Origin of the sequence: Tenacibaculum halocynthiae, from assembly GCF_964512825.1 — a bacterium.
In the GTDB taxonomy this organism is placed as follows: Bacteria; Bacteroidota; Bacteroidia; order Flavobacteriales; family Flavobacteriaceae; genus Polaribacter; species Polaribacter halocynthiae.
On sequence record NZ_CAZELG010000012.1, the window covers coordinates 350,874 to 408,544 of the forward strand.

Sequence of the window (57,671 nt, forward strand, 5' to 3'; positions counted from 1 at the left end):
TTACGCACTTAAACACTAAAATTAAATTAATATTCATTATAAAACCTCCTAGAAAAACTCTAGGAGGTTTTATTTTATATAAAAAATAACAGTTACGGAAAGCTACATTTTTAGATGCGGACATCCCCTTTTCTGGCACTGAATTTGCAAGTACATTTGCCATGTCACTCATTATTATGAGCAGATGATTTAAGGGGAAAACAAACCTTCTAGATAAGTTCTAGGAGGTTTTGTCTTTTTTATAATAAATCTAATATAATGTCTTGTATTTTAAGTGAATAAAAATTCAAAAATTATTCTAGTTTAATTTTTATAAAGAAATATAGTTGTTGCGGAAAATTACAGATTTACATGCGGGAAACCCCTTTTTTACCCTAGTAATCAAGTATACATTTGTAACGTGTTTATTTAAGCACAAAAACTTAAGGGAAATTTAAATTTTATTAAAATGGGGAAAACTTTAGTAAAAAAAGCAAACGACGCCTTTGTGGGGTTTATGTCAGCTTTAGCTGAACTAGGTAAAGGTGCAAGTTATGCACTTAAACATTAAAAACCACTTAACGGTGACTCCAAAGCCTTCTAGATGAATTCTAGAAGGTTTTTTTATTTTTAAAAAGGATATATTGTAAATTGCTATTTTTAACCCAATACCTAGAATGGCAAAAAAGTATATTATAGCTTTAGATCAAGGAACTACGAGTTCTCGTACAGTTGTTATTAATGAAGAAGGAGAAATAATAGGAATGAATCAGCAAGAGTTTACTCAAGTTTTTCCAGAACCTGGTTGGGTAGAACATAACGCAGAAGAGATTTTAGAGTCTCAACTAACAACATTAAAAAAAGTATTACAACAAACAAATATAAAAGCTTCAGAAGTAGCAGGGATTGGAATAACAAACCAACGAGAAACCACCGTTGTTTGGAATAAAAACACAGGAAAACCAATATATAATGCTATTGTTTGGCAAGATAAACGTACTGCAAATATTTGCGAAAAATTAAAACAAAGAGGATTTGAAAATCATGTTCGTAAAACAACAGGGTTAATTATAGATAGCTATTTTTCTGCAACAAAAATACATTGGATATTAAATCATGTTGAAGGAGCAAAAGATGAAGCTGAAAAAGGAAATCTTTTGTTTGGAACAATTGACACTTGGTTACTTTGGAATTTAACTAATGGAGAGGTGCATGCTACCGATTATAGCAATGCTTCTCGCACAATGATTTATGATATTAAAAACCTTTGTTGGGATACTAAAATTTTAGAAGAATTAGAAATTCCAACTACAATGCTTCCTGAAGTAAAACAATCATCATATCATTTTGGAAACTTTAATTTAAATAATATTCAAATCCCTATAGCAGGAATTGCTGGAGATCAACAAGCCGCGCTTTTTGGACAAGCATGTTTTAATAAAGGAGAGGCTAAAAATACTTATGGTACCGGATGCTTTATGTTATTAAACACTGGAGAGAATATAGAATTTTCTAAAAATGGATTGTTAACTACGATTGCTTGGGGTATTAATGATAAAGTGTATTATGCGTTAGAAGGAAGTGTATTTGTTGCTGGTTCAGCGATTCAATGGTTAAGAGATGGATTGGATATTATTAAAAGCGCTAAAGAGAGTGAGGAATTTGCAAAACAAGTTACTGGTGAAAATCCAGTGTATGTTGTACCTGCTTTTGCTGGTTTAGGGGCGCCTTATTGGGATATGTATGCACGAGGAGCTGTATTTGGTTTAACACGTGATACAGGAAAAAATCATTTAATAAAAGCCACGTTAGAATCATTAGCTTACCAAACTAAAGATGTATTAAACGTAATGCAAAAAGATAGTGAGGTTGGTTTAACATCATTGAAAGTTGATGGAGGCGCTTGTGCAAATGATTTAATAATGCAATTTCAATCTGATATATTAAATGTACCTGTTGAAAGACCAGAGATTATAGAAACAACAGTAATGGGAGCAGCATATTTAGCAGGAATTTATGTAGGACTTTGGAAACAAGAAGATATTATTAATAGAAAGAAAATTAATAAAGAGTTTACACCTACGTTTTCAGAAGAAAAAAGAGACAGGTTATATAAAAAGTGGCAAAAAGCTGTAGAAAGAACTAAAAACTGGATAGATTAGGTTTAATTTTTCACCGAGAAAATGAACAAGGTTATCGAAAAAAATAGGTGTTAAGTGTTTAATATTTTTCTTTTGAACAAAGAATTTTAAAATATAATTTTATGAAAATTAGAAGTATAATTTGTTCACTTGCAATTTTATTTTTTTTAAACTCGTGTGTTGTAAAATCATTATCGCCTTTTTATACTAAAGAGACAATTAGTTTTACTGAAGAGTTTTTAGGAAAATGGAAAGACAATGAAAAAGGAAAATGGGAGGTAAAAACCTTTGAAAGTGAAATATTAAAAGGATATAAAGGAAAAGTATCTAAAGAAGACAAGCAGTTAATAAGCTTATATAAGAATTCTTACTTTGTGTCTTTTGAAAAAAAAGGAAAAGAAGCTTTTTTTATTGCTACTCCATTTAAGATTAAAGACCAACTTTTTTTAGATTTTATTCCTGTTGATTATGATAGTGGAGGTATTAACTCATTAACATTTAGTCATATTGTGTATGCGCATTCATTAGTTAAGTTTGATGTGTCTTCAAATGGAAGTATAAAAATTAAATGGTTTGATGAAGATAGAATAGAAGATCTTTTTAAAGAAGGTAAAATTAAAATCAAACATGAAAAAATAGGCTTGTTAAACGACAAGTATTTACTTACGGCTTCATCAAAAGAATTACAGAAGTTTGTTGAAAAATATATTGTTTCTAATGCCTCAAAAAAATGGGAAACCTCAATTAAATTTACATTGACTAAAGTATAATGAATAAGAATTCATTAAATAGATATAAAGCACATCATAATAAATGGATATTTAACCTTTTATTATGGGTGCTTTTATTTTTTGTAATACTGTTTTTGTTTGCTGATTTCCCTTTAAAAAAAATTGATTTTATTTATGTGGTTAGTTATTTACTTACTTTAATTCCTCCAGTAAGTTTATTAATCTATTATTTGGTGCCTAAGTTTCTTAAAAAAGAGAAGTATGTGGTATTTGTAATTTTATCAATAATAATAATATCATTATTTTCATATCTTAATATTCAATTTCACCAGTTAATAATCGATAAGATTTTCACTGATTATTATTTCATTTCATATTATAATGACGTACAAACGCTTATTGTTTTTGCTGCTGTTTCTTTAATTGCTACATTTTTTAAATTGTTAGAAGATTGGATACACTATAATCAAAATGAAAGAAGAGAAATTGAAGAGCGGTTAAAGGTTTTAAAAGGGCAAATAAATCCTCATTTTTTGTTTAATTCACTCAATGTTTTATATTCATTATCTGTAGGGAAAAATAAAGAAGTTACAGAAGCTACGTTGCAATTATCTAATATTTTAAGATATGTATTGTATGACTCTGAAAGAAAAACAACAATAGAAAAAGAAAAGGAATTAATTGAAAATTATATAGCATTTGAAAAAAACAGGCACACTGTAAATTCAACAATTAAATTTATATCCAATATTGATACGGATTCAGAAATACAACCAATGTTGTTATTGCCATTAGTTGAAAATAGTTTTAAACATGGATTAAAAAGCAATATAAATAACCCTTTTGTAATTATTAATTTAGAATTTAATAAAAATGTTTTATTATTTGAGATAGAGAATAATTTCAAAGCGAATAATTTAAAGTATACAGAAGAGTATAATGGTATTGGTGTAAAAAACATAAAAGAAAATTTAGCAATACTATATCCAAACAAACATGAATTAACAATTGAAAAAACAAATGAAACTTATAAGGTTAAACTTGTAATAGATTTAAAATAATGAAAATACAATGCGTTATTATAGATGATGAACCATCTTCACAAAATATACTTAAACATCTTATAGGAGATGTTGATTTTTTAGAGATAGCAGGAATTTGTAATGATGCAGTTGATGCAATGACGTTTTTGAAAGAAACTAAGGTTGATCTTCTTTTTCTAGATATAAATATGCCTAACTTGTCGGGAATTTCATTTTATAAAATGTTAAATAACCCTCCCTTAGTTATTTTCACTACAGCCTATTCTGAGTATGCAATAGAAGGATTTGATGTTAATGCAATAGATTATTTATTAAAACCATTTTCATTTGAACGGTTTTTAAAAGCAGTACAAAAAGTAAAAAACAAACTAGTTTTAGAAAAAGAGTTTATAATTATTAAATCAGATAAGAAACTATACCAACTAAAAGTAAATGATATTTTATTTGTTGAAGCGTTAGGAGATTATATTAAAATATATACAAAAGATAAAGTTTTGGTGAGTTATAAAACACTTAGAAATATACTTTCATTATTACCAGAAAATAAATATATGCAAATTCATAAATCATATATTATAAATCAAAGTAAATTAGACTTTGTTGAAGGAAATCAAGTTACTATTGGTTCAAAAAAAATACCTATTGGACAAAAATTTAAAATCAATTTTTTAAAAAGATTAAACAGTTAAACTATGGCTAAGTTTTATAAAAAAATTACAAACAGACTTCAAAAGTTTATTGAAAACCAAAAAATGTTTTTTGTTGCTACAGCACCTAAAGAAGGAAGAATTAATTTATCTCCTAAAGGAATGGATACCTTTAGAATTTTGGATGAAAATAAAGTTGCTTGGTTAAGTGTTACTGGAAGTGGTAATGAAACCTCTGCACATTTAATCGAAAATAATCGCATAACAATTATGTTTTGTGCTTTTGAAGGAGCTCCTAATATTCTTAGGTTGTATGGAGAAGCAACAGAGATACAAGAAAAAGATAATGATTGGAATACTTATGTAAACTTGTTTCCAAAGCTACCAGGTACACGTCAAATATTTGTAGTAGAAATAATATCTGCACAAACTTCCTGTGGTTCTTCTATACCTTTTTATGAATATTTAGGTGAACGAAATCAGTTAAATGAATGGGCTGAAGATAAAGGGAAAGATGGAATTGAATCTTATTGGGAGGAAAAAAATCAAGAAAGCATTGATGGATTAAAAACAAAATTTTCCAAATCCTGATAAAAGTCATATTCTAACTTTTTCATTGTATTTACCTTTGTATAAAAGTTTACGATATGATACAATTAGTTAATATTCCTGCAGTTTCATGGACAAATGGAACTATTATGTTGATTGTTTTTGGTATTGTTAGTTTAGGCTTAATAGCTACTCTACTAATTTTTATGAATAGTGGTAAAAAGAAAGGGTAACTATTATTTAGTGATTTTTAATAGTTGATTGTAAGAAGTGTTCTAAAAGCCCGAGTTGTTTTTCTTTTTAGAACACTTCTTTTTAGTTTTATTTAAAAGCATTTAAACCAGTAATATCTAAACCTGTAATTAATAAATGCACATCATGTGTTCCTTCATAAGTAATAACACTTTCTAGGTTCATAGAGTGACGCATTATAGAATAGTCTCCCGAAATACCCATAGCTCCTAAAACTTGTCTGGCTTCACGAGCAATGTTTATAGCCATATCTACATTATTACGTTTAGCCATTGAAATTTGTGCAGATGTAGCACGACCCTCATTTTTTAAAACTCCTAAACGCCATGTTAATAATTGAGCTTTAGTAATCTCGGTAATCATTTCAGCTAATTTTTTTTGTTGTAATTGAAACTGTCCAATTGGTTTACCAAATTGTGTACGCTCTTTAGCGTAACGCAAGGCAGTATCATAACAATCCATAGCTGCACCAATAGCACCCCAAGCAATACCATATCGAGCAGAGTCTAAACATTGTAAAGGAGCACCAAGTCCTGATTTTTTTGGTAATAGATTTTCTTTAGGAACTTTTACATTGTCAAAAATTAATTCTCCAGTAATAGAAGCTCTTAATGACCATTTGTTATGAGTTTCAGGAGTAGTAAAACCTTCCATACCACGTTCTACAACGAGTCCGTGAATTCTACCTTCTTCATTTTTAGCCCAAACTACTGCCACATCAGCAATAGGAGCATTAGAAATCCACATTTTAGCACCATTTAATAAATAATGGTCACCCATATCTTTAAATTTCGTTTCCATGCCTCCAGGATTTGATCCATGGTTTGGTTCAGTTAAACCAAAACACCCCATCCATTCACCACTTGCTAATTTTGGTAAATATTTTCTTTTTTGTTCTTCGTTTCCGTAATTAAAAATAGGCCACATAACTAAAGAAGACTGCACTGAAGCAGTTGAACGAATACCACTATCACCTCGTTCTAATTCTTGCATTATTAAACCATAAGAAATTTGGTCTAACCCAGCACCTCCGTATTCAGCAGGAATGTAGGGTCCAAAAGCTCCTACTTCAGCTAAACCACCAACTAATTGTTCAGGAAATTTAGCATTTTGAGCAGCATCTTCAATAATAGGAGATACATTTTTCTTTACCCATTCTCGAGCAGTATCACGAATTAACTTATGCTCATCGGTTAATAAATCATCAACTTGATAGTAATCAGGAGCTTGAAATAAGTCTGGTTTCATATGTGTTTGTTTTTTTAATTTTTTTACTTACTAATTATAAAGATTACAATATGAGTTAGTAAATGATATTTATAAAATAGTTGTGGTGATTTTTAAAAATGATTTCCTCAAAAATACTCAAAAAAATGGTTATTCCTATAGGTTTACGTATGTTTGTATATGATGAGATTTACTTTAGGAAAAGAGGAGCGATTAAAAAGTAGGAAACTTATAGGTAAGTTATATGAAGAAGGGAAATCTATTAGGGTTTTTCCTTTGAGAATGGTTTATATACAAACAGAACACACTTCTAAATACCCTGCTCAAGTAGGAATGTCTGTGCCCAAGCGTAATTTTAAAAGGGCAGTAGATAGAAATAGAATTAAACGCTTATTAAGAGAAAGCTACCGTAGGGAAAAAGGAATGGTGTATTCGGAAGCTAAAAAACCATATGTGTATATGATTTCTTATATTGCAAGAGAAGAGTGGAAATATGAAGATATTGAAGAGAAAATGAGTAAATTAATGTCGCTTTTTGTAGCAGAAATTAATACAAATGAAAAATAGAAAAGTACTTTTTTTAGGAAGCATAGTTATTATTGGAATTTTATTTTCGTTTCAATCTCGTTTCTTTGAGATAGCGAAACAAATAGAAATATATAACAACCTATTTAAAATATTAAATATCAATTATATTGATGAAATAAATCCTGGTGATGTAACAGATAAAGCTATTAAAAACACACTTAAAAGCTTAGATCCATATACTAATTTTTATAACGAACAGGATGTTGAAGATGCAAGAATACGAAGAGAGGGTGAATATGGTGGTATAGGTGTTACATCGTATTATACTAAAAAAGGAATTGTTTTATCAGAAATATATAAAGGCTTTTCTGCCGACAAAGCAGCTTTAAAAGCAGGAGATATTATTATAAATGTTAATGGCCAAGATTTAAAAAATCTTGAAAGAAGTCAGCTTTCTCAAGTACTGAAAGGAACCCCTAACAAAGAACTTATATTAAAAGTAAATAGAAAAGGAGAAAATATAAATGTTAAACTTAAATTAGATAAGATTATAGTAAATCCAGTGCCTTTTTATGACATGATTGACAAAGAAACTGGATATGTTGTTTTAACTCAATTTACGAGTCAGAAAGCTACTGAGGAAGTAGCAAAAGCAATTAAAAAGTTGAAAGAAAAAGGAATGGACAAGTTAGTGTTTGATTTAAGAAGTAATCCTGGAGGTTCACTTTTTGATGCAGTAAACATTACAAACTTGTTTATACCTAAAGGGAAAAAAGTGGTTGATACAAGAGGGAAGATTAAAAAGAATAGTAGAACATATAAAACAAATAGAGAACCATTAGATGTTGAAATGCCCGTGGTTGTTCTTATTGATGATAGATCAGCCTCAGCTTCTGAAATTGTTTCTGGAGCGCTACAGGATTATGATAGAGCAGTTGTAATGGGTGAACGTTCATTTGGAAAAGGATTGGTGCAGCGCTATTTTAAGTTGAATTATGGAACCCAAATGAAAGCTACTATTTCAAAATATTATACACCTAGTGGAAGATGTATTCAAGAATTGGATTATGCTAATAGAGATTCAAAAACAGGAAAAGTACCAAAGTTTTCTGAAGGGGTAGTTAATAAGTTTACAACACAGAATGGAAGAATAGTTTATGATGGTGGTGGAGTAACCCCCGATATTAAAATAAAATATTCAGAAAAAAACAAAACAACTAAAGCATTATTAAAATCAAGAGCTATTTTTAATTTTGCAACTGATTATATTCAAAAAGAAACAGCTGTAGACTCTTTAAATTTTTCATTTGATTCGCAAAAGTTTAATACGTTCAAAACATATTTATATAGTACCGATACTTCTTTTGTTACAAAGGAAGAAAAAATGTTCAAGAGAGCTTATAAAACTTTAAAAAACAAAATTGGTATACAAAAAGATTATGATAATATTTTGAAAAAGTTACAACAGCAAAAAGTAACAGAAATAACAAAAAATAAAGATGTTTTATTAGCAAAAATTGAAAAAGAAATATTAAAACTTTCTTATTATAAAGAAGGAATGTATAAACACCAATTAAAAAATGATAAAACAATAAAGCAAGCAGTTTCATTGTTGAAAAATAAAAACAGATACAATAAAATACTCAAAACTGAGTAGTTTATATAACTTATTTGATTACAAATTTATGTCGAAACCAAACCAGAAAGAAAGAACGAGAGCGCAAGAGTCAACAAATGCAATAGAAAAATTATACATTTCTATGAGGCATTTGTTTAGTCGTGGATTTTATAAGCCAATGGGGATTTCTGGAGAAACTTTACGAAAATCACTTTTAGCATTACGTCCAGAAATTTATGGATCTATAGCTGAAGAAAAAACCGAATTAAACGGGTTAATTTATGTAATAGAGCGTTTACCAGAAGGAATAGAGGAATGTCAATTTATCAACTTAACAGCTGATGAGGGTTATAGGAACTCACATTTTAAAGCAATTGTACCTCCTAAAAGAAGGAGAAATTGTTATCGTATTGATAAAGACCAAATGAACATTGAAATTACTAGAGGAAGGTCTGAAATATATGATATTCTTACTCACCTTACTTTTCTATTTATTGAGTCACATAAAATAAAAGATAGAGTTACAATTGATGGTTCTGGAGAAAAATTTATTAGAGAGTGGATACATCTTGAAGAGGTTGTTTTGTATAATAAAACACTTACAGATGAAGAAAAAGATGTGATAATTGTACATTTAGGTAACATTTTAGGAAGAACTTACGATGAAGTATATGATGTATGTAACTCATTTGCTACTGATGAAAATCCAAATCGTTTTTTACACCTTATTTATTGGTTAGGGAAATTAGCTATTAATGAAGTGATTTTAGATCAAAAAAGATCCATAAAATTTAGTTCAGTTTTAATAGAAGAAATTGGACATCATTTTTATGGAGAAATTTGGGCAAATAACATAAAGAAAACTTTACTAGAAAACGATTTAATAAATAGACCAATACATATAATAAGTGCTAACATGCATAGTGTAATGAATACTATTTATGCTAAAAACGCTTTACCAACTAAAGCAAAAGAGTATAAAGGTTTTGAGCTTTTTGAATTGTTAAGTAATTCTGATAGTGGAGCATTACAAACAAAGGTTAAACAATATGCTTCTGAAAAAGGGTTGATTTATATAAAGGATACTTCTGGAACGAATATTAATGTTCAGATTATTGATACTGATAAAATAGACTTTAATACTATTTCATTTAAGAAAGAAAATTCAATAAATAAAAAACCAGTTATTATTGTTATGGATTATGCTTTTGGAGAACAAGCATATGAAACAATGGATGAGCTTTTAAAGCCTTATAAAACAAGAGAAGGAAAGATACATTTAGATGTTGAATCTGTCTCAATAATGGGAAAGGCAGGAATTTTAGAAGGAGGAAAGGGAGATATTATGATTCCATCATCTCATATTTTTGAAGGAACTGCAGATAATTATCCTTTTGAAAATGAATTATCTAAAGATAATTTAGAAGGTTATGGCGTTGAGGTTTTTGATGGAGCGATGGTTTCTGTACTAGGAACTTCACTACAGAATAAAGACTTATTAAAATTTTTCCATGACTCTACATGGAATGTTATAGGATTAGAAATGGAAGGAGCTCATTACCAGAAAGCAATTCAATCTGCTTCTAAAATTAGAGGAAATATTTCAGAAAATGTAAAAGTTCGTTATGCGTACTATGCTTCTGATAACCCATTAGAAACTGGAGCTACATTAGCTTCGGGAGGATTAGGAATGAGTGGGGTAACACCTACTTATGCAATAACTGAAAAAATAATAGAACAAATTTTTTAAAGCATGGCTAATAATAAAAACGAAGAAGAAGTTGATTTAGGCTCTTTGTTTGTAATAATAGGCAAGGGTATTTCTAATTTTTTTAATTTTATTGGAAGTGTTTTTTCTGGTCTTTTTCATTTTTTCATTTTAATACTTCTTTTCTTTAAGAAAAATTATATTAAGTTAGGAATAGCTATTGTTATTGGTGCTATCGCTGGTTTAGTAATTGAATTAAAGGAAGAAAATAAGTTTGGATCAAATCTTTTAGTTCAAACAAACTTTGATAGTGCAAGACAATTATATAATAATATTGAATTTTATAACAATCTTGTGAAGCAAAAAAATGAAAATTTATTAGCTGAAACTTTTAATTTAAATCAAGAAGAAGCTAAATCATTAAAGAAATTTTCAATTGAACCTATAGAAAACGGAAATGATATTGTAACTACTTATGATGAACTGATATTATCTATAGATACCTTAACAGCGAAAAGTTATTCTTTTTTCGATTTTAAAAGAACGTTTACGAAATTTAATTATAAAGCGCACAAAATAAATGTTTTATCTACCAAGAATGATGTGTTTTCTAAGTTAGACGAAGTGATAATATCTTCAATAATAGAAAATAATTATTTTAATAAGTTAAAAGAACTAACAAATGAGAATTTAAATAGAACTGATAATTTATTGAGAAAAAACTTAGCTCAAACAGATTCTTTACATCATATTTATAAAAAAGTTCTTTTAGAAGAAGCAAAATCATCTAAACAAGGCACCAATATAGATTTAGGAAGTACTAGAAAAAATAGTAAAGAGCTTGATCTTTTTACAACGACTTTAAAACTTAACAAGGAACTTAAAACAATAAGTGAAGAGAAATCAGAAAAATCTGAAGTTGTGAATATCATATCTAATTTTCAACCTATAGGTTATGAAATTAAAGGTGTTTCTGAAAACAGATCTGTACAACTAGCTTTATTATCATTAGGATTAATGATTTTATATTTATTATTAATTAAGCTTAATAAATATTTAGAAAATTATAATTATAAAAAGTAATACTAATGAATATTGTTCAAACCCCTTTAAAAGGATGCTTTGTAATAGAACCAATATTATTTGAAGATAATAGAGGTTATTTTTTTGAAAGTTTTAATGAAGAAAAATTTAATAAAGGAATAGGTGTTAATGTTAACTTTGTACAGGCTAATGAAGCTTTTTCAAATAAAGGAATTGTTAGAGGTTTACATTTTCAAAAGGGAGAGTTTGCACAAGCTAAATTGGTAAGGGTTATTACTGGTAAAGTACTAGATGTTACTGTAGATTTAAGAAAAAACTCTGAAACTTACGGGCAATATTTTTCAGTAATTTTATCTGGTGAAAATAAGAAACAGTTATTTGTGCCAAGAGGTTTTGCTCATGGGTATTCGGTATTAGAAAATAATACGATTTTTGCTTATAAATGTGATAACTATTACAATAAGGAGTCTGAAGGAGGTATTATTTATAATGATAAAACTCTTAATATAGATTGGAATTTATTAGATACAGAAGTTATACTATCTGATAAAGACATGCAATTACCAAATCTTTAATAGGCATGAAAAAAGTAGCCTTAATTACAGGTATAACAGGGCAAGATGGAGCATATTTAACAGAGTTTTTGTTAGAGAAAAACTACGAAGTTCATGGAATAAAAAGAAGGTCTTCTAGTTTTAATACAGATCGTATAGATCACCTTTATCAAGACCCTCATGAAGAAAAAAGGAATCTTTTTTTACATTATGGAGATATGGTTGATGCTTCTAATTTAATCAGAATCATTCAAGAGGTTCAACCTGATGAAATTTACAATTTAGCAGCAATGAGCCATGTTCATGTATCTTTTGAAACACCAGAATATACAGCAAACACAAATGGTTTAGGTACTTTACGATTATTAGAAGCTATTAGAATCTTAAATTTAGAAAAGAAAACAAAAATATATCAAGCTTCTACTTCCGAATTATTTGGTAAGGTACAAGAGGTTCCACAAACAGAAGAAACACCGTTTTATCCTCGCAGTCCATACGGAGTTGCAAAAATGTATGCATATTGGATCACAGTAAATTATCGTGAAGCATATGGTTTGTATGCTTGTAATGGGATTTTATTTAATCATGAATCACCAATTAGAGGAGAAACTTTTGTTACAAGAAAAATAACAAGGGCAGTTTCTAAAATAGCGTTAGGTTTACAAGAGAAAGTGTATTTAGGAAATCTTAATGCCAGAAGAGACTGGGGGCATGCTAAAGATTATGTTCGAATGATGTGGATGATATTACAGGCTGAAAAACCTGAAGACTGGATTATTGCTACTGGAAAAACTACATCAGTTAGAGATTTAGTAAAAATAGCTTTTTCTGAAGTTGGAGTTGAAATTGTATTTAAAGGAAAAGAAAAAGAAGAAAGAGGCTATGTAAAATCTTGTAGTAATCCTAAATATCAAATAGAAAAAGGGAAAGAAGTTGTTTGTATTGATCCACATTATTATAGGCCTACTGAGGTTGATTTATTAGTAGGTGATGCAACTAAGGCAAAAGAAAAACTAGGGTGGGTTCCAGAATATTCTGTTGAAAATTTGATAAGAGAAATGATGGAAAACGATATTAAATTAGTCTATAAAAACTTGATAAATAAGTAGAGCTAAAAGTAATGGATAAATTAGCTAAAATATTTGTAGCAGGGCATAAAGGTTTGGTTGGAAGCGCCATTTTAAAAAGACTTTTAGAAAAAGGTTATGTAAATATTATTACTAAAACAAAAGAAGAATTAGACTTAACAAACCAACAAGCTACAGCTGATTTTTTTAAAATAGAAAAGCCAGAGTTTGTTTTTTTAGCAGCGGCAAAAGTTGGTGGAATTATAGCGAATAATACATATAGGGCTGAATTTATTTATGATAATTTGATGATTCAAAATAATGTAATTCACCAAAGTTATGTTAATGATGTAAAAAAAATGTTGTTTTTAGGGAGCACTTGTATTTATCCAAAAAACACCGAACAACCAATTAAAGAAAACTCTCTTTTAACAGGTAGTCTTGAATATACCAATGAACCCTATGCAATAGCAAAAATAGCAGGAATCAAAATGTGTGAAAATTATAATATTCAATATGATACTAATTTTATTTCTGTAATGCCTACTAATTTATACGGGCCTAATGATAATTTTAATCTTGAAAAATCACATGTTTTACCAGCCTTAATAAGGAAAATTTATTTAGCAAAATTACTTGAAGATAATCAAGAAGAAGAAGTTATTAAAAACATAGGAGTAGCTAACTTAGATGAAGCTTTAGTTTACTTATCTAAATTTGGAATTACAAAGCAGCAAGTTGAAATTTGGGGATCAGGTAAACCTAAACGAGAGTTTTTGTGGAGTGATGATATGGCTGATGCTTGTGTGTTTGTAATGGAAAAAGTAAATAATAAAAAAACAGAACAAACGCATATTAATATTGGTACTGGAGAAGAAATATCTATTAAAGATTTAGCAGTACTTATTAAAAAGAGAATAGGGTTTAAAGGGAGTTTGTTGTTTAATACTAGTAAGCCCGATGGAACTATGAGAAAAGTTACAGATGTTACAAAAATACATTCATTAGGATGGAAACATACTGTAGCTTTAGAGGAAGGTATTGATAAAATGTATGAGTGGTATAAAAGATACCAAAATAAAAAACAATAAAATGTTTGAAAAAAAAACTATTCATTATCCTAATTTTTATGAAGATGAGTTCCATTTAGAATGGCATATGAGTCGTAATGAAAGATATGCTTTTATAAAACTACTGGAGAAAATTAAACCTAAAGTTGCTATTGAGATTGGTTGTTTTAAGGGAGGAAGTTTAGAAATATTAAGTAAGTATTGTGAAAAGGTTTACTCAATAGATATTGATCCTTCAGTTAAAGACAACTTGGAAGGGAAATTTGAAAATACAGAAATTCATATAGGAAAATCTTTAGAGTTGATTCCAGAAATTTTAAGAAAGATAGATGAAAAAGGTGAAGAGCTAGAGTTTGTTTTAATAGATGGAGAACATACTTTTAATGGAGTTAAAAATGATATTACACATTTTTTAAAATATAAACCTAAGAAAAGTATTTACATTGTTTTTCACGATAGCTTTAATCCTATTTGCAGAAAAGCAATTAAAAAAGCACCTTATAACTCTTCTCCATATGTTCATTACGTAGAAGTTGATTTTATTAGTGGTGTTTTTAATCCTAATAAACTATATAGACAAATGTGGGGAGGATTGGCTTTAGTGTTATTAAAGCCAGAAAAAAGAAATGGAGACATCATTATAAATGAGTGTCAAAAAAAACTTTTTAATACTGTTTATTGGCAATCAATTCATTTGATAGCTGATAGATTACAGTTTTTAAAACCACTATATAAAAAGCTAATACAAAAAAAATAAGTGTCAATTTTTTCGTTAATACAAAAACATAAATCTTTAACAAGTAATTTTTTTCATTTATCCTTTATAAGGCTTTTAAATATTAGCACTAAGTTTTTTTTAGTTGCATATTTAGTAAGAGTTTTAGGTGAAAAAACATTTGGTTTGTTAACATGGTCTGAAGCCATTTTACAATATTTTATTGTTTTTATAAATTTTGGTTTTAATCTTTACGGTGCTAGGTATATTGTTAATTATAAGAATGATCGTAATATGCTTAATAAAGCTATTTCAACAATTTATATAATTAAAGGACTTGCTTTTTTACTTAGTTTGGTTTTGTTAGGGGCATTATTTTATTTTAATTCATTTAATGCTAATTATAAAATATTATATGTGTTATTAATAGCAACTTTAGGTGATTTACTGTTTCCTATATGGTATTTTCAAGGTACAGAAAAAATGAAACTTTTGTCAAAACCTGTTTTAATAGCAAAGTTATTATTAATATGCGTAACATTTTTTTTAATTGGTAGTTCAGAAGATGTTTTAGTTTACACATTTTTATTTGCAATATCACAAATTTTAATGGGTACACTTGGTTTTATAACACTAAAAAAAGATATAGGCTTTATTTTTAAAATTCCAGAGAAGAGCTTTATTCTAGAAGTAACAAAAACAGCAAAATATTATTTATTAGGAAATATATCTATGCTTATATTTAATGCTTTGACTATTTTTATTATTGGATATTATCTTACTATGGAAAAAGTAACTGGTTTTGATGTTTGCCTTAAAATAGTTTTTATATGTATTTTACCTTTTGAAATTTTACAAGCTGTAGTATTACCAATAATTACAAAATCACAAAGTAAAACAGAGTTAAAAAAATATTTCATTTTAAGTTTAGTACTAGGTTTTACTCTTTATTGTATTTTATTTTTTCTTGGAGATAATTTATTATTACTATTTGGAGGAGAAAACATTTTAAAATACTCAGATACATTAAAAAAAATGTCACTATTATTATTAACAGTTCCAGCAACGTTTATTTTAGGACAATGTGGTTTTGTAGCTTTTGGTAATGATAAACGGTATAACTTTTCCTTAACTGTTGTTGCCATTATATATTTTATAATAGTAATAGGGTTGATTTTAAGTAAAACATTAAGATTTGATACTATTGTATGGTTAAGGGTTTTTTCTGATTATTTATTGTTTGGAATTTTAGTTTTTCAAGCTTTTAAGACTAAAATATTTTATATAAAATGGTAAAAAGGTTGTTTTACATATTTCTTTTACTAGCTCCTTTTACTAGTTTTTTTGCTATATCTCCTTGGTTAAGACTTCCTGTTGTTGTAAATATAGTATTACTATTAATAACACTAGTTTCTTTTTTGAAAGTAAAAAAGATTAAACTTAAAGGAGTAAAAAAAGAAGATTTATATCTTATTGTATTTTTAGTTCTAGTATGGGTAAGCTTTTTGTTGGGGTTTAGAGAAAAAAGAAGCTTTAATCATTCATTAGCATACACATATGCCATTTTATTATATTTCTTCTTAGTTAAATCGATTATACAGTTTTATAAAATTAGTTCTATTAAAATTGCGAGACCTATTTATTTATCTTTTTTAATTTGCTCGGGGATAATAATGATAGATTTTGTAGGAAAAAATTTTTTTGGAATTAGTTTTAGACAAGTTTTTTCAACTGCTGATGGAATGATAAGCAATATGGATTATTATATTAGAGCTGGACTTTATAGAGTTGGAGGAGTAGCAGAAGAACCTGGTAGTATGGCTTTGTTTTATAATGTCTATTTTGGAATAGCTATGTATTATTTACACCAAAAAGAAAAAACATTCATGTATAAGTGGTTACTTTTCATATTTATTGTGTGCCATTTTATGATGTTTTCAAATGCAGGAATAGCACTTTTTTTAATAGCTGGAATTCTAGTTTTTACTTTTAATAGATTAAAAAGATTCACCATAACAAAAAAACAATTAAATCTAATTTTATATGGTACAATTATGATTGTTTTATCATTTATAGTTGTATTAGTTTTTGATGCAGGTAACTTAAAAACATCGCTAAATGATTTTCTAAATAAAATTTTGTTTAGTGAATCTCATATGTCTTATTCTTCAAGTGGTCAAAGATTAAAACAATGGTATAGGGCAATTATGAATTTTGTTAAGCATCCAATTTTAGGAAATGGCCCTGGATATGGTGTTGATGAAGATGCTGAAGGGTATTTAAGTATGTATTTAACTTTTTTGTCTGATATTGGACTAGTAGCCTTTATTTTCTTTATTGGTTTTCAAGAGACTATAGTAAAAAAGGTATTAAGTCTTCCTGAAAAAGTAAGGAGTTTTTTATTGTTTAGTATAATCACTTCATTTTTACATTTAATAATCGTTTCTGATTTTTATCATGCACCTTTTTGGATTTTATTAGCTTTTATCCAATTAGTTTATACTGAACATAAAGAAGAAAAAGTATGAAAATAATACATGTAATTACGTCTTTTGGAATTGGAGGTGCTGAAAAACTTCTTTTAAATGTTATTAATCAACAAATAGAAGAACATGAAGTATATTTAATTTATTTAAAACCTATAGATGATTTAATACATTTAATAGACGATAGGGTACAAGTAAAAAACATAGTATTATCTTTTACAATAATTAGTAAATTAAAAACGTATTTTAAAACTATTAATCCTGATATTATTCATACTCATTTAGGACATGCAGATTTGTTAGGAATGTGGAGTGCAAGAAATGTACAAGCTAAGGTTTTTTGTACAATGCATAATATTTATTTTAAAAAAAATATGCTAGACATTTTATTTTTTAAGATGTATTCTTATTTATTTAAAAACAAAAATATAGATGTCAATGTAATAGCTATTTCTAAAGCAGTAAACAATCATGTGGTTGATGTATTGAAGTTACCGATCGATAAGTCTTATTTACTATATAATGCTATTCCATTTAAAAAAATAGAAAAAAGAAAAGGAAAAGGCGATAAAACACACTTGTTATTTGTTGGACGGTTGGAAAAACAAAAATCAATATCAACGTTATTAAAGGCGATATCACACATTAATAATAATGAAATTGAAGTGACAATTGTTGGAGACGGGAAACTAAAAACTGAATTACAGCAGCAAGTATTAGACTTAGGTTTAAATGGACAAGTTACTTTTGAAGGAAAACAAAAGGATACTGATAAATATTATAAAAGTGCAGATATCTTTATACTTCCATCTATATGGGAAGGGTTTGGTATTGTAATTTTAGAAGCATTTAGAGCAAAATTGGCTGTAATTGCTAGTAATATTGAAGGGCCAGCTGAATTAATAAAACATGCTAACAATGGATTGTTATTTGAACCAGAAAATTATATTGATTTAGCTAACAAAATAACTATGCTGTTTAATGATAAGAAGTTAAGAGGTGTATTATCAGTAAATGGTTTTAACACGTTTAGTGAAAATTTCCATATAGAACCATATGTTAAACGATTAAATGACATATATATAAATGCGTAGTTTATTAAATAATATTTATACAAGAAAATACATTTTAGATGTATTTTCTTTAATGCTTTTTATTTCGGTTTCTATTTGTTTTCAAGAGAGTTATAAGTTGGCATTTTTTTTAGTTATAGGAATAAGTATTTATCAGTTTTATAGATTGAAAAAAGAAATAATCACTAAAAATTACTTCTTTACAACTTATTTTTATTTATTAATATATTCTTCAGTGTTTTACGGAAGTATGCATAAAATTATATTAATAATTCTTTTAGTTTTTTTTTGGTTTTTTATTAAGAATGAAAACAAAGAAAAGGAAAAACATAAAAATTATTACCCAGAGATATTAGTATTAGCTTTATTTGGGTTAATTTTTCTTAGTACACTTGTTTTTACTCCACGATTAAAAAATATAGATATATACATATACTATTTGTTAATTCCTTTACTATTTATAAATATTAAAAAAAATGGATTTCAATTTTCAGTTTTAAAATCCATGAAAGTTTTAATAACATCAATATTAATAGTAAGTTTTTTATTGTTTTTTATGAATTTATACTTTAATACTTTTTCAATGAGTATTAATACTTTTTTTTCTAAATATTTAGAGGTAACTCATGTGTATTATGGAATGTTTTTAGGGATTTGCATATCTTTTATTTTAATATTAAACCTTAATAAAAATAATTATATAAATGTTTATGTAGATGCCTTAATTGTAATCTTATTTTCTTTATTATTGCTTTACATTGGAGCAAGAATTTCCTTTATTGCCATTATGTTTGTTCTTCTAATCTTTGCTTTTCAAAAATTAACTTTATCTATGTATTTTAAGACTCCTTTGTTTTTTATAGTACTATTTAGTTTATTGTTCTTTGGAGGTAAAACCCCTCGTTTTCAGAAAGGGATAAGAGGTATAGAAAAGGTATATGAATCTGTAAAAACAAATAATAAAAAAGATATAGTTGCTAATTCTTGGAGTAATATGTATCAGCGATTTTTAGTAACAAAATACACTATTGAAGAAATTAAAAATCATTATGTTTTTGGAATAGGTATTCAAAATGTAGCGACTAAGATTAGTAAAAAAATTAGAAAAGACGGTTTTATTTATTTCGAAACCATAAATCCACATAATCAGTATTTGCATTTTATGGTAGGTTTAGGTATTTTCGGATTTATCTATTTTATTTATATGTTGTGTGTGTTTTTAAAAGGAACTACAAATTTTACCTTTTTATTTATTTTGTTTTTTTTAATAACAATGCTAACAGAGTCTATATTAGTACGTGGAAAAGGAATGTCTTTGTTTTTTCTTTTCACTTTAAGTTTTTTAATGAATAAAACCTTTAATACTGTAAATGATTAAAATTCTTCATATAGCAAAACCTATAGGTGGGGTTGGAGTTTATATTCAATTACTTACTAAACACTTACAAGCAGAAGAGTTTTGTAATGTACTGCTGTGTAATAAAGAAGATAAAATAACCACTTTTAAAAACAGTTCAGAAGAAAAAATAGAAACGTTTCATATTAATTTAAATAGAGAAATAAAACCATTAAGTGACATCAAATGCTTAATAGATATAATTAAAAAAATAAGAAAAATAAAACCCGACATTATTCATTGTCATAGTGCTAAAGCTGGTATCTTAGGAAGGTTGGTTGGAGCATATTTAAAAATACCAACATTATATACTCCTCATGCATACTCCTATTTAAGTACAAACTCTAAATTTAAAAAACATACATATAAGCAAATTGAAAAAGCGTTTAAATTCTCTTCTGCTAAAACGTTGTGTTGCTCTTTATCAGAGTATAATAGAACAGTAAATGATTTAAATTTTAATAAAAAAAATGTCTTGTTATGGAATAACTCAATAGAAGATGTTGCTAATGTAGTTGTTAAAGAATCTGGATACAGTTTACCCCAAAAGTATATTTGTACAATTGGAAGGCCGTCATATCAAAAAAACACAGAGTTATTAATTAATACAATTGTTGAAATTAAGAAACAGAGAAAAGATATCCATTTAGTTGTTTTGGGGGTTGGTTTTTATTCGCCTTCTTTAGTTAAAATTAAAGAGTTAATAAAAAATAAAAATTTAGAAAGTAACATTACATTAGTTGAATGGATAGAGAGAAAAAAAGCTCTGAGTATTTTAAAACAAGCAGATTTATACATTTCAACCTCTAGATATGAAGGATTGCCATATGCAGTTATTGAAGCATTAGCGTTAGGTAAGCCTTGCGTAGTTACTAATGTTGATGGTAATAAAGACTTAATTGAAGATAATTTTAATGGTTTTAAAGTAAAAAAAGACAAGAATGAAATAGTTGATAAAGTACTTACATTAATTAATAATGAGGAGGAGAGAGAAAGAATGGGAGTAAATTCAAGGAAATATTTTGAAGAATCTTTTAAAATAGAAAAGAATATAGGCTTATTAGAAGAAATATATAAATCTATGAAGTAAAGAATGGGAAAAAGATACTCAAAATACATAAATTCTCTATTTCTACTAAATGATATATTAATCATTAATTTAGTGGTATTTCTAATTAATGATCAAGAATATTTGCAAATTCATTTTTTAGGCTATGCTTCTTTATTCTGGATTTTATCTTCTTTGTTTACTGGTTTTTATAATGTATATCGCTTCACTTCTTTATTTAAGGTTTTAAGTCTTATAATAATCCAGTTATCTATATTTACTTTAGGGTATTTCTCATACTTTTCAATTTTTAGAGAAGGAGAAATAGTAAACAATCAAGCAAATGTTTTACTTACTATTTTTTTATCAATAACTATATTTAAGTTCTTAGGTATTTTCTTGTTAAAAAAATATAGAACCTATGGTAAAAACTATAGAAAAGTAATTGTGTTAGGATATGATAGCTCAGCTAAAAAATTAATTAATTTATTTAAAAAAGACAAAGAGTTAGGATATGAATATTGTGGTTTTTTTTCTGATGAATCACAAGGAAGCAATGAGCATATAGGAACTATAGAAAGTAGCTTGAAGTATGTTATAAAAAATCAGATAGATGAGATATATTGTTCATTAACTGAATTAACAGAAAAACAAGTAAAAAAAATAACAAAGTTTGCTACAAAAAAAAACAGGGTTGTAAAACTAATTCCAAATGCAAACGAACTGTATAATAAGAACACTACTTCTGAATATTATGGAGGTTCTACAGTAGTTTTAAAGGTAAAAAAAATGCCTTTCGAATTGATTGAGAATAGGATAATAAAAAGAAGTTTTGATATAGTGTTTTCATTGTTAATTTGTTTGTTTGTAATGTCTTGGTTATATCCTTTATTATTTATTTTAATAAAGTTTGAGTCAAAAGGACCAGTGGTTTTTAAACAAAAAAGAGAGGGGTTATATGGAGGAGAGTTTGTTTGTTATAAGTTTAGGTCAATGCGTATAAATAGTATGGCTGATAAAATTCATACAAGTAAAAATGATACGAGAATTACTAAGGTTGGAGCATTTTTAAGAAAAACAAGTTTAGATGAATTTCCTCAGTTTTTTAACGTTTTACTCGGCTCAATGAGTGTTGTAGGCCCACGACCACATATGAATGAACAGTCTTTTAAGTTTACTAAAGAGGTTAGAAATTATATGAAAAGAAAATCTGTTAAGCCAGGTATTACTGGATTAGCACAAGTAAGTGGTTATAGAGGAGAAATTACCAATAGAATTGATATTGAAAATAGAGTGAGATTTGATATTTTTTATATTGAAAATTGGTCACTTATGTTAGATGTAAAAATAATATTTCAAACAGTTTTTAACGTTTTTAAAGGAGAAGATAAAGCATATTAGAAATTTGAAAAAACAAGTAATCATATCGGCTTCAATTGTTTTATACAAAGAAGATATTAATGAGTTAAAAAAAACTATTAATAGCTTTTTATCATCTCCTATATCAAAAAAATTATATTTAATAGACAATACAAAGAATTCTCTGTTTAAAAATGAATTTAAAAATGATGAGATAATTTACATTGAAAACAAAAAAAACCTAGGCTTTGGTAAAGGACATAATCAAATAATTGAGACTATTACTGACTACTCAAAATATCATTTAATTTTAAACCCAGATGTAGTTTTTAAAAAGGAGGTTATACCTAATTTAATAACTCAATTAAACATAGATACTAATGTTTCAATGATTGCTCCTAAAGTATTGTTTCCAAATGGAGAACACCAGTTTTCATGTAGAAGATACCCTACTATTATTGAGTTATTAGTAAGGCGATTTGGATTGTTAAAACCGTTGTTTTTTAGTCGTATTAAAAAAGGGCAATATAGAAATAGAAACCTATCTAAACCATTCTATCCTGAATATATAACAGGTTGTTTTCAATTATATAAAACAAAAGATTTTGTACAAATAAAAGGTTTTGATGAGCGTTATTTTCTATATATGGAAGACATAGATATTTGTAAAAAAATTGACTTTATAGGCAAAAAGAAACTGTATTTTCCAGAAGTAGAAGTGTATCATATTCTTAAGCAAGGATCTTCAAAAAAAATAAAATTACTTTTCTACCATTTATCATCTGCAATAAAATATTTTAAAAAATGGGGAATAACTTAAAAACAACCCATTTACACACAGTATATTTGCATTACAAAATAACAACACACAACAATGAATATTTTAATATTAGGTTCAGGAGGTAGAGAACATGCCTTTGCTAAAAAAATTTCAGAAAGTAATAAGATAACTAACTTATATGTAGCCCCAGGAAATGCAGGTACAGCTACAGTTGCCAAAAATTTACCAATTAACCCTACAGATTTTTTAAAGGTAAAAGAAACTGTTTTACAACACGAAATAAGTATGGTTGTTGTTGGGCCTGAAGCACCTTTAGTAGAAGGGGTTCACGATTTTTTCTTAGCAGATAATGAGTTGAAAAAAATTCCTGTTATTGGACCTAAAAAAGATGGCGCTTTGTTAGAAGGAAGTAAAGATTTTTCTAAACAATTTATGGAAAAACATAATATTCCTACTGCAAGATATCAATCATTTACTAAAGATACTTTAAAAGAAGGTTTTGCTTTTTTAGAAACATTGAATCCTCCATTTGTATTAAAAGCCGATGGGTTGGCAGCTGGTAAAGGTGTTTTAATTCTTAATGAGTTAGAAGAAGCTAAAACTGAATTAGAAGAAATGTTATCTAATCAAAAGTTTGGAGAGGCATCATCAACAGTTGTGATAGAAGAATTTTTAGATGGAATTGAGCTTTCTGTTTTTGTTTTAACTGATGGTAAAAGTTACAAGATATTGCCATCAGCAAAAGACTATAAGCGTATCGGAGAAGGAGATACTGGATTAAATACGGGAGGAATGGGAGCAATCTCTCCAGTTCCTTTTGCAGATGAAGCATTCTTGCAAAAAGTAGAAGAACGTGTGGTTAAACCTACGGTAATTGGGTTACAGAAAGATGGAATAGATTATAGGGGGTTTGTTTTTATAGGATTAATGAATGTAGATGGAAACCCACAAGTAATTGAATATAATGTTCGTATGGGAGATCCTGAAACTGAAGTTGTGTTACCTAGAATTCAATCTGATTTGGTAGACTTGTTTGAAGGTGTAGCAAATCAAACTTTAGAGAGTAAATCATATGAAGTAACAAATCAAATTGCAACTACAGTTATGTTGGTTTCAGGGGGGTATCCTGAGGCATATGAAAAAGGAAAAGAAATAACAGGTTTTGATTCTGTTAATGATTCTATTGTTTTTCATGCAGGAACAACTGAAAAAGACGGAAAGGTTGTATCTAACGGAGGTCGTGTAATGGCAGTTACTTCTTTTGGAGACTCTATAGAAGAAGCATTAGAAAAATCATACGCAAGCATTGATGAAATTTCATTTGAAAAGATGAATTATAGAAAAGATATCGGATTTGATTTATTATAAAATTAAATCAATACATAATAATAAAAAACCTGTTCTAATTTTAGAACAGGTTTTTTATTTTAAGTTATTTATTCTTTTACATTAAGTTTAATACTTAACTCTTCTAACTGTTCATCATTCAATGTAGCTGGTGCATCAATCATTACATCACGACCAGAATTGTTTTTTGGAAAAGCAATAAAATCACGAATAGTTTCTTGTCCTCCTAAAATAGCAACCAAACGATCTAAACCGAAAGCTAAACCACCATGTGGAGGTGCTCCATATTCAAAAGCATCCATTAAGAAACCAAACTGTTCTTTAGCTTCTTCTTCAGAAAATCCTAGATGCTTAAACATAATTGCTTGAGTTTCCTTATCGTGAATACGAATAGATCCTCCTCCAATTTCATTTCCATTTAACACCAAATCGTATGCATTTGCTTTCACTGCTCCTGGATCAGTATCTAACATTTCTAACTGACCTGGTTTTGGCGATGTAAATGGGTGATGCATTGCATGATAATGCCCAGTCTCTTCGTCTAGTTCTAATAAAGGAAAATCAATTACCCATAAAGGTGCAAATTCGTTTGGTTTACGTAAACCTAAACGTTCTGCCATTTCCATACGTAAGGCACTTAATTGTGCTCTTACTTTAGTAGTATTACCAGATAAAATACAGATTAAATCTCCTGCTTTAGCTCCAGTAGTTTCAGCCCATTTAGCTAAATCTTCTTGGTTATAAAACTTATCTACAGATGATTTAAAAGAACCATCCTCGTTGCATTTTACATATACCATTCCTAAAGCTCCTACTTGCGGACGCCTTACCCAATCAATTAATTTATCAATTTCTTTACGTGTGTATGATGCTCCACCAGGAACGGCAATACCAACCACTAATTCAGCATCATTAAATACTTTAAATTCTTTATGTTGAGCAACCTTATTTAATTCACCAAACTCCATTCCAAAACGAATGTCTGGTTTGTCGTTTCCATACAAACGCATTGCATCATCAAACAACATTCGTGGGAATTTATCAACCTCAACACCATTAATCTCTTTTAGTAAATGACGTGTCATTCCTTCAAAAATCTCTAAAATATCTTCTTGTTCAACAAAAGCCATTTCACAGTCTATTTGTGTAAACTCTGGTTGACGATCTGCACGTAAATCTTCATCTCTAAAACACTTTACTATTTGAAAGTATTTATCCATTCCACCTACCATTAGCAATTGCTTAAAGGTTTGAGGTGATTGTGGTAATGCGTAAAATTGACCAGCATTCATACGTGAAGGAACTAAGAAATCGCGTGCTCCTTCTGGAGTAGACTTTATTAAATATGGAGTTTCAACATCTATAAATCCTTTGTCAGATAAATACTTACGAACTTCCATTGATACTTTTGAACGGAAAATTAAGCTGTCTTTAACTGGGTTACGACGAATATCTAAATAACGATATTTCATTCTAATATCTTCTCCACCATCTGTTTCATCTTCAATAGTAAAAGGAGGTAATTTAGCTTCATTTAATACTTCTAATGTAGCAACTAATACTTCAACATCACCAGTATTTATATTTGAATTTTTAGATTGACGCTCAATTACTGTTCCTGTAACTTGTACTACAAACTCACGACCTAAAGTTTTAGCCTTCTCCATTAACTCTTTAGAAGTACGTTCTTCATCGAAAATTAACTGTGTAATTCCGTAACGATCACGCAAATCTACCCAAATCATAAATCCTTTATCACGTGATTTTTGTACCCAACCAGAAAGGGTTACTTCAGTATTAATGTGCGATGCTCTTAACTCGCCACAAGTATGCGTTCTGTACATTGTATTCTTGTTTTAGAAGTTGCAAAATTACGGATTTTAACTTTTTACTTCAGAATATTTTATTAGATATTTAGGTATAATTTTTGATGCTTATTTTTTATGAAAAAATTGCCATTTATCTTATTGCTATTTCAATGTTATTTATTGTCAAGTCAAAACAGAGTTTTAGTTCTTTTTGATTCAATTCAAAAGAAACCCATAAAGAATGTTCATGTCAAATACAAAGGCAATGTATTTATTTCTGATAGTATAGGAAATGTTACCGTTCCGAATTTAAAAACAGGAAAATTTTATTTTTCACATATTAAATATTTAGATAGAACAATCGTTTTAAGTCAAAAACTAAATGACACTATTTTTTTAATTGAACAAAATAATAAACTTTCTGAAGTCTTAATTTCATATAAAAAGAAAAGAAAATTAACCTTTGAAACGCTACCTGAGCTAGAAAAGGGAATACATAGTTTCGCATCTGTTTTGTATGAGGGTAAAATTTATGTTTTTGGAGGAGACAAATCAATTTTAAAAGATGCAGCTACTATTGCTTTAAAAGAAGCTAGTGAATCAAATACTCCCATGAAAAGTCTTCTTCTTTATAAAAGTTATATAAGTTATAGTAGTACTATTTACGTCTATACTATAAAAACAAAAAGATGGTCAAAACTTAAATCAAAAACTCAACCTAAAGCAAATCATAAAGCAGTTTTAATACAGAATAAAGTGTATTTGATAGGAGGAAAAAAAATATCAAGAAATAAAGAAAGGGAATACTTAACGGATAATATTGAAGTTTTTAATCTTATTACTAAACGTAAAGAAAAATCATTAAAAAATAAACACAAAGCAGTTAATCAAGGAGTTTCAAGATTTGGAGATAAAATTATATTATTAGGTGGATCCGTAAAACGTTTAAAAAGTGGAAAACAAAAGTTTTCTAATGATGTAACACTTTATGACACGAAACAAAACAAGTGGAGAATATTGGGTAAATTGCCTGATCCTAAAGAAACGGAAAGTGTTAGAATAAAAGAAAAAGTTTATCTAATTGGAGGAAATAATAATAAGAAAATAGATAAAATAACTTCTTTTAATTTAAGAACTGGAAAGTGGAGAGTTGAGAAAAGACTACCGAATAAAATGAGTAAACCAGCTATTGAAGTTAATGGAAACCTTATTTATATTTTTAGCGAATCAAATGTTTATGTCTTTAATACATTGAATTCTTCTTTAAAAGAATTTAAAATTAATTTATTATATGAATCTTGTGAGATGTTTTTATCGGAGGGTTATTTATATTTACTTGGAGGTTATGAAGTAGATCCTTTACAAAGAGTTCCTTCAAAGAAAATGTTTAGAATTAACCTAAAGGAATTTGAAACTACACGATTTAAAACGTTTTAAGTAAAAATATTAAAATTACTTTATAAGTAAAACTCTCTTAAAAAATGACTAAACAACTTAATTATATTATACTAGCTACGGCCATAATTGTTTTTTTATTGTTACAGTTGCCCTATTTTACTACTATTCAATATCCTTTTAGATTACTGGGAACTTGGTTTCATGAAATGGGCCATGGACTTACTGCAATATGTACTGGAGGTAGTTTTAAATATTTAGAAATTTATGAAAATGGAGGAGGTGTAGCGTATTTTACATTAACTAACAGGTTTTTACCCTTAAATATAGGAAAGGCTATTACTGCAATGGGTGGTTTATTAGGTCCGGCAATAGCTGGAGCACTATTAATAGCTGGAGCAAAAAATGCAAGAAGTGCTACCATATTATTGCGATTATTAACAGGTATGATTATTCTTTCATTACTGGTATGGATTCGATCATATTGGGGAGTTATTGTATTAGGAGCTTTTGCTATTGTTTTTGTGGGAATAACATTTTTGAAAAACAAAAATATAGAAGTTGGAACATTACTGTTTTTAGGACTACAATCTATTTTGAGTAGTTACCTTCAATTAAACTATTTATTTACGAAACAGTTTAAAAGGGGAGGTCAAATTCAAAACTCAGACACACAAGCTATTGCAGAGAATACTATTGGTACATATTGGATGTGGGCTATAATTATAATACTTATTAGTTTTTATTTGGTGGTTAAAAGTATTCGATTCTATTTTAGAAAATAAAGGCATCATTTTTAACGAGACTAAAAAGTATGTGTAAATTTTCTATTTGCTCGTTTTCTACTAGTAGTTTTTGTTTTTTTGTAACAAAACTTATACTATCAAAATGACTTTAGAATCTTTTATAAAAAAACTAAAAAACACACCTTCTCAAATTGTGTTTTCAGAAACGATTTCTACTATTGAAGCGCTATATAATTTTAATGCATCTGCATTTACAAATGGAAATTTACAAAATAGTAAAACTGAAAATTTAGGATCTAGTAAAGTATTAGCTTTTGGAATGAAACAACAATTTACAAAAGAGGAGACTTTAGCTTGTTTTGGACAATATTATTTTAAAGATGTATTAGAAAATCCAAATGGTACTGATCATCAAAATATACGTAATTTTATGAATACAGGTTTTGAGGGGGTCTCTTTTGAAGATGAAGTTTTGACTAAGAAAAATTAAGAATTTTACTTTTTTTTGAGCTTGTTTAAAAGAGTATATACTATAATATATAGAGTACTACCTAATAAAAAATAAATTAGAAACCCTTGTAATAGTATTTGATTAGTAATTGTTACTCCTTCTATGTATGGAATTATTATAGCTGATATTAAAAAAAGAAGTGCGCCAAAAATAATTCCTTTAGTGATGTTGTTTTTCATATTATTTAATCAATTTTATGCAAATCTTCTCTGTTTTTTTAAATAAACAAATTAACATTCCTGTCAAATATAACACATTTAAAAAAGTTAAGGAATTTACTTTTTTTGAGTTTTCTAATAAAATAAGTTAATGTATTTCATTAAGAATTAAATTTATTATTAATTCTGAGGAAGAAAAAAAAGCAGTTTAAAGCGATAAAACTTTAGAAGATATATAAAGTGTAGTAATGATATAAAATAATATCAGTTAGTAAATTATAAAGCCCCAACTGTTTAATAGTTGAGGCTTTAATTTTAGATTAAAAAAGGGGGGACTACTTATTAATCAGTTTAACTACTCTTTTATGAATTTTATTATATGGTGTTCTTTTTTGTTTTTAAATTCAAAAAAGTAAATTCCTTTAGGTAGTTTTGAGATATTAATACTTTTAGTTGCCTGTCCTGATTTAACTACTATCCCCGTTACATTTAAAACACGATACTTTGCATTTAATAGTGATGGAATTTTAATGTTTAAAAAGTTAGTTGCAGGATTTGGAAAAACTGTAATATCAGAAGAAGTACTACTGTTTATCGAAAACTCTCCCCAGTCATCTCCCCAGTCACCTTTGGTAAATTCAAAAATTTCGTTACTACTGTCAGAAATATTACCTGCTGCATCTTTTGCTTTTACAGAGAATTCGTAAAATGTATCTGCTGTTAAACCAGAAACATTATAAGTAGTAGCTATTGTTGTGCCTATTTTATTCGTACCTTGATATACATCATAACTTGTTACTGCTACGTTATCTGTAGAAGCTGTCCAATTTAAAGTTAATGTTGTTTTTTCAACTTTTGCTGATGCTAAATTAGATGGTGCTGTAGGTGCTTGAGTATCTTTTTCAGCCGCATCTTTTTTAGTTGTTACACTTAATTTGTTACTACTGTCAGAAACATTACCTGCCGCATCTTTTGCTTTTACAGAAAATTGATAAGCTGTATTTGCTGTTAAACTTGTTACATTATACGAAGTATTTGTTGCAACTCCTAACTTAGTAGTTCCTTGGTACACATCGTATCCAGTTACAGCAACATTATCAGTTGAAGCTGTCCAGTTTAATGTTAATGTAGTTTGCTCAATATTAGTTGCTTTTAAGCTTGCTGGAGCTGTTGGTGCTTGAGTGTCTTTAACTGGAGCAGCCTTCGTTGTAAAGTTAATTACTGAACTATATGCTGAATTCTTAGTAGCACATTTACTACGTACTTGAACATCGTATTTAGTTTCAGCTGTTAAACCTACAATTTTATAATTGTTTGTCGTTGCTTCTTTAGTTGTCCAGTTTGTAGTACCTGATTTACGGTACCCCATATTATACTTAGCTCCTGCTACAGCAGACCATTCAATTTTAGCTTCAGTATTTGTTATATTATTAGCAACTACATTTGTTGGTACAGTAGCATTACAAACAATCGGGGCTCCTTTTAACCCTGTTACAATTAAAGAATAGTTTTGGCTATTACCTGTTAATGTTCCTTTATGAGATACCGTAATTGTATATGTACCTGATGCATTTACAACATCTACTCTTTCGTAAGGATCTACTTTATTGTCTCCTTTTCCGTTTGTTGTTACTCCTGTTAATCTCCAAGGACTATAAGTTGTTCCATTTTTAGTGATTTTTAAATCTAAATCGTTCACTAAAATAGCTGTTGATTGGTTCGCTTTTTCGGTAGCAGTACCTGGTCTGTCTGTCCATGATATAGAAGCCAATAAAGGACTTTTACCATCAGACTCAACAGTTAACGTATATGTCTTTCCCGAAGCTAATGTTAATTCTTTGATTTGTGTTTCTTTACCTCTTTTAGTAATTACTTCAGCTGCAGCTTTAGCATTTAATAATCCCCATCCAAAAATTGCATCTGGTCCTTTTGAACCTGCATCGTCTGCTGTATGTAATGCTAATCCTTTTAAGGTAGCTGCTTTCATAAAGCTTCCGTTGTTTTTGTTTTTGTAATGTTGTTGTAATAATAATAAAGAACCAGTTACATTTGGTGCTGACATTGATGTTCCTGTCATATCAACATAATCATCTGTTATTTTGCCATCGCTTTTATTTTGCCCTGTTGCTTTATCATAACTAGGGAAGTGAGTAGCTGAATATACTCCTGATCCGTTACCTGTAATATCTGGCTTAATACGTAAATCATCCGTTGGTCCTTCACTACTTGAACTATGAATTGATACTGAGATTAATTTTCCGCTTGTATCAACATTTGCATCTTGTGCATTTGCTACTACTAAATTATTCTTAGCTGTTGAATGTCCTGATAATTTATCATAAGCTGATTTTCCATCTAATGGTTTAGCATTAGAACTATCATCTTCTCCATCATTACCCGCTGCTACTACCATTAAATAATTTGGTGCGTTAAACATTACTTCATCCCATTCACGAGCAACTGTAATATATGCTCCAAAATAGTAATCTGGAATTTGTCGTGCTCCATAACCATAAGAGTGGTTAGAAACAAGCATTCCTTTTGCAACCTCCTTAAGTGCTTCAGCTTTATCGTTATTCCAGTCATTTCCTATTGCAGTTGCATGTGGTGCCATCCCTTTTGCTTTTGCTACTTTACCAGAGGCTACAATTGTAGCTGTTACGTGTTCAGCATGGAAGTTAAGTGTAGATGAACCATCACCAACAGATACTCTGTTATTTCCTCCTGCTCCATCATACTCTTGGTGATCTTTGTTTGGTACTCCACCATCCCATACATACGCTTTCATTCCTTGTCCTAGTAAGTTTAATCCTAATGAACCTCCGTTATGTAAATGGTTTGTTCTTGTTGATTTTGCTGCATCAACATTAAAAGTTGTATAGTAAATTGGTTGCCCATTTACAACTTCTTGAAGCTCCATAAATGTACCATCCTTCTTATAGATAGTAGTATCCCATCCTTTTTGTTTGGCTATTTTAAAAGCTCTTTGTTTTTTTGATAGAGCTTTTTTCTGATAGGCTTTCTCGATTTTTTGAAGTTTCCCTAAATCGTAATTTTTACGTATAGATTCTACTTCTCTTTTGTTTTGCGATTGTACTTGATAACTAGTTCCTAAAAGAACCGACGAAAGGACAAAAGCCCTTAAATAGTTTTTTTTCATTTCTGAAGGGTTAATTAAAATGTTAAATTATTTCGATTCAAAACTAAATAACCCTCTTAAAAAAAAAGTTCAGTTTTAAAATACTAACTCAAAAAATAAGTCCATATTTATAAATGTTTACCTTAAACAATTACTCATTAAACTCTTTAAAAACCAACGGAATGAAGATGTTTAACTACACACTAAGTACTAATTAAAATGAACCCATTTTACTTTTTATTTCAGGTTTTGAAGAGTGCGTTTTTATAATATGAGGTAAATAAAAGTGATTAGAAAGATTTTTTAAACATTAGAAAAAGGAAATTGATTTAATTTTTAAAGAAGTAATGAGTTCTCTATAGGAACATTAATATCTGAATATCGAATAATTGAAACTTAAGATGATACACTAGTTTATTCTAAAAATAATTGAAATAAAAGTAGAACCTGTTTTCCTCACCAAATTACGAATCTTATTCTTTTTTAAAGTGCTTTTTATATTGAGTGGGTGTCATATTAGTATACTTTTTAAAAGCATTGTAAAAAGTAGTTTTATTGTTAAAACCTATATCTATAGCAATGGAAAAAATAGTATCAGGATTTTCTATCAATAATTTCTTTTTGGCTTCCTCTATTCTAAAAGAATTTATATAGTCAGGGAAACTATTTTGTGTATTCTCATTAATAGCCTGAGAGATGTATGGAATTGGTCTTGATAGTTTTTTAGAAACTTTATCCATCTTTAATTCAGAATCCAAATACAATTTCTCATTTCGAACTAACAAATCTATTTCTTTAAAAAGAGCTTGTGAATCAGTTAAAGTAGATCCTTGATATTTTTCTTTATCAACTTTATATAAAGAAGACAAATCTTCATACTTACCAGAATAAGCAAACACTGGAAAATACATCATCGATACACTTAAGAAAATAAAAAATATTGATTGCAGTACTTTTTCTCCAATTAAAATATAATGCAAATTCTCTCTGTTAAAAGATAAAAGTATCGTATCTAAAAATACAATTGAGTACAGAATAATTGAAAAAATTAGTATAATCTTTCCCCATTTATAATACAATACTTTACTAGATTTTAAATCGACAATTAAAGGTGCTTTTTTTAAAGTTCTATAGGCTATAATAGTTAAGGTTAAATTGTAAGCAGCCATTATAAATTCATCTGTATTTGCAAGTATTACAGGGAGTTTAAAACTGGATTCAGTTTGTTTTTCAGAACCTAAAACATTGAATCCCCTAAAGAATTCTTCTAACAAAGAATAGATGATAATTAATCTTAGTATAGTAATTCCAATAGTAATAACTATTATCTTTTTAATATGGTTAATTTGACCAGTAATTGCCGAGATAAATAGGAATAAAAAAAAACCTATTAAATGCGAGAAAACAACAGCCATAAATGTAAATACACTATAACGAATAGTGGCATATTCAGTGATAATATAATCAGAGATAGCAGAAAAAGTGAAAAAACTGATAACTCCAATGATGGCTAGTTTAGCGTATAAGTTTTCACCTAAATTATGTTTATTAAAAACAATAAATACAATTAAAGCTATTCCAATTATAATGTTGATAGATGATAGATGATCCATAGTTTATTTATCACTTTATGTGAGTAAATATAAAGAAAGAATGATATATTTATTGTTTTTAAAAAAATGGTTATGTTTAAAAATTTACTTTTAAGTACACTTTTTCTATTCGTTTTTATAAGTTGTAAGAAAGAAAAAGAAGTGCAACTTTTAAATTCTTCAAATTATTTTGATGTTCTAAATAAAGAGTTTACGGGTGATTTAGCCTTCGAAACTACTTCTTTTGTTGAAAAATATTGGAGAGTTGTTGGTAATACGGGGTTTAATAAAAGCGTATATAGAATAGCAGAACAATTAGAAAAAGCAGGGTTTGTAAATGAAGATAAAGCTACGAAAAAAGATATTTTAACCTATAGAATTGAAAAGAGACCTTTAAAAAAACCAACTTGGGAATCTGTAAATGCAATAGTTGAAATTGAAGGTGAAAACATTCCGCTTCTACAACATAGTACTAATAGAAATATGATTGCGTTAAATTCCTATAGTACTCCAAAAGAAGGTGTAGTTGCTGAAGTTATTTATGTAAAAAATTTGAATACAATCAAAACTTTTGATGTAAAAGGAAAAATTATTTTTGTAGAAACCAGTCCTTCCAGGGTTTTTAATGAGGCTATTGTAAAAGGAGGAGCTGTTGGTGTAATTTCGTATAGTAACCCTAAATATTTACAACCAGAAAAAAATACAACTTCTATTCAGTTTAGATCGATTCCGTTAAATGAAAAAATACAGTCATGGGGAATTGCTATGTCTTATGAAGCTAAAGAAAGATTAAAAGCTAAATTATTAAAAGGAAAAGTTTCTTTAAAAGTAACCATAGCAACTAATATTTATCCATCAGAAGAATTAACGATAATAGCAGATATCAAAGGAAGTGTTATTTCTAAAGAACGTTTAGTTTTTAGTGCACACATTCAAGAACCTGGAGCAAATGATAATGCCACAGGTGTTGGAGTTGCTTTGGAAATGGCTACGCTTACAGCAAAATTAATAGAAGAAAAAAGATTTGAACCCAATAGAACATTAACTTTTTTATGGGGTGATGAAATAGTTTCAACCAATAGGTATGTTAAAGAAGATAGTGTTAGAGCTAAAGATATTAAATGGGGAATTTCATTAGACATGGTTGGTGAAGACACTAAAAAAACTGGAGGTACTTTTCTGATTGAAAAAATGCCTGACCCAAGTGCAATTTGGACAAGAGGTAATGATAAACATACAGAATGGGGTGGTTTTAAAATGAAACTTGATCAAATGAAACCTCATTATTTAAATGATTTTTTAATTGATAAATTTAAAGAGCAAGGTAAACGAGCTAATTGGACTGTTAATACAAATCCCTTTGAAGGAGGAAGTGATCATGTTCCTTTTTTAAAAGCAAACATACCTAGTGTACTATTTTGGCACTTTACTGATCAGTTTTATCATACAGATAATGATAGAATAGATAAAGTATCAAAAACGACCTTGAAAAATGTTGGAGTTACTTCGTTAGTTTCAGCGTATACCTTATTGAATGCTAATAATACTACAGCAAAATCCATTTTAAAAACTATTGAAAACAAGGCTGTTTCTAGACTTCAACAAGAACAAAAACTTAGCGAAATATCACTTAAAAAAGGAGATTCATTAAATACTGAAATAGCTATTATTTCTGCATGGAATGATTGGTATTTCAAAACAGCAAATACTACTTTAGATATAGCAAAAGACTCTACAGAGCTAACTAAAAAAATTGAAGAAACTCAAAAACGAATTAATTTAATATCTGCTGAAATTATTGAAAAACTAAAGCTAACTAAAATGAATTAGTTTTTAATTTTTGAAAATAAATAGTTGCTGCCTTTTTTACTTTAGGAGCCAATATTAATGTTGATATTATGGTAGGTATTGCCATTAAAGCATAAGCACTGTCCATTAAATTAATTACGAAATCTAGCTTAATAACTGATGCTATTATTATAACTAGTATGTAAATATAATTATAGTATTTTCCAATCTTAGCGTTGGTCAAGTAGCTCAAACAACTGTATCCATAAAATGAATAGGTAAATAAGGTTGAAAACGCAAAAATTAATACACAAACTGTTAAAATAATACTTCCTGAATTAAAAGGTAATACAGCATTAAAAGCGGCTAAGGTCATAGTAATTCCATCTCCTTCAAAACCTTTCCAAATTCCTGAAGCTAATATGGCTAAAGCTGTTAATGTACATACTAATAAGGTGTCAATTGCTGGGCCCAACATTGCTACTAAACCTTCTCTAATAGGTTCGTTTGTTTTAGCAGTTCCGTGCATCATAGGCGCAGTACCTAAACCAGCTTCATTTGAAAAAGCTGCTCTTTTTACTCCTGTAATTATTAATGCACCTAAAGCACCACCTAAAACGGATTTTCCTGTGAATGCATCAGTAAATATTAATGAAAATATAGAAGGAACTTCTTCTATTTTTAACACTAAAATTGTAAGTACTGTTAATAAATATACTACTACCATAATAGGTACTAATTTTCCAGCAACACTTCCAATACGTTTAATTCCTCCAAAAATAACAGTAGCAACAATAATTGCTATTGAAATTCCTAAAATTAACTTAGCAGTAAATTCATTGGCTTTGTTTACTTCAAAAACGTCAACTAATGTTTGTGTAAGTTGATTTGCTTGAAATGCAGGAAGTGTACCTATAAGCCCTGCTAATGCAAAAAATATAGAAAGTCCTTTCCAGTTTTTACCAAGCCCTTCTGTAATTACATACATAGGCCCACCTTTTGTATTTCCTTCTTCATCTTTACCCCTGTACATTATAGCTAAACTACAAGTAAAAAATTTAGTAGCCATTCCTACAAAAGCACTTACCCACATCCAAAAAATTGCTCCAGGACCACCCATGGCAATAGCAATGGCTACACCACTTATATTTCCCATTCCTACGGTAGCTGCAATAGCAGATGATAAAGCTTCATAGTGTGATAAGTCTCCAGGAGAGTCATGTTTGTCGTATTTACCTCTTAAGATGGCAATAGCATGTCCCATATACCTAAAAGGAATAAGACGAGAATATGTAAATAAAATAAGTCCTCCACCAACTAAAAATAAAAGTTGGACTATACCAAGTCCAGTTGATATATTAGAAAAAAAAGCGTCAATAGATAAATACATTACTAAATGTTTTAAAACGGGAAATTAGTGATAAGTAATTATATAAAAAGAATGATAGTCATTTGTTTACAACTATCATTCTTTTGTGTTTTTTAATTCATTAATCCTTCAATCTCATCAGCTTCGATAGGAATGTTTCTCATCAAATTAAATGGATTTCCATTTTCTTGCACTACTACATCATCTTCTAAACGAATTCCAAAGCCTTCTTTTGGTAAATATATTCCAGGCTCTACAGTAAATACCATGTTTGCTTTCATTGGTTCATGTAATAATCCATAATCATGAGTATCTAATCCCATATGATGTGATGTTCCATGCATAAAGTATTTTTTATATGCAGGCCAATTAGGATCTTCATTTTGTACATCAGCTTTATCTAATAACCCTAAACCTAAAAGTTCTGAAGTCATAATTTTTCCAACTTCAATATGGTAATCAGCCCAAATAGTTCCAGGAACTAACATTTTTGTAGCTTCATTTTTTACTTTATTCACAGCGTTATATACTTCTTTTTGCCTATCTGAAAAGCGTCCAGAAACAGGAATAGTTCTGGTCATATCTGATGAATAATTTGCATATTCAGCACCTACGTCCATTAAAATTAAATCTCCTGCTTTACACTGTTGATTGTTCTCTATGTAATGTAGAACATTGGCGTTATTTCCTGAAGCTATAATTGGTGTATAAGCAAACTTTTTTGAACGGTTCCTAACAAACTCATGAATGTATTCTGCTTCAATTTCATATTCCCAAACACCAGGTTTTACAAACCCTAATACACGCCTAAATCCTTTTTCTGTAATATCACAAGCTGATTGTATTAAGTTTAGCTCAATACTATCTTTTACAGAACGTAGACGTTGTAAAATAGGATTGCTTTTAGCTACTGAATGTGCAGGGTATTTTTCACGTAACCATTTTGTAAATCTATCTTCTCTAGTTTCAGTTTCAACGTTTGCTCTATAATGTTCATTAGTATTAATGTATATAGTTTCAGCATAACTCATTAATTCAAACATTATTTTTTCTAGGTCTTGTAGCCAAAAAACTGTTTTTATACCACTAGATGTATACGCTTTTTCTTTAGTTAATTTTTCACCTTCCCAAACAGCAATATGTTCATTCGTTTCACGTAAAAATAAAATTTCTCTAAATTGTGGTTTTGGACATTCAGGAAATAGTACTAGTATGCTTTCTTCTTGGTCAACACCACTTAAATAAAAAATATCTCTATGTTGTTCAAAAGGTAAAGTACTATCAGCACTTACAGGATATATATCGTTTGAATTAAAAACAGCAATACTATTTGGCTTCATTTGTGCCATAAAGTTTTTTCTGTTATTAATAAATAAACTGCTATTTATTGGATCATATTTCATGAGTTATATTCTTTTTTAGAAGTTATGTAGTAATCAAAACTACATAAAAAGACCTTTATAGTTTATAGCCAAATGGCACTATTTTATGTTTTTTCGAATTCTGCTCATATTTCTAGTTGAAATCCCTAAAAAGGAAGCTAAATAACGAAGAGGAACCTTTTGTAATAAATCAGGTTCATTAATTAGAAGCTTCTGGTAACGTTCTTCTGGACTAAGTGTTAGTAAATCGATACGGTAATCATCGATTAAAAAAATTTGATTCTCTATTAAGTTAAAATAGAATTGGGAGAAAGCTTTATTGTTTTTTAAAAGGTATTTAAAGTCATTAATTTCAATAACCCACAATACACACTTACTTAAAGCCTTTATGTTTTTTCTGGAAGGTATTTCTTGTAAAAAACTTTTTAAAGAAGTTGTACAAGTGTTTTTTAAAGCAAAGTACGTGGTTTTTTCTTCCTCGTTTACTAGTATTGAATGTTGTAAGACACCGCTTTCTACAAAGCAAAAACTAGTAGGTATCTTACCAGTTTTAACAAAAAAATCATTCTTTGAAAGTTCTTTTTTAGAAAAATAAGATATAATTTCAGGTATGAGAGCTTCTAACAACTTGCTTTTTATTGTAGTTTTTAAGTAGCTGGAAAAAGTTAGTTGACTTTTTATCATTTTTAGCTTTTTATGACAAACTAATGTAAAAAAAAAGATGCTTTAAATAGCATCTTTTTACCCTTCATTCTACTTTTTCTTTACTTACCCATAACACTTTTAATAAGTCCAATGATTACCATTAGAACTCCTCCACCAACTCCACCGCCAGCAATGCTTCCTAATATTCCTCCTAAGTCAATTCCTAATGTTCCTAATAATTGACTTCCTAATGCGCCTCCTAGAATTCCAACAACAGAATTCCATAAAGTACCCATAGAGAATTTTTTTAGTAAAGCACCAGCTAGGTTTCCACCTAGGGCACCTGTGAGTAGGCTAATAATTAATTCCATAATTGATTTTTGTTAGTTAAATGGATTATAAATTAACTAAAAAAAAACGAATAAAACAAATAAAATCAACACTTTAAAGCTCTCCTACATGAAATAATGCATCTCCCATGTTAATTACGGGGAAATTATTTTTGGCAATTATGTATCCATTAATTGGTGATTTTACTGTAAAATTTGTTTCACCATAAGTATCCATAATATGTCCTAATGTTTCTCCTTTTTTTATAAAAGCGCCATTAGCCACTTTGGCTGTAAATAACCCAGCCACTTTGGCTCTAATCCATTTTCTTTTTTTAAGAAATATACTTTGTTTGGTTTTTGAAATCTCAACATTTTCATTAATCATTTGAAAGTGTTTTAAAATACGTAACGTTCCGTTAATTCCTTGTTGAATAGCATCTTCACATAAACGTAATGATTCTCCTCCTTCGTATACAATTACAGGAATGTTATTTTTATAACATTCATTTCTGAAGGATTTCGGGATTAGCTTAGAACCAAACATTAGTGGCGCATTAAATATTTTAGATAATTCTAAAGCTCTTTCATCTTGCGGTGTAAAACGAATTTGAGGAAAATTACTTCTTTGAGCTCCTCCAGTATGATAATCAATAGCAAAATCTACATTTTTAATAAGCTCTTTCATTAAATAACGTGCCATTCTACTAGCTAAAGATCCTGTATTAGATCCAGGAAAGCTTCGGTTTACATCTTTGCCATGCATGTCGCGAGATAGGTTTAAAAAGCCAAAAACATTTAATAAAGGAACTACAATTACGCAACCTCTATGAATTTTGTATCTTTTATCAATTAGCATTCTTCTAACTAATTCAATACTATTAGTTTCATCGCCATGTAACCCTCCTTGAAGTAAAACTGTTGGCCCAACTTTTTCACCATTAAAAATATATACAGGAATCTCTATATAGGTACCTGTTGGTAGTCTGTCAACAGAAATTTTTATGAGTTTAGATTCTCCTAAACCTATTTTTTCACCACGAATTATTATTTCTTCGTTTTTGAATTCTTCGTTGAACATTTTTTCTCTAAATATTTAATAATTTCTTCAGCTACATTTACCTTAGTAAAAGCTTCTATTCCTTGTAAACCTGGGGTTGAATTAACTTCTATTAGTAAAGCTCCTCTTTTTGATCTTATTAAGTCTACTCCCGCTACTGGAAGCCCTAAATAATGAGCAGCTCTTATTGCCATTTCTTTTTCTTTTGAAGTTAAATCGACTTTAGAGCCACTTCCACCTCTATGAATATTTGAACGAAAATCATCTTCCAATCCTTTTCGTTTCATTGACGAGGTTACTTTATCACCTATTACAAAAGCTCTAACATCTTCACTATTACTTTCTTTAATAAACTCTTGTAATAAAAAACTAGTGTTCATACTATAGAGTGTATCGATAATAGATTTTGCTGATTTTTCAGTTTCGGCTAAGATAACTCCCATGCCATGAGTACCTTCTTGTAACTTTATGATAACTGGAGCTCCTCCAAGTAATTGAATTTGTTCACTAATATTTTCAGTATTTGCAGAAAAAACAGTGTCCGGAATTGGAATGTTTTTTCTATTCATTATTTGTAAGGTACGTAGCTTATTTTGAGCTCTTAAAATTCCTAATGAACGAGCGGTACTAAAAACTCCATTCATTTCAAACTCTTTTACTACAGCAGCTCCATGACTTGTAACTGATGCTCCAATTCTAGGAATAATTACATCTGGTTCATCAATAATATCTTCACCTTCATAAATAATTTGTCGTTTTCCCCCACTTAATTTAATAGAACATTGAGTGTGATTTATAATACTAACATCATGCCCACGGCTAATGGCTTCATCATAAATTCGCTTAGTAGAATAAATCTGTTCACTAACCGAGAGAATAAAAATGTTCATAGATTTTAATAAGTAAAAGATTAAGTTAAAAATTCTATATTACTAGGTATTCAACAGGGTTGTAATAGATATTAAAAGTAATGATTATCCTTTATAGGTATCTACTAACAATTAAATTTCATACGTACAATCCTTAAATGAGGACATTACAAAGCTAACAATTTTTTTGTTGTAGAAATGTGTCAAGAAGTTGAAGGGAATCATAATTTCTGTTAATTTTTTTGAATTCGATACTAGTTATAGTAATTTCATAACCTGAAAAACCAAACTATAACTAATGAAAACGCTTTTAAAAACAATTTTAGCGTTGTTTTCTCTTACACTTTTAGGTCAACAACAAGTCTCAACCTCTGCCAAAACAATACAGCAAGCTCTACTTAAAAAAGAAGAGTTAAGTAAAGCTTCTATTGTAAAAAACATCCCTTTCGAGAATATTGGTCCTACTGTAATGAGTGGACGTGTTGTTGATATTGATGTAAATCCTGATAATACGACTGAATTTTATGTGGGCTACGCTTCTGGAGGTGTATGGTATACCAATAATAATGGAACTACTTTTACTCCAGTTTTAGATAATTCGCCAACCCAAAATGTAGGAGATATTGCTGTAGATTGGAAAAAAGGTACTATTTGGGTAGGTACTGGTGAAAACAACTCATCGCGTTCGTCGTATGCTGGAATAGGTATTTTAAAATCAACAGATAAAGGAAAAACATGGATAAATGTAGGTTTACATGATAGTCATCATATTGGTAGAATATTAATTAATCCTAATAATTCTGACGAAGTTATTATTGGTGTAATTGGTCATTTATATTCATCTAATAACGAACGAGGAATATTTAAAACTACAGATGGAGGAAAAACATGGAATAAAACATTGTTTGTTGACGAAAATACTGGTGTTATTGATGTTCAACAGAGTCCAAATAACTTTAATGTTTTATATGCTGCTTCATGGGAAAGAGAACGTAAGGCATGGAATTTTGATGGTGATGGAAAAAATTCTGCTATATACAAGAGTATGGATGCAGGGAGTACTTGGGTTAAAATTTCGAAAGACAATGGTTTTCCTGAAGGAAATGGAGTAGGAAGAATTGGTTTAGCAGTTTTTGATGAAAATACGGTGTATGCTTTTCATGACAACCAATTTAGAAGAGAAAAAGGAAAGAAGAAAAAAGGAAAGTCAAATGCTTTAACAAAAGACGATTTTAAAACTATGTCAAAAGCAGAATTTTTAAAATTAAAAGATAAAAAGTTGAATTCATATTTAAAAATGAATGGATTCCAAGAGAAATATAGAGCTGAAAATGTAAAACAAATGGTAAGGTCTGGATCCGTAAAGCCAATTGATTTAGCTAAATATTTAGAAAATGCAAACTCTTTATTATTTGATACACCAGTAATTGGAGCTGAGGTTTTTAAAACCGATAATGGAGGAAAGTCTTGGAAGAAAACACATGAAGGATATTTAGATGATTTATATTATTCGTATGGATATTATTTTGGAGAAGTAAGAGTAGATCCTCAAGATAAGAATGCTATTTATGTTTTAGGAGTTCCTATTTTAAAATCTAAAGATGGAGGAAAAACATTTAAATCTATCAGTAAAGAAAATGTTCATGCTGATCATCAAGCTTTATGGGTGAACTCTAAAAAACAAGGTCATTTAATTGAAGGGAATGATGGAGGTTTAAATATTTCATATGATGATGGTGAAAATTGGATAAAACTTAATACACCACCTGTAGGGCAATTCTACTCTGTATATGCAGATAATCAAAAAAACTATAAAATTTATGGAGGTTTGCAAGATAATGGAGTTTGGGTAGCCAATAATAATGCGAAGGTTAATAAAAGGTGGAAGCAAACCGGTAAAAACCCATATGAGAGTTTAATGGGAGGTGATGGAATGCAAGTAGCAGTTGATGATAGAAACCCAAATATTGTTTATACAGGATATCAATTTGGTAATTATTATCGAATAAATAGAGAGTCAGGAAGGCAAACGTATATACAACCAAAACATACGTTGGGGGAAAATCCTTATAGATTTAATTGGCAAACTCCAATTCAGTTGTCAAAACATAATCAAGATATTTTATACTTAGGAGGTAATAAATTGCATCGCTCTTTAAACAAAGGAAGTAATTGGGAAACTATTTCAGGTGATTTAACTCAAGGTGGTAAAAAAGGAAATGTAGCTTATGGAACATTAACAAGTATTTCTGAAAGTCCGTTTCAGTTTGGGGTAATTTATGTTGGTTCTGATGATGGGTATATTCATATTACAAAAAATGGTGGAGGTACTTGGGAGAAGATTTCGAATACGTTGCCTCAAAACCTTTGGGTAAGTAGAGTAATTGCCTCAAAGCATAAAAAAGAACGTGTATATGCTACTTTAAATGGGTATCGTTTTGATGATTTTACTACATATATTTATCAATCGGATGATTATGGTAAAACATGGACGAGTATTGCTGGAAATATTCCAACATCTCCAGTAAATGTTATTAAAGAAGATCCTGAAAAAGAAAATATATTATATGTTGGAACGGATAATGGATTGTACGTTACTTTAAATAAAGGAATACAATGGCATTCGTTTACTAATATTCCAAATGTAGCAGTTCATGATTTAGTAATTCAACCGAAAGCAAAAGAATTAGTAGTTGGTACTCATGGAAGAAGTATATACAAAGCAAACATTACTTCGCTACAAAAGTTGAAAGCTGAAAATGAAGATGCTTTATTTAAAATAAGAAATATTAGAAAAAGTTCTTACTGGGGGAACTCATGGAGTAAATGGTTAAAACCAAATACCCCTAAATTAAAAATACCTTTTTATGTAAACTCAACTAAAAAAGTTACTATAAATATATTTAATGAAGATACTTTGATTAATGAAATTGAAGTAGATGCTGAAAAAGGGTTTAACGAAGTTTCATTCGATGTTTCTTTTTCTAAGAAAGGAAAGAAGGCTTATTTAAAAAAGGAAGAAGATGCAGTTCTTAAAAAAGCAAAAAATGGTGTTTATTATTTACCAAAAGGAAAATATAAAGCTGTAATGAATAGTTCCAAACAAAAGTTTGAAATAAAATAATAGTAAAAAGACCTTTCTTTAATTAGAAAGGTTTTTTTTAACTTATTTTTAAAGAGGTCATACTTATTTTAGGAGTTTGTAAAGAGTCGTTAAATAACTCAATATTTTCTCCTTTTTCTTTTAAACCCAATGCATAAATTAATGGATAATAATGATCAGGAGTTGGAATTGCTAGTTGAACCTCTTTTCCTAATTTTTGATAATCTAGTAAAGGATTGAAATCTTCATTTAAAATTAAGTTGTTTAATTTTTCTCTAGCCACATTTCCCCAATCATGTTTAGAGGTGTTACTATCTAATCGTTTTAAGTTATGTACAATATTACCACTACCAATAATTAAAACTCCTTTAGAACGAAGTTTTGTTAGCTTTTTAGCTAATTCAAAATGATACAGGGCAGGCTTGTAATAATCAATGCTTAATTGTAGTACAGGAATATCTGCTTTTGGATATAAGTGTTTTAATACCGACCAAGCACCATGATCTAATCCCCAATCATAATCTAACTCTAGATTAGTGTTCGGTAAAAGTATTTTTTGTGTTTCTTTAGCTAAAGAGGAATTACCTTTTGAAGGGTATTTTACATCATATAAATCTTGAGGGAAACCACCAAAATCATGAATTGTTTTTGGATTTTCCATAGCAGTAATTTTTGTTCCTTTAGTTAACCAGTGAGCAGAAACGCAAATTATAGTAGTAGGCTTAGGTAATGTTTTTGCAACTTTTTTAAAACCTAAGGTGTATTTATTTTCTTCAATAGCATTCATAGGTGTCCCATGACCAAGAAAAAGCACTGGCATTTTAGGTGTGTTTGGTAGCACATCCATTATTTTTTCTAAATCTGTTATTGGCTTCATTGCCATTGACACCGATGATAATCCTGCTAATTGTAAAAACTTTTTTCTATTCAAAATTCTCTAATAAATTCAATTCTTTTGATAAAAATACAGCTATTTTTAATATACCTTTGTTCTTATGGGAATAATACGTGTAAACAACATTCGTTTGTATACAAACCACGGATGTTTAGATGAAGAAGCTAAAATTGGCTCGGAATATAAAGTTAATATAGAAGTAAAGGCTGATTTACAAAAATCGGCACAAACAGATGAGCTTACCGATACTGTTGATTATGTACATTTAAACAATATTGTAAAAGAAGAAATGGCAATACGATCGAAGCTATTAGAACATGTAGCAAAACGTATTTTAGATAGAGTTTTTCATGAAATACCAATGGTAGATGAAGCTGAGGTAAGTGTTGCTAAAATTAACCCTCCAATAGGCGGAAATGTTGAAGAAGTTGTTATTGTTTTAAAAGATGTTCGTAAAAGTTAAAAAACATTTGGATTAAACAATAAAAAATGTAAATTTGCAGTCCTAATTAATTAGGTGTCGTGGCCGAGTGGCTAGGCAGTGGTCTGCAACACCATCTACAGCGGTTCGAATCCGCTCGACACCTCAAAACCCTGTGAATCTTTTGATTTTCAGGGTTTTTAATTTTAGAAAAATATTAGTTTTTAGAAATTAAAACACAAATTGAGTAATTTTTATGACTATTTAGATAAAAAAGAGCCTGTAAAATATATTTACAGGCTCTTTTTTGTTTTTATAAATGTGGGTAATTACGATAAAAAACAGCTTATTTTATCAAGTGAAGAACCATAATCAAAACTAAAATCAATATGGATTAAATCGCCAGCTTTAACATCTAGTGTGTTAGTTGTTTTTAATACGGTTGGAGGCATTAAACTATCAGTACCTGTAAAATTAGCTCCTTCAGTAACTTCTACGTATGATTCTAAATACAAGGCATTCACTTTTCCTGTAAATAAAACAGGAACAGAAAAGCTAAGCTTTACACCTTGTTTTTTCTCTTTTAACAATTCAATTTCGTTTACTAAAAATTGTTGTGATAAAAACATTGGTTGATGCCTGGTAAACATTACAGGATAATGATGAATATCTTCATCGATTTCTGCTTCACATAAACGTGCAAAATTTACAATTCTGTTAGGAAACAACTTTCCTTTAGGTTTTAAGTAATTACGCATGTGCTGAAATATTTGTACTTGAAATTCATTAGCACAGTAAATACTCATCAATTCACCAATAACATGATCTACTTTTTCAGGTAGTTCAACAGTTAAGGCATCTGCAAAAATAACTTCTACTTTAGCTGCCCATGGATGTTTGGCAACTTCTTTTTTTATAAATGGAATTAAATCAGGATTGTTTTCTATTAAATAGGCTTTTTTTACATGAGGCATGTATAATTTTGTTAAAGGCATAGTTCCTACTCCTATTTCACAAACTACAGCATCTTTAAAATTATTATTTAATTCAAAAGCCTTTTTAAAAGCATTCACTCTTTGCTCATCAGTTTCCATTATTTTATAATATACCTCAGGAAAACCATAATGAGCTTCATTAAAAGTTTGAGCATCTAAAAGTCCGTATTTTAAACTTTCGTAATTATCAATAACTTTTTCAAATAATTCTTTATTCATTTTTTAATAATTCTTTTCTAGTAAAATTAAAATCTATTTTGTCTCCTGAGTATTTACATCTTTTAACAACCCTAAAGCAAAATAAACTACCAATATACCACCAATAACAATACAAATCCACATAAAAATAGTAGTTTGCCAAAAGCTTTTGGCTTTACTAGGTTTTGTTGTTTTTGTAATAATTGAAAAATCTGCTACAGCTATTTCTCTAATTACTTTAGTGTTTTCAGAAATAAAGTTTCCTAAATCGTATTTAGGTTTAGTTAGAGTGGTATCTATTATTAGAGTGTAAATTCCATCTTTTTTTAAATTAGAAATAAGGTACTTTGGCTTTTGTAATAATTGAATATGCTCGATGTCTAACGGTGGATTATCGTCATTTTCAATTTCAATAAAGAACTCTTTTTCATTTAAATTTGTAATAGTAAATGTGTTTTCGTTTTTGGCATTTAACTCAAAAGTAGAAAGTATTTTGGTATATATTTCTTCTCTTTTTTTTACTTTATGTATTCTTTGTACAAATACTTTTGCCTTTCTCAGAAAATATTCAGTGTTAATTTTAAAGGAAATAGTATTTATTTTATGAGATTCTTCTGCTGAAAATTTAATACGAGTTACTTTTTTTTCTTTTAGAAAAACTGTTTCTTTTTTATAGTTTTCTAGTTTAGTTGAAGAGGTTTTAAAAAACTTGTTTTTATAAACTCCTGCACCAATAACATTTATAGGTAATGAGTTTTTATCACTAAAAATAACTTTTAAAAACGTATAGTTATTTAAAGGAAATTGAATAGTTTTTTTTACCGATGTGTTATTTGATGAGTTTATATTTGATAAGGTTTTATTTGAAACTAAACCATACCATTTTTTAGAATCATTACTTCCTAAAACACTATATGTTTTAGTGATTTTAGTATTTACGATCTCTAATACTAATTCTTCAAAAGGGGTGTTAGTATTGTTTTCTATTTCAATGCTAGTAATAGAATCCTTAACAACCCTGTTCGTGGTGATTTTGATAGGATTAAAAACAGTAAAATTTTTATTTGATGGCGAAACAATAATATAAGGAACTTCATTATTATTGACATCTTTAATTCTTAAAGAAGAAAAATTATCAGTGCTTGCCGAGCGTACTTTTGTGTTGAGGTTTAATGTATGTAAACCATTATAGTTTGTTTTTTCTAACGTTCCTTTATAATTTTGACTAAAACTATTTATAGCTATTAAACAAGTTATAAAAAAACTATATTTTTTCATCTTCTGAATTTTCATCTACTACTAATTTTTTTATTTTTTGATACACAAAAGAGATAACTAATATTAAAATACCCAAAAGGATAAAAGCAATTATTTTTCCTGTTTCTGAAACGTTTTTAATGTCGTAAATAAACAGTTTTAAAATTGTTAGCCCCAATAATGATAATGCTATAATTCTCAAATTTTTCCATTGTTTTCTAATACCGATAATTAGAAAAATGAAAGAGAACACACCCCAAAGAATAGGGTACCCAATTTTTATAATTTGTGTAGCTGTATTGTTTATTTGTTTTTTTGCATAATTAAATTTTTCATACCAATTATTTTCACTGTCAGGAAATTGATTTGTTATTTCATCACTACTTAAACTATTAGATAGATATAAACCATGAACCATTATTTCATTACTTAATACATATACTATTGCAAAAGTAAATAACCACGGAAGCCATTTGTTCTGTTTAGTATTTATAGTAAATAAAGAAGTTGTTGTTGTTAGTAATTGATATCCAAAATAAATTAAACAAGCCAAAATAATATAATGAAAATAAAATGCATAATTAGAAGTTGTATTTTCAAGAAGGTTATTAATAATTTCGGTTTTTGGTAATTTGTAAAAGCTTACTATATATAAAATAATAGAAATAGTACTTACTATTAAAGCTCCTTTTGAAATGTTTTTCTTTTTAAATAAAGAAGCTATATAAAGGATAAGAGAAACAAATACAAAATGATACATCACTGGGAATGACAAGGCAGATGCTTGATTACTTATAAATTGATGCGATTGATAATTTATTTCTAAAAGACCAGTGAAATAGGTTATAATGACGGTTACTATTACTAGCACATTTTTATAAAACTTAATAGAGAAAGAAAAAAAACTTGTTATAACGTCTTTTTCTTTCTTTAATAACCTATATATTATGAATAAAGAAACGCTAACGATAAACCCAGCAATAAATAAAGGATTAAAGATTACAGTGAAATTTTCACTAGAGTAATACCTTTCCCAATCTATTAGTAAACTAATAATGGTTAAAACTTGTACAATGATAGCGCCAAATTTAAAAGAACTAATCTTTGATTTTTGGGATAACCAAAATAATAATACAGATTCCAATGCCCAAAATAAAGTAATTTGGTTTCCTTCGAATTGAATAGGTATCGTTAATGTTACAAATGTAAGAGCTAAACCTATTAATAAATATATCGCATTTTTATCTAATCCGAATTTTTTGAATAAAATGATAGCATATACCAAGTTGTAAATAGCTAACAATAAGGTGAAAATTCCTGTGAAATTTGAGTCGATATCTTTTAAAATAACCATCCCAATTCCGAAAAAAATGAACGTATTTGCAACAAATATAAAATACTCAATAGTTGAAAAAACACCTTTATTTTTAAGGTTGTTTAAAACTATGGTAATGCTAAATATAAAATAATAAAGAGTAGCAAAAAGTAAAGCTCCTTTATGTGAAAAAGAAGGATCATTTATTTTTGAACCTAACCATCCAGTATACAATAATATGGTGAAAATAAAAGCTAGAATGGTGGCTATTCTCCATTTTTTAAAATAGGAAACACCTAAAACACCTATGTTCAAAATAGCTATATAAGTGAATAACACAACATAGTTTCCTTCTCCAGTACTAACCATAAAAGGTGTTGCAAAACCACCTATTAATGATAAAACTGCTAGCTCTTGACGATCATATGAAACAGAAACAAGTGTGCTGAAAGCTGTTATAATTGCCATAATACTAAAAGCAATTGTTTGACTAAATAATTGATATTCGTGAAAGGCAATATAGATAGTAAAATAAAAAATACTAATAGCACCCGCTACTAAAACAGAACTAAAAGCGACATAGTTTTTCTTTAGTTTATGGGCTATTGCCATAACAAGTGAACCACATAAAATACCAATACCAACTCTAGCAGGTTCATTTATCCAATCTTTATCAATAGCATATTTTACAAAGAAGCTAATACCTAACACTAAAATTAGAATACCAATTTTATTAATTAAGTTTTCTCCAATAAACTTTTCTAAATCTGGATTTTTCTCTTTAAATGTTTCAAACCAAGGTTTTTTAGGTTCAGTTTTTGTTTTTTCTGAAACTACTTTTGATATTGATTCAATAACCTCCTTCTTTGTTGGTTTTAGTTTTAAAACTGAAGAAGATTTATCAGGAATTGTTTCAGTAACTGTAGTTTTTTTAGAAATGTCATCTATAGGTTTGTTAACTATAGGTTTTTCAATAATAGAATCTGGTTTTTTTATAACTGGATCCTTTTTGATACTATTAGTTTTTTGTTCTTGCGAAGTTGTTTTTTGTTGTAAGTACCTTATTCTCTTATTAAGGTTCACAATTGTATCTTCTAATTTTTCAAATTTTGTATTGATGTTTTTGTTAATAAAATACAAGCAAAGAAGTATAACTAATAAGCCTCCAATCATAAAACTTTTTTTTATTTTAAGTCAAATGTAGGGTTTTAATATTATAGTAATAGTATGATATTAGTTAAACAGTATGTTTATTAATAATTGAAGATTATTATAAATCAATATTTAAAAGCTCCTTAATTTCTTGTTTTCCATGAGTTGTTAAAATAAGTTTCCTAGTATTTTTATTTTTTCTAAACCAATCTTTCTCTAACATTTTTATTAATAAAGCATCTCCTAAAGCACCAGCTAAGTGATGTTTACGCTCACTCCAATCTAAACACTGATGTGCAAATGATCTTTTTGTATTTTTAGTAATTTCTATTTGGATACCAAGTTTTAAAAACCAGTTTTCTCCATAACTAGTTATTAGATATTTTTTTTCTGAAGGTTTAATTATGTTTTGTTCAAGTAAAGCATTGGTAATTTTAACACCTACTTCACCAGCTAAATGTTTGTAACAGGTTCTAGCATATGTAAATGCTGTTATTGCTGGTCTTTTTATTTTTTTATAATTAGTGTTTAGTGATAATAAACTAGCCATTGATTCTATAACTTGAGCAACTTCTGGTGTGCTAAACTTATAATAACGATGTCTGCCTTGTTTTTCTACAATTAAGATATTATTGAGAAGTAATTTTGATAAATGATTACTAGCAGATTGTAAAGATACATCTGCACAGTTGGCTAATTCAGTTGCTGTGTATGCTCTTCCATCTAATAAATTCCATAGCATTTTGGCTCTTGCTTTATCACCTAATAAAGCAGCAATTTCGCTAAAATCCTTCTCTAAATATTCCATAATTTATCAATCCCAAATTTGTGGACGTTTGACTCCTAAAGTTCTTAAATAGCTTAATAGTTGACCTGTATGAACAGCTTCATGATACACCATTCTATTTAAATAATCTCCTAATTTTTTATGTTGATTTACCTCTGTTCTATTTATTGTAATCTTTTCTAAATCTAACTCATTTAAATTTTCAATCATACTAAAAAAATCATTTCTGTAATTCTCTGCAAACCTTAATTCATGAGTTACATTGATATATTCTAAATTTTTCCAGGGAGAAATATAAGTGCCTAAATTACCTCTATTATTTATAACTGTGTGAAATAAATGTTCAGCTTCTAACACATGACGAACCATTTCTATACAAGTAAATGCTTTTTGATCTGGTTTCCAATTTAAATATTCTAATGGAATTCCATTCCACAAGTTAATACTGCGTCTTCTGGTTTCTTTAAAATTTAATAGAATAATTTTTTTTGAATTCATGGTTTTAAGTTTTTTACAAAAGTATTTTTAAAACCAAAAACATACTTCATTTCAGAATGAAATATGTGGTTTTTAAGTACAAAAAAAGCCCTTTCAAGTAATTGAAAGGGCTTTTTATTTCATAATAAGATTAAACCTTACTTAGCATTATTATTTTTAGTTTTTTTATAAAAAAACTTATAATGTAAGTATTGGTAGGCATCTCTAGGTAATATTTTAATCCACTTTTTGTATTTTAAAAACCATTTAAAACGAATAGAATTTAGACCTTTAGTTAAATAACCAGCAATAAAAGGATGTACATTTAAAGTAATGTCAGTATAGTTTTTTTCGCTGTTAATTAAACGCTCTAATTCTGCTTCAATTTTATCTAATAAAACTATTGGAGCTTCAACTTCTCCATTTTTATTAGGATTTGGTTCTCTTGTTTTTATGTGTAATTCAGGTCTTACACGTTGTCTTGTAATTTGTACTAATCCAAATTTACTTGGAGGTAATATTTTATGCTTTGTACGATCTAAAGCCATCGCTTCTTTTAAATGCTGAAATAGTTTTTGTCTGTTTTCAGCACTTTTCATATCAATAAAGTCAACAACAATTATACCACCCATATCCCTTAACTGTAATTGTCTAGCGATTTCAGTGGCAGCTATTAAATTGACTTCTAAAGCGGTTTCTTCTTGACTTAATGCTTTGTTTGAACGATTTCCACTATTTACATCAATAACATGTAAAGCTTCTGTATGTTCAATAACTAAATAAGCACCTTTGCTCATCGAAACTGTTTTTCCAAACGATGTTTTAATTTGTCTTTCAATACCGTATTTCTCAAAAATAGGCATCTGTGATTTGTGTAGTTTCACAATTTTTTCTTTTTCAGGATAAATTTCCTGTAGGTATTCTTTAATTTCAACCTTTAAGGCTTCATCGTTGGTTACTATGTTTGTAAAAGAATCATTCATTACATCTCTTAAAATAGAAGATGCTCTGTTTAACTCACTTAATATTTTAGTTGGAGTATTTGTGTTTGCAATGTGTTTGCAAGTTGTTTTCCAACGTTCAAGAGAGTTTTGTAAATCTTTATCTAGTTCTGCTACTTTTTTACCTTCAGCAACAGTACGTAAAATAAGTCCAAACCCTTTTGGCTTGATACTTTTTGCTAATCTTTTTAAACGTTCTTTTTCTTTGGTATCAGCTATTTTTTGTGAAACTGAAATTCTATTAGAAAAAGGAACTAATACTAAATATCTACCAGCAATAGATAACTCTGAACTAATTCGAGGACCTTTGGTAGAAATGGGTTCTTTTACAATTTGTACTAATAAATTTTGACCTGATTTTAGTACATCATTAATGCTTCCGTCTTTATTGATATCATCTTCAGAACGAAAGTTTTTTAAAGTGAATTCTTTATATTTACCTGTGCTTACCTTCTTAATGAATTTATTTAAAGATTGTACTTGTGGCCCTAAATCATGATAATGTAAAAAACCATCTTTAGGATATCCAACGTTTACAAAAGCGGCGTTTAAACCAGTCATTACTTTTCCAATTTTTGCTAGAAAAATATCTCCAACTGAAAATTTATTGTCGCTTGTTTCTTTATTTAATTCAATAAGTTTACCATCTCTTAGTAAGGCAAAATCAATATCAGAAGAATTTGAACGAATTATTAATTCTGTTTTCATCTGAATGTAGTTTTTGTGCCAACGTAATTTTATACGAAGACGGATTAAAATTTGTAAACAGGTATTTTTAATACCGTTTTAAGGTGTTTAAACCTTAATGTCAATGAACTTTTGTAAGCTATTTAGCAAACGAAGAAAAAGTAAGCGATAGCTTACTTTTTCTTATGACGATTTGCTCTTGCTCTTTTCTTTCTTTTGTGTGTAGAGATCTTAGCTCTCTTTCTTTTTTTACCACTTGGCATAATTAATAATGTTTTATAAAAACCAATGATACTTGGTTTTCGGTTAATACTTTTATTTACAAAATTACTTTACAGCTACTTTAGCTTTAACTCCTTCAGTAAAAACTTTTGAAGGTTTAAATGCAGGGATGTTATGAGCTGGTATTTTAATAGTTGTGTTCTTTGAAATGTTTCTACCAGTTTTTTCTGCTCTTTGCTTAATAATAAAGCTTCCAAAACCTCTTAAATAAACATTATCGCCATTCTCTAATGCTTCTTTTACCTCTTCCATGAATGCTTCAACAGTTGCTAATACATCTGCTTTTTCAATTCCACTCTTATCTGAAATTTTAGATACGATATCTGCTTTTGTCATTGTAAATATATTTTGATTTGTTTTCTTTAAAAATTGAGGATGCAAATATATGATAATTAATCTATTCCGAAAAAAATTAAACTTAAAAAAAAACAAACTAAATACAGTAGTTTTGTAGAACTAATTTTATTTGATGGTTTTTCATAAAGAATTAATACACTGGTATTTACAAAATAATAGATCTTTGCCTTGGAGAAAAACAAAAGATCCTTATTTCATTTGGTTAAGCGAAATTATGTTACAGCAAACAAGAGTTGCGCAAGGATTGCCTTATTTTTTAAGGGTTACAGAGGCTTTTCCAACCGTTTTCGATTTAGCAAAAGCTGAAGAAAATGAGGTGTTAAAACTATGGCAAGGTTTAGGTTATTACTCTAGAGCAAGGAATTTACATTACACTGCAAAGCACATTGCAAATGAATTAAATGGAGTGTTTCCTGATAATTATAAAACTTTGTTAAAGTTGAAAGGAGTGGGCGATTATACCGCTTCAGCTATCGCTTCTATATGTTATAATGAACCTGTTGCTGTTGTTGATGGGAATGTATATAGAGTTTTGTCACGTTATTTTGGAATACAAACACCTATTAATATAACTAAAGGAATTAAAGAGTTTAAAGAATTAGCTCAAAGTTTGATTGACGTTAAAAACCCCGGAAATTACAATCAAGCCATTATGGATTTTGGAGCATTACATTGTAAGCCACAAAACCCCTTATGTGATAGTTGTATGTTTTCAGAAAGTTGCATTGCTTTCAATTCAGATTTGGTAAAAGAATTGCCAAAAAAGGAAAAGAAGCTAAAAGTTAAAAAGAGATTTTTTAATTATTTAGTGGTTGTAACAGATACCAATGAAACAATTTTAGAAGAAAGAAAAGGAAAAGGTATTTGGGAAGGATTATATCAGTTTCCTTTAATTGAAACTGAAAAATATATTGATGTTAATGAATTAATTGATTTAGATGATTTCAAAAATTTATTTTCAAAAGAGACCTCTATTAAGCTATTCAATAAAAAAGAAATAATTCATAAACTATCACATCAACATTTATATACTCAATTTTGGATTGTTAATACTTCTTTTATAAAGGAAGCAACTACAAATTGGAAAGAAATAAAAAAACAACCAGTACCTGTTTTAATAGACAAGTTTTTAAATGAATTTTTAAAGTTAGAAAAGTAATTTTCGTATATTTGATTTTACACAAAACTATAAAGCTATGGCTGGAACAGTAAACAAAGCTATTTTAATTGGGCATCTTGGAGATGAAGTAAAAATGCACTATTTTGAAGGAGGAAATGCAATTGGTCGTTTTCCTATAGCTACTAATGAAACGTATACCAACCGTCAAACAGGAGAAAAAATAACGAACACTGAATGGCATAATATAGTGGTACGTAATAAATTGGCTGAAATTTGTGAAAAATATTTAACAAAAGGAGATAAAGTTTATATTGAAGGACGTATTAAAAATCGTCAGTATGAGGTTGATGGCCAAAAAAGGTATACTACTGAGATACAGGTACAAGACATGACTTTCTTGTCTACTAAGAAAGATCCTAATGCTATGGTTTCCCCTCAGCAAAGCCAAACACAACCTCAGGCAAATAATAATGAAAATATTAAAGTTGCTTCAAGTGAAGACGATGATTTACCATTCTAGTTTAATTAAAATTTAAATTTTGGACCCAGACCCCGAACTGTTTTTAAATATCTATTTAAGTATTAATTGGTTAACAACACTTAATTTTGTTGTTTTACTAGTTTTACTAATCTGTTCAGCTTTAATATCAGGAACAGAAGTTGCTTTTTTCTCTATTTCACAAATTGAAATTGATAACCTTTCTGAAAAATCGAAAGGAAAAAGTATTGTTGTAAAGCTACTTGAGAATCCTAAGAAACTGTTAGGAACAATATTAATAACTAATAACTTTATAAATATTTTAATAGTTCTAATTTTTGCTTCACTTGGTGAAGTTCTTTTTAGCGAACTATCTTCTGGGGTGAAGTTTTTTATTGAAGTAGTATTAGTGACCTTTTTAATTTTATTGTTTGGAGAGGTTTTACCTAAGGTATATGCAACAAGAAGATCTATGCAGTTTGCTAATTTTATGGCAAAACCGATACAATTGTTAAATACTATTTTAACACCATTAAGTTCTCCGCTTATAAAGTTAACAAGTGTTGTTGAAAATAAACTAGGAAATAAAAACAATAATTTGTCAGTTGAAAGACTATCTCAGGCGTTAGAATTAACATCAGATAATGCCACTACAAAGGAAGAGCAGAAAATTTTAGAAGGAATAGTAACTTTTGGAAATACTGAAACAGTACAAATAATGAAACCAAGAACCGATGTTTGTGCTATTTCTGATGAAACTAGTTATGCAGAAGTACTTAAAATTATTTTAAAAAATGGGTATTCGCGTAATCCTGTTTATCATGAAAATATTGATACAATTGTAGGTGTTTTATATGCAAAAGACTTGCTGCAGCATTTAAATAAAACTACTTACAAATGGCAATCTTTAGTTCGAGAACCTTTTTTTGTTCCTGAAAATAAAAAATTAGATGATTTATTAAGTGAATTTCAAGAGAAGAAAAAACATTTAGCAATTGTTGTTGATGAATATGGAGGAACTAGTGGTATTGTTACACTTGAAGATGTAATTGAAGAAATAGTTGGTGATATTAATGATGAGTTTGATGATGAAGATTTATCATATTCTAAGTTAGATGAAAACAATTATATTTTTGATGGAAAAATAACAATTAGAGATTTTTGTAAAGTTTTAGGAGATGATGACGAAGAAAAGTTTGAAGAAGAAAAAGGTGAGAGTGAAACTTTAGCTGGATTTATTTTAGAAGTTTCAGGGAAATTTCCTAAAAAGGGAGAGAAAATAAACTTTAGTAATTATACGTTTACTATTGAAGCGTTAGATAAAAAACGTATAAAACAAGTTAAAGCAACACGAAATGCGTAAAACACTTTTGCTTTTAGTAGCACTTATAATGATAAGTTGTGGAGAAGAAACTACACCAAAACCTAAAGCATATTTAAGTTTAGAATATCCTGAATTAGGATATAATAGGTTAAATATGGATAAACCTTATCGTTTTGATGTAGCGAAAAGTGCAACTATAAAAGATTTACCTAAAAATTGGTTGAAAATTCAGTATCCAAAACTTAAAGCATCTGTTGATATAACCTATAGACCAATTGATAATAATTTAAAAGAGTTGTTAGTAGAGGCTGAAAAGTTAGTGCTAGAACATACAGTGAAAGCTGATCATATTTCATGGAGAGATTTTTCTAATAAAGAGAATAAAGTATATGGAAAAATGTGTGAAATAGCAGGGAATGCTGCATCACAAATTCAGTTTCATGTAACTGATAGCACCAAGCATTTTATGAAAGGGTCTTTGTTTTTCTATATAAAACCCAATTATGATTCTATTTTACCAGCTGTAGAACATATTAAAAAAGATATGGTTCGTATGATGGAAAGTCTTCAGTGGGAGAATTAAGAAGAAGTTAAAAAAGAAATTGCTACAAGAATGAGAATGATATTTTATTTGATGTTTAAAACATCAAAAGGTTTAGATATTTTAG

51 protein-coding genes and 1 tRNA gene (1 of these 52 only partly in view) are annotated in these 57,671 nt (G+C 28.6%); 34 read left to right on the top strand and 18 right to left on the bottom strand.

Translation table 11 applies throughout. The features are described from left to right. Positions 1–656 precede the first annotated feature (656 nt). The 6 genes from glpK to ACKTTQ_RS04915 all read left to right on the top strand — a co-directional run bounded on the left by glpK (position 657) and on the right by ACKTTQ_RS04915 (position 5,323). Complete coding sequence (gene glpK, locus ACKTTQ_RS04890) at positions 657–2,141, top strand: glycerol kinase GlpK (protein ID WP_408048549.1); 1,485 nt, start codon at positions 657–659, stop codon at positions 2,139–2,141. Positions 2,142–2,242: 101 nt separating this feature from the next. Then, a complete protein-coding gene (locus tag ACKTTQ_RS04895) occupies positions 2,243–2,890 on the top strand; it encodes a hypothetical protein (RefSeq protein ID WP_408048550.1) in 648 nt (215 codons plus the stop codon). Continuing rightward, the gene (locus tag ACKTTQ_RS04900; RefSeq protein ID WP_093869470.1) at positions 2,890–3,912 is read left to right on the top strand and encodes a sensor histidine kinase; all 1,023 of its coding nucleotides are present in this window, start codon (positions 2,890–2,892) and stop codon (positions 3,910–3,912) included. Before ACKTTQ_RS04895 ends, ACKTTQ_RS04900 begins: the two co-directional genes overlap by 1 nt. Then, positions 3,912–4,583, top strand: a complete 672-nt coding sequence (locus ACKTTQ_RS04905; protein WP_408048551.1) for a LytR/AlgR family response regulator transcription factor — start codon at positions 3,912–3,914, stop codon at positions 4,581–4,583. Before ACKTTQ_RS04900 ends, ACKTTQ_RS04905 begins: the two co-directional genes overlap by 1 nt. Before the next feature lie 3 nt (positions 4,584–4,586). Further along, positions 4,587–5,132: a pyridoxamine 5'-phosphate oxidase family protein gene (locus tag ACKTTQ_RS04910; protein WP_113786342.1), complete on the top strand. Its 546-nt coding sequence runs from the start codon at positions 4,587–4,589 to the stop codon at positions 5,130–5,132. Between the two features lie 56 nt (positions 5,133–5,188). Continuing rightward, a complete protein-coding gene (locus ACKTTQ_RS04915; RefSeq protein WP_255405118.1) occupies positions 5,189–5,323 on the top strand; it encodes a hypothetical protein in 135 nt (44 codons plus the stop codon). Positions 5,324–5,411: 88 nt separating this feature from the next. Here the strand turns inward: ACKTTQ_RS04915 and ACKTTQ_RS04920 are convergent, their stop codons facing one another. Beyond that, positions 5,412–6,590, bottom strand: coding sequence for an acyl-CoA dehydrogenase family protein (locus tag ACKTTQ_RS04920; RefSeq protein WP_093869468.1), 1,179 nt, complete (start codon positions 6,588–6,590; stop codon positions 5,412–5,414). Between the two features lie 159 nt (positions 6,591–6,749). On the opposite strand from ACKTTQ_RS04920, the gene rnpA reads away from it, so the two are divergent. Genes rnpA through purD form a run of 16 tightly spaced genes read left to right on the top strand, consistent with a single transcriptional unit; the run spans position 6,750 to position 24,384 of the window. After that, positions 6,750–7,136, top strand: a complete 387-nt coding sequence (rnpA, locus tag ACKTTQ_RS04925) for a ribonuclease P protein component (RefSeq protein ID WP_233487127.1) — start codon at positions 6,750–6,752, stop codon at positions 7,134–7,136. Continuing rightward, positions 7,126–8,754 (top strand): S41 family peptidase, encoded by a 1,629-nt coding sequence (locus tag ACKTTQ_RS04930; protein ID WP_408048552.1) that lies wholly within the window; start codon positions 7,126–7,128, stop codon positions 8,752–8,754. Before rnpA ends, ACKTTQ_RS04930 begins: the two co-directional genes overlap by 11 nt. A gap of 28 nt (positions 8,755–8,782) precedes the next feature. Then, the gene (locus ACKTTQ_RS04935) at positions 8,783–10,465 is read left to right on the top strand and encodes a DUF6909 family protein (protein WP_408048553.1); all 1,683 of its coding nucleotides are present in this window, start codon (positions 8,783–8,785) and stop codon (positions 10,463–10,465) included. 3 nt (positions 10,466–10,468) lie between these two features. After that, complete coding sequence (locus ACKTTQ_RS04940; protein WP_408048554.1) at positions 10,469–11,506, top strand: hypothetical protein; 1,038 nt, start codon at positions 10,469–10,471, stop codon at positions 11,504–11,506. 5 nt (positions 11,507–11,511) lie between these two features. After that, positions 11,512–12,042 (top strand): dTDP-4-dehydrorhamnose 3,5-epimerase, encoded by a 531-nt coding sequence (gene rfbC, locus ACKTTQ_RS04945; RefSeq protein WP_408048555.1) that lies wholly within the window; start codon positions 11,512–11,514, stop codon positions 12,040–12,042. Between the two features lie 5 nt (positions 12,043–12,047). Then, the gene (gmd, locus tag ACKTTQ_RS04950; protein ID WP_408048556.1) at positions 12,048–13,130 is read left to right on the top strand and encodes a GDP-mannose 4,6-dehydratase; all 1,083 of its coding nucleotides are present in this window, start codon (positions 12,048–12,050) and stop codon (positions 13,128–13,130) included. Positions 13,131–13,141: 11 nt separating this feature from the next. After that, entirely contained in the window at positions 13,142–14,179 is a 1,038-nt protein-coding gene (locus ACKTTQ_RS04955; RefSeq protein WP_408048557.1) for a GDP-L-fucose synthase family protein, read from the top strand. A gap of 1 nt (position 14,180) precedes the next feature. Then, positions 14,181–14,915 carry a class I SAM-dependent methyltransferase gene (locus ACKTTQ_RS04960; RefSeq protein WP_408048558.1) on the top strand — a complete coding sequence of 245 codons (735 nt, stop codon included), beginning with the start codon at positions 14,181–14,183 and terminating at the stop codon, positions 14,913–14,915. Continuing rightward, on the top strand, positions 14,916–16,169 hold the full coding sequence (locus tag ACKTTQ_RS04965) for an oligosaccharide flippase family protein (RefSeq protein WP_408048559.1): 1,254 nt from the start codon (positions 14,916–14,918) through the stop codon (positions 16,167–16,169). Continuing rightward, positions 16,163–17,401, top strand: a complete 1,239-nt coding sequence (locus ACKTTQ_RS04970) for an O-antigen ligase family protein (protein WP_408048560.1) — start codon at positions 16,163–16,165, stop codon at positions 17,399–17,401. Before ACKTTQ_RS04965 ends, ACKTTQ_RS04970 begins: the two co-directional genes overlap by 7 nt. Next, the gene (locus ACKTTQ_RS04975; protein WP_408048561.1) at positions 17,398–18,453 is read left to right on the top strand and encodes a glycosyltransferase family 4 protein; all 1,056 of its coding nucleotides are present in this window, start codon (positions 17,398–17,400) and stop codon (positions 18,451–18,453) included. The genes ACKTTQ_RS04970 and ACKTTQ_RS04975 overlap by 4 nt, the downstream gene beginning before the upstream one ends. Beyond that, a complete protein-coding gene (locus tag ACKTTQ_RS04980) occupies positions 18,446–19,810 on the top strand; it encodes an O-antigen ligase family protein (protein ID WP_408048562.1) in 1,365 nt (454 codons plus the stop codon). Before ACKTTQ_RS04975 ends, ACKTTQ_RS04980 begins: the two co-directional genes overlap by 8 nt. Continuing rightward, on the top strand, positions 19,803–20,918 hold the full coding sequence (locus tag ACKTTQ_RS04985; protein ID WP_408048563.1) for a glycosyltransferase: 1,116 nt from the start codon (positions 19,803–19,805) through the stop codon (positions 20,916–20,918). The genes ACKTTQ_RS04980 and ACKTTQ_RS04985 overlap by 8 nt, the downstream gene beginning before the upstream one ends. 3 nt (positions 20,919–20,921) lie before the next feature. Continuing rightward, a complete protein-coding gene (locus ACKTTQ_RS04990) occupies positions 20,922–22,277 on the top strand; it encodes an exopolysaccharide biosynthesis polyprenyl glycosylphosphotransferase (RefSeq protein WP_408048564.1) in 1,356 nt (451 codons plus the stop codon). Positions 22,278–22,281: 4 nt separating this feature from the next. Further along, the gene (locus ACKTTQ_RS04995) at positions 22,282–23,055 is read left to right on the top strand and encodes a glycosyltransferase (RefSeq protein WP_093869454.1); all 774 of its coding nucleotides are present in this window, start codon (positions 22,282–22,284) and stop codon (positions 23,053–23,055) included. A 54-nt stretch (positions 23,056–23,109) separates the two neighbouring features. After that, the gene (gene purD / locus ACKTTQ_RS05000; protein WP_408048565.1) at positions 23,110–24,384 is read left to right on the top strand and encodes a phosphoribosylamine--glycine ligase; all 1,275 of its coding nucleotides are present in this window, start codon (positions 23,110–23,112) and stop codon (positions 24,382–24,384) included. Positions 24,385–24,452: 68 nt separating this feature from the next. On the opposite strand, the gene aspS is transcribed toward purD, so the two are convergent. Further along, on the bottom strand, positions 24,453–26,207 hold the full coding sequence (gene aspS, locus ACKTTQ_RS05005; RefSeq protein ID WP_093869452.1) for an aspartate--tRNA ligase: 1,755 nt from the start codon (positions 26,205–26,207) through the stop codon (positions 24,453–24,455). Positions 26,208–26,351: 144 nt separating this feature from the next. On the opposite strand from aspS, the gene ACKTTQ_RS05010 reads away from it, so the two are divergent. From ACKTTQ_RS05010 to ACKTTQ_RS05020, 3 genes are all read left to right on the top strand, one after another. Then, the gene (locus ACKTTQ_RS05010; protein WP_408048566.1) at positions 26,352–27,608 is read left to right on the top strand and encodes a Kelch repeat-containing protein; all 1,257 of its coding nucleotides are present in this window, start codon (positions 26,352–26,354) and stop codon (positions 27,606–27,608) included. Between the two features lie 44 nt (positions 27,609–27,652). Then, a complete protein-coding gene (locus ACKTTQ_RS05015) occupies positions 27,653–28,351 on the top strand; it encodes a M50 family metallopeptidase (RefSeq protein WP_093869450.1) in 699 nt (232 codons plus the stop codon). Positions 28,352–28,454: 103 nt separating this feature from the next. Further along, positions 28,455–28,802, top strand: coding sequence for a HopJ type III effector protein (locus ACKTTQ_RS05020; protein WP_093869449.1), 348 nt, complete (start codon positions 28,455–28,457; stop codon positions 28,800–28,802). 534 nt (positions 28,803–29,336) lie between these two features. Here the strand turns inward: ACKTTQ_RS05020 and ACKTTQ_RS05025 are convergent. Together ACKTTQ_RS05025 and ACKTTQ_RS05030 are read right to left on the bottom strand one after the other, a co-directional pair. Continuing rightward, a complete protein-coding gene (locus tag ACKTTQ_RS05025; RefSeq protein WP_408048567.1) occupies positions 29,337–32,141 on the bottom strand; it encodes a fibronectin type III domain-containing protein in 2,805 nt (934 codons plus the stop codon). A 452-nt stretch (positions 32,142–32,593) separates the two neighbouring features. Continuing rightward, positions 32,594–33,733: a helix-turn-helix domain-containing protein gene (locus tag ACKTTQ_RS05030; protein ID WP_093869446.1), complete on the bottom strand. Its 1,140-nt coding sequence runs from the start codon at positions 33,731–33,733 to the stop codon at positions 32,594–32,596. A gap of 72 nt (positions 33,734–33,805) precedes the next feature. Here ACKTTQ_RS05030 and ACKTTQ_RS05035 point away from each other — a divergent pair, with 72 nt between their 5' ends. Beyond that, complete coding sequence (locus ACKTTQ_RS05035) at positions 33,806–35,542, top strand: M28 family peptidase (protein WP_408048568.1); 1,737 nt, start codon at positions 33,806–33,808, stop codon at positions 35,540–35,542. On the opposite strand, the gene ACKTTQ_RS05040 is transcribed toward ACKTTQ_RS05035, so the two are convergent. From ACKTTQ_RS05040 to ACKTTQ_RS05065, 6 genes are all read right to left on the bottom strand, one after another. After that, complete coding sequence (locus ACKTTQ_RS05040) at positions 35,529–36,890, bottom strand: alanine/glycine:cation symporter family protein (protein ID WP_143032758.1); 1,362 nt, start codon at positions 36,888–36,890, stop codon at positions 35,529–35,531. The two genes, ACKTTQ_RS05035 and ACKTTQ_RS05040, sit on opposite strands and share 14 nt — an antisense overlap. Before the next feature lie 92 nt (positions 36,891–36,982). Then, entirely contained in the window at positions 36,983–38,272 is a 1,290-nt protein-coding gene (locus ACKTTQ_RS05045) for an aminopeptidase P family protein (RefSeq protein WP_093869445.1), read from the bottom strand. A 78-nt stretch (positions 38,273–38,350) separates the two neighbouring features. Beyond that, complete coding sequence (locus tag ACKTTQ_RS05050) at positions 38,351–38,935, bottom strand: Crp/Fnr family transcriptional regulator (protein WP_299132571.1); 585 nt, start codon at positions 38,933–38,935, stop codon at positions 38,351–38,353. 80 nt (positions 38,936–39,015) lie between these two features. Then, positions 39,016–39,267, bottom strand: coding sequence for a hypothetical protein (locus ACKTTQ_RS05055; protein WP_093869443.1), 252 nt, complete (start codon positions 39,265–39,267; stop codon positions 39,016–39,018). Positions 39,268–39,340: 73 nt separating this feature from the next. Next, a complete protein-coding gene (locus ACKTTQ_RS05060; RefSeq protein ID WP_408048569.1) occupies positions 39,341–40,306 on the bottom strand; it encodes a succinylglutamate desuccinylase/aspartoacylase family protein in 966 nt (321 codons plus the stop codon). Then, the gene (locus tag ACKTTQ_RS05065) at positions 40,273–41,175 is read right to left on the bottom strand and encodes an ATP-grasp domain-containing protein (protein WP_093869441.1); all 903 of its coding nucleotides are present in this window, start codon (positions 41,173–41,175) and stop codon (positions 40,273–40,275) included. Before ACKTTQ_RS05065 ends, ACKTTQ_RS05060 begins: the two co-directional genes overlap by 34 nt. A 277-nt stretch (positions 41,176–41,452) precedes the next feature. Between ACKTTQ_RS05065 and ACKTTQ_RS05070 the strand changes: the two genes are divergently transcribed. Beyond that, the gene (locus tag ACKTTQ_RS05070) at positions 41,453–44,278 is read left to right on the top strand and encodes a WD40/YVTN/BNR-like repeat-containing protein (protein WP_408048570.1); all 2,826 of its coding nucleotides are present in this window, start codon (positions 41,453–41,455) and stop codon (positions 44,276–44,278) included. Between the two features lie 37 nt (positions 44,279–44,315). On the opposite strand, the gene ygiD is transcribed toward ACKTTQ_RS05070, so the two are convergent. Continuing rightward, positions 44,316–45,134 carry a 4,5-DOPA-extradiol-dioxygenase gene (ygiD, locus tag ACKTTQ_RS05075; protein ID WP_093871958.1) on the bottom strand — a complete coding sequence of 273 codons (819 nt, stop codon included), beginning with the start codon at positions 45,132–45,134 and terminating at the stop codon, positions 44,316–44,318. Positions 45,135–45,252: 118 nt separating this feature from the next. Here ygiD and folB point away from each other — a divergent pair, with 118 nt between their 5' ends. Both folB and ACKTTQ_RS05085 read left to right on the top strand, forming a co-directional pair. After that, the gene (gene folB / locus ACKTTQ_RS05080) at positions 45,253–45,615 is read left to right on the top strand and encodes a dihydroneopterin aldolase (protein WP_093869439.1); all 363 of its coding nucleotides are present in this window, start codon (positions 45,253–45,255) and stop codon (positions 45,613–45,615) included. A gap of 53 nt (positions 45,616–45,668) precedes the next feature. Then, positions 45,669–45,739: transfer RNA gene (locus ACKTTQ_RS05085), tRNA-Cys, on the top strand. 163 nt (positions 45,740–45,902) lie between these two features. On the opposite strand, the gene ACKTTQ_RS05090 is transcribed toward ACKTTQ_RS05085, so the two are convergent. The 7 genes from ACKTTQ_RS05090 to ACKTTQ_RS05120 all read right to left on the bottom strand — a co-directional run bounded on the left by ACKTTQ_RS05090 (position 45,903) and on the right by ACKTTQ_RS05120 (position 54,060). After that, positions 45,903–46,787: an rRNA adenine N-6-methyltransferase family protein gene (locus ACKTTQ_RS05090; RefSeq protein WP_408048571.1), complete on the bottom strand. Its 885-nt coding sequence runs from the start codon at positions 46,785–46,787 to the stop codon at positions 45,903–45,905. A gap of 33 nt (positions 46,788–46,820) precedes the next feature. Then, entirely contained in the window at positions 46,821–48,059 is a 1,239-nt protein-coding gene (locus tag ACKTTQ_RS05095) for a hypothetical protein (RefSeq protein ID WP_408048572.1), read from the bottom strand. Next, entirely contained in the window at positions 48,031–50,511 is a 2,481-nt protein-coding gene (locus ACKTTQ_RS05100) for a DUF2339 domain-containing protein (protein ID WP_408048573.1), read from the bottom strand. The genes ACKTTQ_RS05095 and ACKTTQ_RS05100 overlap by 29 nt, the downstream gene beginning before the upstream one ends. A 97-nt stretch (positions 50,512–50,608) precedes the next feature. Continuing rightward, positions 50,609–51,298 carry an ArsR/SmtB family transcription factor gene (locus ACKTTQ_RS05105; RefSeq protein ID WP_093869435.1) on the bottom strand — a complete coding sequence of 230 codons (690 nt, stop codon included), beginning with the start codon at positions 51,296–51,298 and terminating at the stop codon, positions 50,609–50,611. 6 nt (positions 51,299–51,304) lie between these two features. Then, a complete protein-coding gene (locus ACKTTQ_RS05110) occupies positions 51,305–51,775 on the bottom strand; it encodes a DinB family protein (protein WP_093869434.1) in 471 nt (156 codons plus the stop codon). Positions 51,776–51,912: 137 nt separating this feature from the next. Further along, entirely contained in the window at positions 51,913–53,463 is a 1,551-nt protein-coding gene (locus ACKTTQ_RS05115) for an Rne/Rng family ribonuclease (RefSeq protein WP_093869433.1), read from the bottom strand. Between the two features lie 306 nt (positions 53,464–53,769). After that, positions 53,770–54,060, bottom strand: a complete 291-nt coding sequence (locus ACKTTQ_RS05120; RefSeq protein WP_093869432.1) for an HU family DNA-binding protein — start codon at positions 54,058–54,060, stop codon at positions 53,770–53,772. A gap of 133 nt (positions 54,061–54,193) precedes the next feature. On the opposite strand from ACKTTQ_RS05120, the gene mutY reads away from it, so the two are divergent. The 5 genes in view from mutY to ACKTTQ_RS05145 are tightly spaced (at most 37 nt apart) and all read left to right on the top strand, a layout consistent with a single transcriptional unit that may run on beyond the window. Then, the gene (mutY, locus tag ACKTTQ_RS05125; protein WP_093869431.1) at positions 54,194–55,240 is read left to right on the top strand and encodes an A/G-specific adenine glycosylase; all 1,047 of its coding nucleotides are present in this window, start codon (positions 54,194–54,196) and stop codon (positions 55,238–55,240) included. Between the two features lie 37 nt (positions 55,241–55,277). Beyond that, positions 55,278–55,721: a single-stranded DNA-binding protein gene (locus ACKTTQ_RS05130; protein ID WP_093869430.1), complete on the top strand. Its 444-nt coding sequence runs from the start codon at positions 55,278–55,280 to the stop codon at positions 55,719–55,721. Positions 55,722–55,740: 19 nt separating this feature from the next. Further along, positions 55,741–57,042: a gliding motility-associated protein GldE gene (gene gldE, locus ACKTTQ_RS05135; RefSeq protein ID WP_299132527.1), complete on the top strand. Its 1,302-nt coding sequence runs from the start codon at positions 55,741–55,743 to the stop codon at positions 57,040–57,042. Then, complete coding sequence (gene gldD / locus ACKTTQ_RS05140; protein WP_408048574.1) at positions 57,035–57,586, top strand: gliding motility lipoprotein GldD; 552 nt, start codon at positions 57,035–57,037, stop codon at positions 57,584–57,586. Before gldE ends, gldD begins: the two co-directional genes overlap by 8 nt. A gap of 30 nt (positions 57,587–57,616) precedes the next feature. Then, positions 57,617–57,671 carry the 5' end (the start) of a YIP1 family protein gene (locus tag ACKTTQ_RS05145; protein ID WP_408048575.1) on the top strand. Its footprint extends 506 nt past the window's final position, so the window shows 55 of its 561 coding nt (coding positions 1–55); the start codon lies at positions 57,617–57,619; its stop codon lies off the right edge, out of view.

What these genes read in the sequence shown, in the direction of transcription:
- glpK (WP_408048549.1), top strand. Translation starts at nt 657, where the DNA reads ATGGCAAAAAAGTATATTATAGCTTTAGATCAAGGAACTACGAGTTCT.
- ACKTTQ_RS04895 (WP_408048550.1), top strand. Translation starts at nt 2,243, where the DNA reads ATGAAAATTAGAAGTATAATTTGTTCACTTGCAATTTTATTTTTTTTA.
- ACKTTQ_RS04900 (WP_093869470.1), top strand. Translation starts at nt 2,890, where the DNA reads ATGAATAAGAATTCATTAAATAGATATAAAGCACATCATAATAAATGG.
- ACKTTQ_RS04905 (WP_408048551.1), top strand. Translation starts at nt 3,912, where the DNA reads ATGAAAATACAATGCGTTATTATAGATGATGAACCATCTTCACAAAAT.
- ACKTTQ_RS04910 (WP_113786342.1), top strand. Translation starts at nt 4,587, where the DNA reads ATGGCTAAGTTTTATAAAAAAATTACAAACAGACTTCAAAAGTTTATT.
- ACKTTQ_RS04915 (WP_255405118.1), top strand. Translation starts at nt 5,189, where the DNA reads ATGATACAATTAGTTAATATTCCTGCAGTTTCATGGACAAATGGAACT.
- ACKTTQ_RS04920 (WP_093869468.1), bottom strand. Translation starts at nt 6,590, where the DNA reads ATGAAACCAGACTTATTTCAAGCTCCTGATTACTATCAAGTTGATGAT.
- rnpA (WP_233487127.1), top strand. Translation starts at nt 6,750, where the DNA reads ATGATGAGATTTACTTTAGGAAAAGAGGAGCGATTAAAAAGTAGGAAA.
- ACKTTQ_RS04930 (WP_408048552.1), top strand. Translation starts at nt 7,126, where the DNA reads ATGAAAAATAGAAAAGTACTTTTTTTAGGAAGCATAGTTATTATTGGA.
- ACKTTQ_RS04935 (WP_408048553.1), top strand. Translation starts at nt 8,783, where the DNA reads ATGTCGAAACCAAACCAGAAAGAAAGAACGAGAGCGCAAGAGTCAACA.
- ACKTTQ_RS04940 (WP_408048554.1), top strand. Translation starts at nt 10,469, where the DNA reads ATGGCTAATAATAAAAACGAAGAAGAAGTTGATTTAGGCTCTTTGTTT.
- rfbC (WP_408048555.1), top strand. Translation starts at nt 11,512, where the DNA reads ATGAATATTGTTCAAACCCCTTTAAAAGGATGCTTTGTAATAGAACCA.
- gmd (WP_408048556.1), top strand. Translation starts at nt 12,048, where the DNA reads ATGAAAAAAGTAGCCTTAATTACAGGTATAACAGGGCAAGATGGAGCA.
- ACKTTQ_RS04955 (WP_408048557.1), top strand. Translation starts at nt 13,142, where the DNA reads ATGGATAAATTAGCTAAAATATTTGTAGCAGGGCATAAAGGTTTGGTT.
- ACKTTQ_RS04960 (WP_408048558.1), top strand. Translation starts at nt 14,181, where the DNA reads ATGTTTGAAAAAAAAACTATTCATTATCCTAATTTTTATGAAGATGAG.
- ACKTTQ_RS04970 (WP_408048560.1), top strand. Translation starts at nt 16,163, where the DNA reads ATGGTAAAAAGGTTGTTTTACATATTTCTTTTACTAGCTCCTTTTACT.
- ACKTTQ_RS04975 (WP_408048561.1), top strand. Translation starts at nt 17,398, where the DNA reads ATGAAAATAATACATGTAATTACGTCTTTTGGAATTGGAGGTGCTGAA.
- ACKTTQ_RS04980 (WP_408048562.1), top strand. Translation starts at nt 18,446, where the DNA reads ATGCGTAGTTTATTAAATAATATTTATACAAGAAAATACATTTTAGAT.
- ACKTTQ_RS04985 (WP_408048563.1), top strand. Translation starts at nt 19,803, where the DNA reads ATGATTAAAATTCTTCATATAGCAAAACCTATAGGTGGGGTTGGAGTT.
- ACKTTQ_RS04990 (WP_408048564.1), top strand. Translation starts at nt 20,922, where the DNA reads ATGGGAAAAAGATACTCAAAATACATAAATTCTCTATTTCTACTAAAT.
- purD (WP_408048565.1), top strand. Translation starts at nt 23,110, where the DNA reads ATGAATATTTTAATATTAGGTTCAGGAGGTAGAGAACATGCCTTTGCT.
- aspS (WP_093869452.1), bottom strand. Translation starts at nt 26,207, where the DNA reads ATGTACAGAACGCATACTTGTGGCGAGTTAAGAGCATCGCACATTAAT.
- ACKTTQ_RS05015 (WP_093869450.1), top strand. Translation starts at nt 27,653, where the DNA reads ATGACTAAACAACTTAATTATATTATACTAGCTACGGCCATAATTGTT.
- ACKTTQ_RS05020 (WP_093869449.1), top strand. Translation starts at nt 28,455, where the DNA reads ATGACTTTAGAATCTTTTATAAAAAAACTAAAAAACACACCTTCTCAA.
- ACKTTQ_RS05025 (WP_408048567.1), bottom strand. Translation starts at nt 32,141, where the DNA reads ATGAAAAAAAACTATTTAAGGGCTTTTGTCCTTTCGTCGGTTCTTTTA.
- ACKTTQ_RS05030 (WP_093869446.1), bottom strand. Translation starts at nt 33,733, where the DNA reads ATGGATCATCTATCATCTATCAACATTATAATTGGAATAGCTTTAATT.
- ACKTTQ_RS05035 (WP_408048568.1), top strand. Translation starts at nt 33,806, where the DNA reads ATGTTTAAAAATTTACTTTTAAGTACACTTTTTCTATTCGTTTTTATA.
- ACKTTQ_RS05040 (WP_143032758.1), bottom strand. Translation starts at nt 36,890, where the DNA reads ATGTATTTATCTATTGACGCTTTTTTTTCTAATATATCAACTGGACTT.
- ACKTTQ_RS05045 (WP_093869445.1), bottom strand. Translation starts at nt 38,272, where the DNA reads ATGAAATATGATCCAATAAATAGCAGTTTATTTATTAATAACAGAAAA.
- ACKTTQ_RS05050 (WP_299132571.1), bottom strand. Translation starts at nt 38,935, where the DNA reads ATGATAAAAAGTCAACTAACTTTTTCCAGCTACTTAAAAACTACAATA.
- ACKTTQ_RS05055 (WP_093869443.1), bottom strand. Translation starts at nt 39,267, where the DNA reads ATGGAATTAATTATTAGCCTACTCACAGGTGCCCTAGGTGGAAACCTA.
- ACKTTQ_RS05060 (WP_408048569.1), bottom strand. Translation starts at nt 40,306, where the DNA reads ATGTTCAACGAAGAATTCAAAAACGAAGAAATAATAATTCGTGGTGAA.
- ACKTTQ_RS05065 (WP_093869441.1), bottom strand. Translation starts at nt 41,175, where the DNA reads ATGAACATTTTTATTCTCTCGGTTAGTGAACAGATTTATTCTACTAAG.
- ACKTTQ_RS05070 (WP_408048570.1), top strand. Translation starts at nt 41,453, where the DNA reads ATGAAAACGCTTTTAAAAACAATTTTAGCGTTGTTTTCTCTTACACTT.
- ygiD (WP_093871958.1), bottom strand. Translation starts at nt 45,134, where the DNA reads ATGAAGCCAATAACAGATTTAGAAAAAATAATGGATGTGCTACCAAAC.
- folB (WP_093869439.1), top strand. Translation starts at nt 45,253, where the DNA reads ATGGGAATAATACGTGTAAACAACATTCGTTTGTATACAAACCACGGA.
- ACKTTQ_RS05090 (WP_408048571.1), bottom strand. Translation starts at nt 46,787, where the DNA reads ATGAATAAAGAATTATTTGAAAAAGTTATTGATAATTACGAAAGTTTA.
- ACKTTQ_RS05095 (WP_408048572.1), bottom strand. Translation starts at nt 48,059, where the DNA reads ATGAAAATTCAGAAGATGAAAAAATATAGTTTTTTTATAACTTGTTTA.
- ACKTTQ_RS05100 (WP_408048573.1), bottom strand. Translation starts at nt 50,511, where the DNA reads ATGATTGGAGGCTTATTAGTTATACTTCTTTGCTTGTATTTTATTAAC.
- ACKTTQ_RS05105 (WP_093869435.1), bottom strand. Translation starts at nt 51,298, where the DNA reads ATGGAATATTTAGAGAAGGATTTTAGCGAAATTGCTGCTTTATTAGGT.
- ACKTTQ_RS05110 (WP_093869434.1), bottom strand. Translation starts at nt 51,775, where the DNA reads ATGAATTCAAAAAAAATTATTCTATTAAATTTTAAAGAAACCAGAAGA.
- ACKTTQ_RS05115 (WP_093869433.1), bottom strand. Translation starts at nt 53,463, where the DNA reads ATGAAAACAGAATTAATAATTCGTTCAAATTCTTCTGATATTGATTTT.
- ACKTTQ_RS05120 (WP_093869432.1), bottom strand. Translation starts at nt 54,060, where the DNA reads ATGACAAAAGCAGATATCGTATCTAAAATTTCAGATAAGAGTGGAATT.
- mutY (WP_093869431.1), top strand. Translation starts at nt 54,194, where the DNA reads ATGGTTTTTCATAAAGAATTAATACACTGGTATTTACAAAATAATAGA.
- ACKTTQ_RS05130 (WP_093869430.1), top strand. Translation starts at nt 55,278, where the DNA reads ATGGCTGGAACAGTAAACAAAGCTATTTTAATTGGGCATCTTGGAGAT.
- gldD (WP_408048574.1), top strand. Translation starts at nt 57,035, where the DNA reads ATGCGTAAAACACTTTTGCTTTTAGTAGCACTTATAATGATAAGTTGT.